The sequence below is a fragment of the Hyphomonas oceanitis SCH89 genome (assembly GCF_000685295.1).
GTDB lineage: Bacteria > Pseudomonadota > Alphaproteobacteria > Caulobacterales > Hyphomonadaceae > Hyphomonas > Hyphomonas oceanitis.
In genome coordinates this window covers 1-53846 of the sequence record NZ_ARYL01000029.1, presented here as the reverse complement: position 1 = coordinate 53846, position 53846 = coordinate 1, and the positions used below count along the sequence as shown (strand labels likewise).

Annotated in this window: 36 protein-coding genes; 21 read left to right on the top strand and 15 right to left on the bottom strand. The window is 55.4% G+C overall.

Annotated elements, in window-relative coordinates; genetic code table 11:
* Positions 1-446 precede the first annotated feature (446 nt).
* From astD to HOC_RS15685, 5 genes are read right to left on the bottom strand one after another with little or no spacing between them, the layout of a single operon-like run.
* Complete coding sequence (astD, locus tag HOC_RS15705; protein WP_035540340.1) at positions 447-1895, bottom strand: succinylglutamate-semialdehyde dehydrogenase; 1449 nt, start codon at positions 1893-1895, stop codon at positions 447-449.
* Entirely contained in the window at positions 1892-3310 is a 1419-nt protein-coding gene (locus HOC_RS15700; protein WP_035540337.1) for an FAD-binding oxidoreductase, read from the bottom strand. Before HOC_RS15700 ends, astD begins: the two co-directional genes overlap by 4 nt.
* The gene (locus tag HOC_RS15695; RefSeq protein ID WP_035540335.1) at positions 3303-4616 is read right to left on the bottom strand and encodes a VOC family protein; all 1314 of its coding nucleotides are present in this window, start codon (positions 4614-4616) and stop codon (positions 3303-3305) included. Before HOC_RS15695 ends, HOC_RS15700 begins: the two co-directional genes overlap by 8 nt.
* Positions 4609-5670 carry an arginine N-succinyltransferase gene (locus tag HOC_RS15690; protein ID WP_035540333.1) on the bottom strand — a complete coding sequence of 354 codons (1062 nt, stop codon included), beginning with the start codon at positions 5668-5670 and terminating at the stop codon, positions 4609-4611. The genes HOC_RS15695 and HOC_RS15690 overlap by 8 nt, the downstream gene beginning before the upstream one ends.
* Positions 5670-6881, bottom strand: a complete 1212-nt coding sequence (locus tag HOC_RS15685) for an aspartate aminotransferase family protein (RefSeq protein ID WP_035540332.1) — start codon at positions 6879-6881, stop codon at positions 5670-5672. The genes HOC_RS15690 and HOC_RS15685 overlap by 1 nt, the downstream gene beginning before the upstream one ends.
* A gap of 127 nt (positions 6882-7008) precedes the next feature.
* On the opposite strand from HOC_RS15685, the gene HOC_RS15680 reads away from it, so the two are divergent.
* A complete protein-coding gene (locus HOC_RS15680; RefSeq protein WP_035540330.1) occupies positions 7009-7449 on the top strand; it encodes an Lrp/AsnC family transcriptional regulator in 441 nt (146 codons plus the stop codon).
* Between the two features lie 34 nt (positions 7450-7483).
* Here HOC_RS15680 and HOC_RS15675 read toward each other — a convergent pair whose 3' ends face one another.
* Together HOC_RS15675 and HOC_RS15670 are read right to left on the bottom strand one after the other, a co-directional pair.
* Complete coding sequence (locus tag HOC_RS15675) at positions 7484-8434, bottom strand: Rossmann-fold NAD(P)-binding domain-containing protein (RefSeq protein WP_084146384.1); 951 nt, start codon at positions 8432-8434, stop codon at positions 7484-7486.
* A gap of 3 nt (positions 8435-8437) precedes the next feature.
* The gene (locus HOC_RS15670; protein WP_162174878.1) at positions 8438-9079 is read right to left on the bottom strand and encodes a helix-turn-helix transcriptional regulator; all 642 of its coding nucleotides are present in this window, start codon (positions 9077-9079) and stop codon (positions 8438-8440) included.
* Between the two features lie 81 nt (positions 9080-9160).
* Between HOC_RS15670 and HOC_RS15665 the strand changes: the two genes are divergently transcribed.
* The 8 genes from HOC_RS15665 (at position 9161) to HOC_RS15630 (ending at position 20522) form a co-directional block, all read left to right on the top strand.
* On the top strand, positions 9161-10195 hold the full coding sequence (locus HOC_RS15665; RefSeq protein WP_084146383.1) for a threonine/serine dehydratase: 1035 nt from the start codon (positions 9161-9163) through the stop codon (positions 10193-10195).
* A 4-nt stretch (positions 10196-10199) separates the two neighbouring features.
* Positions 10200-11408: a lipase family protein gene (locus HOC_RS15660; protein ID WP_035540325.1), complete on the top strand. Its 1209-nt coding sequence runs from the start codon at positions 10200-10202 to the stop codon at positions 11406-11408.
* A gap of 116 nt (positions 11409-11524) precedes the next feature.
* On the top strand, positions 11525-12541 hold the full coding sequence (locus tag HOC_RS15655; RefSeq protein WP_206741589.1) for an alpha/beta hydrolase: 1017 nt from the start codon (positions 11525-11527) through the stop codon (positions 12539-12541).
* A gap of 252 nt (positions 12542-12793) precedes the next feature.
* A complete protein-coding gene (locus HOC_RS15650) occupies positions 12794-15013 on the top strand; it encodes a TonB-dependent receptor (RefSeq protein WP_084146380.1) in 2220 nt (739 codons plus the stop codon).
* Positions 15014-15174: 161 nt separating this feature from the next.
* Positions 15175-16608, top strand: a complete 1434-nt coding sequence (locus HOC_RS15645; protein ID WP_035540322.1) for a Na+/H+ antiporter NhaC family protein — start codon at positions 15175-15177, stop codon at positions 16606-16608.
* A gap of 169 nt (positions 16609-16777) precedes the next feature.
* Positions 16778-17848, top strand: coding sequence for an N-acetyltransferase DgcN family protein (locus tag HOC_RS15640; protein WP_206741588.1), 1071 nt, complete (start codon positions 16778-16780; stop codon positions 17846-17848).
* Positions 17845-18852: a dipeptide epimerase gene (locus HOC_RS15635; RefSeq protein ID WP_084146378.1), complete on the top strand. Its 1008-nt coding sequence runs from the start codon at positions 17845-17847 to the stop codon at positions 18850-18852. The genes HOC_RS15640 and HOC_RS15635 overlap by 4 nt, the downstream gene beginning before the upstream one ends.
* A gap of 14 nt (positions 18853-18866) precedes the next feature.
* Positions 18867-20522 carry an N-acyl-D-amino-acid deacylase family protein gene (locus HOC_RS15630; RefSeq protein ID WP_206741587.1) on the top strand — a complete coding sequence of 552 codons (1656 nt, stop codon included), beginning with the start codon at positions 18867-18869 and terminating at the stop codon, positions 20520-20522.
* Positions 20523-20530: 8 nt separating this feature from the next.
* On the opposite strand, the gene HOC_RS15625 is transcribed toward HOC_RS15630, so the two are convergent.
* Positions 20531-21013: an Lrp/AsnC family transcriptional regulator gene (locus tag HOC_RS15625; protein ID WP_035540319.1), complete on the bottom strand. Its 483-nt coding sequence runs from the start codon at positions 21011-21013 to the stop codon at positions 20531-20533.
* A 434-nt stretch (positions 21014-21447) separates the two neighbouring features.
* Here HOC_RS15625 and HOC_RS15620 point away from each other — a divergent pair, with 434 nt between their 5' ends.
* Positions 21448-22032, top strand: a complete 585-nt coding sequence (locus HOC_RS15620) for a TetR/AcrR family transcriptional regulator (RefSeq protein WP_035540317.1) — start codon at positions 21448-21450, stop codon at positions 22030-22032.
* Positions 22033-22060: 28 nt separating this feature from the next.
* On the opposite strand, the gene HOC_RS15615 is transcribed toward HOC_RS15620, so the two are convergent.
* Complete coding sequence (locus tag HOC_RS15615; protein WP_162174877.1) at positions 22061-23428, bottom strand: MFS transporter; 1368 nt, start codon at positions 23426-23428, stop codon at positions 22061-22063.
* 253 nt (positions 23429-23681) lie between these two features.
* Here HOC_RS15615 and HOC_RS15610 point away from each other — a divergent pair, with 253 nt between their 5' ends.
* The 3 genes from HOC_RS15610 to HOC_RS15600 are packed head-to-tail and all read left to right on the top strand — an operon-like array spanning position 23682 to position 27457.
* Positions 23682-25139, top strand: coding sequence for an amidohydrolase (locus tag HOC_RS15610; RefSeq protein WP_162174876.1), 1458 nt, complete (start codon positions 23682-23684; stop codon positions 25137-25139).
* Positions 25140-25181: 42 nt separating this feature from the next.
* Positions 25182-26282 (top strand): DUF2817 domain-containing protein, encoded by a 1101-nt coding sequence (locus tag HOC_RS15605; protein WP_084146375.1) that lies wholly within the window; start codon positions 25182-25184, stop codon positions 26280-26282.
* Complete coding sequence (locus HOC_RS15600; protein ID WP_035540310.1) at positions 26279-27457, top strand: mandelate racemase/muconate lactonizing enzyme family protein; 1179 nt, start codon at positions 26279-26281, stop codon at positions 27455-27457. The genes HOC_RS15605 and HOC_RS15600 overlap by 4 nt, the downstream gene beginning before the upstream one ends.
* 263 nt (positions 27458-27720) lie before the next feature.
* Here the strand turns inward: HOC_RS15600 and HOC_RS15595 are convergent, their stop codons facing one another.
* Positions 27721-28527 carry an enoyl-CoA hydratase/isomerase family protein gene (locus tag HOC_RS15595; RefSeq protein ID WP_035540307.1) on the bottom strand — a complete coding sequence of 269 codons (807 nt, stop codon included), beginning with the start codon at positions 28525-28527 and terminating at the stop codon, positions 27721-27723.
* 322 nt (positions 28528-28849) lie between these two features.
* Here HOC_RS15595 and HOC_RS15590 point away from each other — a divergent pair, with 322 nt between their 5' ends.
* A complete protein-coding gene (locus tag HOC_RS15590) occupies positions 28850-29974 on the top strand; it encodes an acyl-CoA dehydrogenase family protein (RefSeq protein WP_035540304.1) in 1125 nt (374 codons plus the stop codon).
* Between the two features lie 16 nt (positions 29975-29990).
* Positions 29991-31244 (top strand): acyl-CoA dehydrogenase family protein, encoded by a 1254-nt coding sequence (locus HOC_RS15585; RefSeq protein ID WP_035540303.1) that lies wholly within the window; start codon positions 29991-29993, stop codon positions 31242-31244.
* Between the two features lie 42 nt (positions 31245-31286).
* On the opposite strand, the gene HOC_RS15580 is transcribed toward HOC_RS15585, so the two are convergent.
* The 3 genes from HOC_RS15580 to HOC_RS21875 form a co-directional block, all read right to left on the bottom strand.
* The gene (locus HOC_RS15580; protein WP_035540348.1) at positions 31287-34556 is read right to left on the bottom strand and encodes an error-prone DNA polymerase; all 3270 of its coding nucleotides are present in this window, start codon (positions 34554-34556) and stop codon (positions 31287-31289) included.
* Positions 34553-36214 (bottom strand): Y-family DNA polymerase, encoded by a 1662-nt coding sequence (locus tag HOC_RS21885; RefSeq protein ID WP_241767057.1) that lies wholly within the window; start codon positions 36212-36214, stop codon positions 34553-34555. Before HOC_RS21885 ends, HOC_RS15580 begins: the two co-directional genes overlap by 4 nt.
* Before the next feature lie 1500 nt (positions 36215-37714).
* Complete coding sequence (locus HOC_RS21875) at positions 37715-38443, bottom strand: arylesterase (RefSeq protein ID WP_162174875.1); 729 nt, start codon at positions 38441-38443, stop codon at positions 37715-37717.
* 64 nt (positions 38444-38507) lie between these two features.
* Between HOC_RS21875 and HOC_RS15565 the strand changes: the two genes are divergently transcribed.
* From HOC_RS15565 to HOC_RS15540, 6 genes are all read left to right on the top strand, one after another.
* Positions 38508-39173, top strand: coding sequence for an ABC transporter ATP-binding protein (locus HOC_RS15565; protein ID WP_035540300.1), 666 nt, complete (start codon positions 38508-38510; stop codon positions 39171-39173).
* Positions 39170-41701 carry an ABC transporter permease gene (locus tag HOC_RS15560; protein WP_035540298.1) on the top strand — a complete coding sequence of 844 codons (2532 nt, stop codon included), beginning with the start codon at positions 39170-39172 and terminating at the stop codon, positions 41699-41701. The genes HOC_RS15565 and HOC_RS15560 overlap by 4 nt, the downstream gene beginning before the upstream one ends.
* 186 nt (positions 41702-41887) lie before the next feature.
* Positions 41888-44494: a winged helix-turn-helix domain-containing protein gene (locus HOC_RS15555; RefSeq protein WP_162174874.1), complete on the top strand. Its 2607-nt coding sequence runs from the start codon at positions 41888-41890 to the stop codon at positions 44492-44494.
* A gap of 186 nt (positions 44495-44680) precedes the next feature.
* Positions 44681-46267 (top strand): hydantoinase/oxoprolinase N-terminal domain-containing protein, encoded by a 1587-nt coding sequence (locus tag HOC_RS15550; protein WP_035540295.1) that lies wholly within the window; start codon positions 44681-44683, stop codon positions 46265-46267.
* Positions 46264-47418, top strand: a complete 1155-nt coding sequence (locus tag HOC_RS15545; RefSeq protein WP_051624982.1) for a DUF917 domain-containing protein — start codon at positions 46264-46266, stop codon at positions 47416-47418. Before HOC_RS15550 ends, HOC_RS15545 begins: the two co-directional genes overlap by 4 nt.
* Positions 47348-49663, top strand: a complete 2316-nt coding sequence (locus HOC_RS15540) for a TonB-dependent receptor (protein WP_156950510.1) — start codon at positions 47348-47350, stop codon at positions 49661-49663. The genes HOC_RS15545 and HOC_RS15540 overlap by 71 nt, the downstream gene beginning before the upstream one ends.
* A gap of 201 nt (positions 49664-49864) precedes the next feature.
* Here HOC_RS15540 and HOC_RS15535 read toward each other — a convergent pair whose 3' ends face one another.
* Together HOC_RS15535 and HOC_RS15530 are read right to left on the bottom strand one after the other, a co-directional pair.
* Positions 49865-52672 carry a TonB-dependent receptor gene (locus HOC_RS15535; RefSeq protein ID WP_084146373.1) on the bottom strand — a complete coding sequence of 936 codons (2808 nt, stop codon included), beginning with the start codon at positions 52670-52672 and terminating at the stop codon, positions 49865-49867.
* A gap of 139 nt (positions 52673-52811) precedes the next feature.
* Positions 52812-53846, bottom strand: a 1035-nt coding sequence (locus HOC_RS15530) for a FecR family protein (protein ID WP_206741586.1), incomplete at its 5' end; no start/stop codon positions are given.

Below are 53846 nucleotides of genomic sequence, written 5' to 3'. Positions count from 1 at the left end.
TCTGGTGGATCACCCCTGTGGGGCAGGCCAATTGGCCGATATTTCCTATAGTAACCCATATGGTGTGGCTCAAAGTCCTCATTTGTTAGTGTGTTTAGGAATTTTTGCGCGACGTAATAAATCGGAGACCCAAGACAATTTCGATTGTCGAGAATAATTGTGTAATAGACGAGGACGATTTCAGCGCCCCCAAAATGTCTAACGACGAACCTGTTCTCTCGCCGAGCGACCCGTACGAAACTAAATATGAAATTGGCCGGGACAATTTAGGCTGTTGTCAAGGTAAGCGGCATGTAGGGGCCGGGGTGGAGGCGTTTGGTTCTGAAAAACGGAGGCGGCTTCGAGTTAGTCTGTCACCACGCGAGCCATTTGGCCGCATATCTACAAAACCTAGCATCTGCACAGATGCTTAGCGCGGTGTGAGGTCGGCAGAAACATAGCCATTACTACTCGAAGCTTTGCACGGGATCGCCCACTTGCGAGGCCTGCGGCCAAGCGCAATAGTCCGCTGCATAGTATGCGCCCGGACGGAAGTTCCCTGATGCACCGGGGCCGCCGAAAGGCATTTGGCCACTGGCTCCGACGGTCGGTCGGTTCAGGTTGAGAATGCCGGCGCGTAGCCGACCTTTCACGCGTTCCCATGTTGGGAGATCGTCGCACACGAGACCGCCCGCTAGTCCGAACCGCGTTGCATTTGCCAGCGCGATGGCCTGATCGATATCACCGGCACGGTAAACCTGTAGCAGAGGACCGAACATTTCCTCGTCCATGGGGGCTGCGTCCGACATGTCGATCAGGCCGGCTGAGACAAAGCCGTGGTTTTTGTCTTTCTGTTCCAGCGGGAGGACGGCGCGCGCCCCGTCCGCGATCAGCTTGCTCTGGAAGGCGACGGCCTGAGCCGCGGCATGCGCGCTAACGAGCGGTCCCATGAAGGCGGCGTCGTCGTTCCATGGGCCAATGGCGAGATGCCTCGCGCGCTCTGCGATGGACTCGACAACGAGGTCCCCAAAGCGGCCTTTCGGCAGGATAAGGCGCCGTGCGCAGGAACATCTTTGGCCTGTCGTCAGATAAGCAGACTGTATCGCGATCTCGGTCGCCGCTTCCACATCCGTGGGTTCCCAGATGATCAGGGGATTGTTGCCGCCCATCTCTAGCGCCAGAATGACTTCGGGCCGGCCTGCAAAGAAGCGGTGAAACATGCGGCTGGTGTGTTCGGATCCCGTGAATAGGAGACCGTTGATATCCGCGGCGATCAAGTTCCCACCCGTTTCCCGTCCGCCTTGAATCAGATTGACGCAGCCGGGGGGAAGCCCAGCCGCTTCGAAAGCATCCATCATAAGGGGTGCGACCGACGGTGCCAGTTCGGATGCTTTGAACACGCATGTATTTCCAGCCAAGAGAGCAGGAACAATGTGACCATTCGGCAGATGGCCGGGAAAATTGTAAGGACCGAAAACGGCCATCACGCCATGTGGCCTATGGGACAGGTCCAGATGCCCAAATTCGGTCGGCAGGCTGTGCTCGCCGGCGCGTTCTGATTGCGCCTTTATGGATATCGAGATCTTGGCGACCATCGTATCGACTTCTATGCTGGCTTCTTTGAGCAGTTTTCCCATGTCGCGACTGATGGCGAGCGCCATCGGGTCTTTTCTGCGGAGCAGTTCCGCAGCATACCGCTCAAGCACGGCTCTCCGGACAGGCTGGTCCGTTCGGCCCCATGTGTCGAACGCGGCGCGCGCTACCTTGACAGCATGACCCACCTGCGCGGTCGAAGCTGCCCGGCCGGTCCAGACCACCTCGCCGCTCGCAGGGCATGTCTTCTGGAAGGGCGCGCCCTCGCCAGTCACCCATTGTCCGTCGATGAAGCAATCGCCTGAATTTAATGGACCAGTCATTTTGTATTCTCCGAAGAAAAGTGGATACGTCCCAGGCGCTTTCCAGAGGTCACGGACTCCAAAGCCGCCGAGAAACGCTTGGTTTCGGCCGATGCGTAGGTGTCAAAGTAGGGGTAGTTGACCGGGCCGATACCATGCTCTGCGCTGTAACTGCCGGAGAAGTCTTCTACTGCGGCCTGAATGACCGTGTCTCGGATCAGGCGTTCACGTCCTGGCGACCAATCGCCTGTTGCGAGATGGTCGACAAGATTGAAGTGTATGCCGCCATCACCGACATGTCCGAAGTCGCAGATCTCTATATCGGGAAAAAGCTGGGCGAGCCTGCCCTTCATTTCTGATCTGAACCGCAGTACATCGCCCCGCCGGAAGGACAGGTCGAACGCGTAGAGACGGCCTTGTTTACGGACGCCTTCAGACAGAGCGTGCCGGATGGCCCATACTTCCTCGGCCCGCCCGACGACGACATCGGCCATGTTTGCCGCGCCGGACTCCGCGATTTTTACAAGCCCGCCGATGAGCATGTCATCCAGCGACCGATCCGCCTCGCCCAGAAGCCAGTCGCAGGAAAGTTCGACCAGCAAGGCGATGTCTGGCAAGTCGCTGCCAAACGGCTTGCGCAAAGACGGGATGTGAGAATAAGCCGCGCGCATTGCGTTGGCGGACATGAACTCGAGCGCTGACAGGAGCGAGCCAAAGCGCCGTTCCAGTTCGAGAACCAAGTCCGGCAGCGCCGTCTCGTCAGGCAGGGCAATCAGTGCGGTGGCCCTGTGTTTGGGCGTGGGTTCGACATTGAGGGTGCATTTGGTAATCACGCCGAAGCTGGCACCTGTTCCGACGAAGAGCTGCTTCCAGTCCGGGCCCGTTGCGGTCTTGCGCAAGGCGCCGCCCAGCCGGACAATTGTTCCATTGGTATCGCCCAGAACGACGGTCAGCCCAAGCACATGGCGCCGGACATCACCGTAGCGCATAAGGCGGCTGCCGCCGGTATTGGTGGCCACCATGCCGCCGATGCAGGGATCTGAGCCAACATCAATCGGCAGGCAGAGTGCTTCAGGCGAGAGACGGGCGTTGATATCAGACAGGCGAAGACCTGCGCTGCATGTGGCGGTTCGGTTGATCCGGTCGAGATGGAAGTCGCCCGTGATCCGCTCAAGACTGAGAACTGCGTGTTGGCCTTCCGAGTCCGGAACACTTGCACCGACAAGCCCGGTCCTGCCGGATTGGGGGACAAGCTGAATGCCCTCCTGAACGCATAAGGCAATGATGTCAGAGGCGTCCTGCGTTGATCGCGGGCGCGCCACGAACAGGGCGGAGCCTTTTTCGCCGCGTCCGCCCTGGCAATAGGTTTCGATGATCTGCGGATCGAGATCTATATCGCCTCGTTCGGTAAGGGAGGGGGGCAGGGACCTATTCATGGATCACCAACTCTCTCGGCTGGTCATGCGCAAACAATTGCTGCAGCGATGCGCTGGATTCCCGCTCGTAAAGCTCTTGCGCGTCTGACACCTTGCAACCAAGGGCCTCTTCGAAAGCGGCCGGATTGCCTTTTGCTTCCGTATTGCTCTTAGCTTCTGACCTGAGGTTCGACCGGAAAATGCCTGCTGCGCTGACCGGCAGGAAATCCTCGTAGGTAATCGGTTCCGGGATGATGGCGCCGCTTGAGATCAGGTCTTCCAGGGCTTCTGAGCCTTCAGGAAGCGCGTTTGGCAGGCGCGCGCCGTGCGCTGGGCGGAACCTGAACCAGGCCAGTTTTCGCGTCCGCAGTTCATTCCAGTCGTCCGGGAGGGCGTCGAAGTTCCCACTCGCCAGGCATGCATTGTAAACGTCCATGCCCGCGCGTGTGAGGGCTGCCCCTCGGGACTCGATTTCGCCGAAGCGGGCGGTATGGACGCCGACCGCGTCGATGCCGTCCATATTGCGGAAGGTAACGTCCTCTTCAAGCGCCCGGAAGGCCGTCTGACGTAACAAGATCGGACAGTTCCGCCGTGGCGGGCCTTCGATGACAGCCTTGGCGGGCAGGCCAAGCTCGATCATCTTCTGCTGTGCCTGGTCGATGTCGCTGACGCGCGGGGTCAGGTGATTGATGTGGGGATTGGGGAAGCAGACAATATCCGCTAGCAGGGGATGTTCGTTGATCAGGGCATCATAGATGCGTTTCGTTGAGAGCGCTTCGCCGTGCCACCGGAAGGTCTCGGTGAGAGCATCGAGGAAAGCTTCGCCTTCCGCGTCCCTCAATCCGCCCTGATGCTCTGCTCGCTCGATATAGCGCAAGGCGACAGGAGACATGACGGATCGCTCGCGGGTGAGACGCTGCACTTCACTTTGCAGCGCCGGAGAGGCGATCTGGTCGAGACGTACGAGTGAGACAAAGAGGCGAAACGGGCTCCGCTCAATCGCGTCGCCTTCGATCGGGCGGAATGCGGTCGAATGAACGGGCAGTCCAGCCGCCGCGAGGTCATAATACTCGACCGGAAACATGCCAAGCACGCCGAGGGCTCTGCGGAGGAGGGAGAGTTCTTCCGGCAGGGCGAGGCGAATGGCGCCGTGCCGCTCCTGGCCCAGTCTGGCGCCGGAAAAGGTCTCGGTCGCGCTGCCGACGGAGTTGATACGATCGACAAGGTCGACGAGCGCTCCATAGGCAGGAACTTCGTCGCGATACATCAGCGAGAGGCGATCTGCGAACTGCTGGCGCAGGCGCCATGAGGGGATGAACTCAGACATTGTCGAGGCTCCAATTGGTGTGGGCGTGGGGTTCTTTCCCGGGGGTGGCAGGTGGCGGTGCGCTGATCAGAAAGTGCGTCTCTTCGCTTGCGCGGAGTTGGTTCAACGCAGACGCGTGACAGATGACGAGATCTTGGGCATCGATGCTGACGCAGCCGACATAGGCCCGGAAATCCTGAAGGGAAGACGAGGCGAGCAGCATCATCTGTGCAGAAGGCTCAGGCCTTCCATCCATCAGGACGACCTGCCGGGCCGTGTGGGCACTGTTCAGTTCCCCGAGGGTCGATAGAACAATTGGGCCGCCGTCAGACATGTCGATGAGCGAGGAGGCTCGGAACCCTTCCTGCGCGAGCAAGCACAATGCGCCAGCGGCCGTGTCATGAGGGCGCCCGATGGCATGCCGGGCCGCTTCCTCCAGTGTATCAAGTGGCACATTCAGGCCTTCAAATTCCGACAGGACAAACCCGGCGCCGTCCCTCGCGAGCCGGGCATCGGTCTGCGCATAGGTCTGGCCGAGGCGCGGTGACCAGATCGCGTCATAGAAGGGCGAGCACTCGGCCTCGTCGCACCAGCCTCTCAGCTGTGAGACGATGGGCTGGTCGAACAGGTCCGGGCGCGTGGCCATGAGCATGTAGCGGGCTCTCGCCAGATAGCGCCCTGCACCGGACGCGCGGTGAGCCGGATGGAGGAAGAGTGAGCCGACTTCCGTAAAGCCTTGCAGTGTCCGGCGCAGTGTCAGGGCATTGGGGCGGTGGGAGGGGCCGCTCATTTCGAAGTCGGCGCACATGAACGCATCTGACCCGACGCCAGTCTTGACGCTTGCGCACCCGACCACATCGCCGGTCTGGCAGTACTCCATCACCAGAAAATGCGTGCCTTTGGCGCCGCTATCCGGCGCCCCGAACGAAGCTTCGCTGCAGGTAATCAGCGCGCGCAGATAGGTTTCGTCTGCCTGCAGACTGGTAAAGCCAGGGCCAGCCTGTAGGCAGAGGGCGAAAAGGCCTGCCAGATCACCGGCGTTGACGGGCCTGATGATGTATCCGGAGGGCACCATTAATGCGACGTTCCAGCGGCCACCATCGGCACTTGTTTCAGGCTCTCCAGAGCGCCGTCAATGATCTCAATGGCTTGCGCGATCTCAGCCGCGCTGACATTTAGCGGCGGGGCGAGGCGGACCGTGTTGTCGCCGGCCACACCCGCAAGCAGGCCGCTCTCCCGAAGACAGTCACGTAAGGCCGTGTTGAGGCCGCTGCCGAGCTTGAAGCCGGCCAGAAGGCCCTTGCCGCGCACTTCGGCCACGAGGTCCGGATGCTTCGTCTTCAGGCGGCTCAGTTCGCCGTGCAGCTGCGCCGATCTTTCGCGGACGTCTTCAAGAAAGCCCTGTGCGGTCAGGTGATTGAGGACCGCAGTGCCGACCGCGACCGCGAGCGGGTTGCCGCCATAGGTCGTGCCGTGCGTGCCGGGAACCATGTGGAGCGCCACCTCATCGGTCGCGAGGCACATGCCGAGCGGGAAGCCCCCGCCGACGCCCTTGGCTGTCGCCATCAGATCCGGCGCGGCGCGCTCACTCCATTGGTATGCAAACAGCTGTCCGGTGCGTCCGGCGCCGCATTGCACTTCATCATAGATCAGCAGGATGCCTTGCGCATCGCACAGCGCCCGTAGTGCTTCCAGATAGGCGAGGGACGCAGGGCGCAGGCCGCCTTCGCCCTGGACCGGCTCGATCAGGATGGCGGCCGTCTGCTCATCCGTCATGGCATGGAGAGCATCCAGGTCTCCGAAAGGGGCCTGCTTGTAGCCGGGAAGGCGAGGTCCGAAGCCCTCGATATAGCTGGGGTTACCCGCAGCATTGACCGAGGCATAGGTGCGTCCGTGGAAGGCGCCCTGGAAGCCAATGATGTCTATGCGTTCCGGATGGCCCTGCGCCGCGTGGAATTTGCGTGCGCTCTTCAGCGCGCATTCGATCGATTCCGCGCCGGAGCTCGTGAAGAAGACGCGATCCGCAAAAGTCAGCTCGCAATACCTGCGGGCCAGTTCGGCCTGGCCGGGCACGTCGAACATGTTGCTGAGGTGCCAGATCTTCTGCGCCTGTGTGTGCAGCGCTTCGACCAGGGCAGGGTGCGCGTGGCCCAGCGTGTTGACGGAAATGCCCGCAATGAAGTCGAGATACTGGCGGCCGGACGTGTCGGTCAGCCAGCTCCCTTTGCCATGAGAAAACTGCAGGGCTGGTGGGGCATAAGTCGGAAACAGGCTGTCGCGATTCATGGGGTCCTCTTTTCTGGTTAGCCCATGGGTGCAGCATCTGCCCGCGCATTGTAATCCGCAAATAGAGCAATATAATGCGTATGATTGAGCAGTATGATGCTATAGATAGACAAAGTGATTGAACGAGATGATCAAGCTAACCGACAGCGACTACGAGATGATCGAAGTGCTGAAGCGTTCGGGCCGTATCAGCGTGACCGATCTTGCCGATGCTCTTTCCGTATCAAGATCGACTGCGCAGAAGCGTCTGGAGAGACTGGAGACGTCTGAGGTGATCGAATCCTATACCTGCATCCTGGCGGCGCCCTACCAGCGAGATTGGGTAAGTGCTCATGTCATGGTCACGGTCGCACCCAAGACAATGGAGGCGATCGTGAAAAAGCTATCTCGGGTTACGGGTGTCGAGGAAGTCCATTCCGTTAGTGGCGAGTTCGATTTGATCGTGGTAATTGCAGCGCCTTCGGTACAGAGCCTCGAGGCCTATGTTGACAATGTCATTGCCATAGATGGCGTGGAGCGCACACGTTCATCAATTATCCTGTCGACCCGTATCAATCGACGCCCGTGAGATAACAGACGGCGAAGGCAACACCGGGCAACAATCACAAGGCCGAAAGTCCTTTAATTGCGAGTTCAGCAATAGCGGCATCTTGTGCGCCGAGACCTGTAAGGTCTGCTATCGCGATAGCATCTTCAGGCAGGTGGATTTCCCTGTGACCTAGCAATACCTCACCAATCTCGATGATTGGTGGCGTGCGGGTGCCGGCTGACGTGTCGAGCGCCGCGCATTCTCCATAGGCCAGGCACTGCGCTGTCGAATCTGTCAATATGAGATCGGCCGCGGCCATGACATCCACAGCCACTTCGGTCTTGCCGGGAGAGTCTGCGCCAATTGCGACAATGCGGAGACCGGGACGGATCATATCGCGCGTAATCAAAGGTGTCTGGGACGGCGTGGTCGTGACGATGACGTCGCAAGCTCGCGATAGAAGAGAAAGGTCGGTCTGTACCGTTACCGAAAATGGGTGGTCTCGGAGATCTTCCGCCAGTTGCTGGGCGCGTGCAGGCTGACGTGACCAGATCTGGACGTTCTCAATCCCGAGATGGTGGGAGACCCAGATTGCATGTAGCTTCGCTTGCGTGCCTGCGCCGACAATTCCCAGGGTTCGAGCGCGGGCAGGCGCAACAAGGCGCGCGGCCACGGTGCCTGCGAGCGCTGTGCGCAAGTCTGTAAGCGCGCCGTCGTCCGCCAGAAGGCAGATTGTATGCCCGGTCTGCGCGTCAAACGCCATCATAACGCCATTGCTTGACGCCAGTCCGCGTTCGGGATTCTTGTAGAAGCTCCCCGCCATCTTGACCACGAAATAGGGCGAGCTGCCAATATGGGCCGACTTCACGTGGAAATCGCCAGGCGGTGCTTTAAACCGCAAGTGAGCGACAGCGCCGGATTGAACATTCCCCGACGAATAGTCGCAAAACGACGATTCGATTGCTTTGATGGCAAGAGATGTGTCGACAGCTCCCAGAATGCGGTCCCTTTGATGGACTAGCATTATTCAGCTCTGTTCTTGCTTGATGGCAGCAAGCTCATTGTAGATTGTGGCGCGGCTAACGCTCAGTATGCGTGCAATATAGGCCGGTGCGCGGCGTTGTTCGAGGGCGCCACTCTCCTTCAATGCCAGGATGAGTTTCCGACGGGCAGGGCGATCGATATCAGCGATCCGAACATCATTCTCCGAACACCAGTGGGCAATAAATTCGTTTATGCGTTCATGCCAGTCATGGACGAATAGCGCCTGGACATCATCTGTTCGTGGCTTTGCGCCAAGGAATCCATCCAGGGTTATGCGTATCTGATCAAACTGGCTGACATCAACATTGATACAGAAGAGACCTATCGCCTTCTCCTGATCAGTCAGGACGATCGAGATGCATTTCAAGCGGCGTCCATCCCAATTTGTCTTCACGTAAGGACCAACAAGATCCTCTGATACATCGAATTCGATGTCTTCAAGTTGTGAAGGATCGCCGGGGGCGCGTTTGGAAATCGGGTTGGCGATATACGCAATGGATTCCGTCGCAAGATCGTGCACGACAACTTCTGCATACGGCGCGAAAACGACGGCAATCCCATCAGCCACAGCAAAGTGCGGGCGCAGCGCAGGTACATAGGCTTCTGAATCGGACAGCTGTTTCAAAGTTCTCTCCATACGCCATTGACAAACATTCTAAACTGGAAATATCGTTAATTGTATCTTCTAGCAAGTGGAATTTCTCATATGGACCATCCCGAGGCAGATCCTGGTAATATGTACCCACTGCCAAACCAGGATGATCAGGTTAGCCTTGGTCTCCTGGCAGGGAAATCACGCGAAGCGCTGGTCGCTCTGCGTCGTCGCACCCCGGTAAGTCCCCTGATCGAGAGCAAAATCCTGTCTGATCTTACTGGCGCGCGCATATTGCTGAAGTGCGACCAGATGCTTCCAACGGGGGCCTTCAAGTTTCGTGGGGCGTTTAACAAGTTAGTGTCGCTCCCTGAGGCTCAGCGCAAAATGGGTGTGATCACGGCGTCAACCGGCAACCACGGTCTGGCAGTTGCGACGGTGGCAGCAGAACTGGGTATTGTCGCCACAATCCACGCGCCGGAACACGCGTCACGTGCCAAGCTTGAAGCAATTCGGGGCCTTGGCGCAAATATCATTCTTCATGCAGCAGATCCGCTGACGATTGAACTCGAAGCCAGGCGGATTTCGGAACGCACCGGGCAGGTCTATGTGTCTCCGTACAATGATCTGGACGTGATTGCCGGACAGGGAACGTGCGGCCTCGAAATCATCGATGAAGCATCGGTTGACGCCGTCGTCCTTTCAGTCGGCGGCGGCGGCCTGCTTTGCGGTGTGGGGGCGGTGCTGCGGACTGAGCGCCCGAAAACGGAGTTGGTCGCGGTCTGGCCTGAGCACGCGCAAAGCCTTCTTCATTCCATGAGTGCGGGACGAGCCGTTGACGTCGAAGAATTACCCACTCTCGCGGATGGCACGGCGGGAGGCGTTGAGCCGGGCTCCGTGACAATTTCTCTGGCGAACAAGATTGCACCCAGTTCGGTCCTGGCTTCCGAGCTGGATATAATTGCTGCCATCGTGCTTCTGGCACGCGACGAACGGCTGATTGTCGAAGGCTCAGCCGCGCTTGCCGTCGCAGGACTGAGATCATGCGCGCCCCGCCTCGAAGGTAAAACGGTTGCCGTCATACTTTGTGGGCGGAATATTTCTTATGACAAGTTTGAACAGGCCTTCAAGGCCGGCAATGGAGAGTAATGTGATGAAAAGTATGAGAGCCGCCAGCGTGATGACGGGTATGCTGCTCGCTGGCGCGTGCGCGACAGCGCAGCCTGGCGCGGATGCTCCTTTCGATGGGCGCGTGTCTGAATTCTATTCATGGGCAGAGGCGGCACCTACACTGCCGGGGGAGATGCTTCGTAAGGAGCCTCTTGCGGAAGCTCTGTCCATTCCCGGCGCAGCGCGTGCCGAGCGCATACTCTATTCGTCGACGGATGGCATTGACGGACAGACGCCTGTCACCGTGTCGGGAGCGCTGTTTTACCCGCAGGGCGACATGCCAGAGGGCGGTTGGCCCGTCATCGCATGGGGGCATGGGACGAAGGGGATTGCAGATATCTGTGCACCCTCATGGACAGGCATGACATACCGTGACCGCACCTATCTTTCAAAATGGCTGTCCGAAGGTTTTGCGATTGTCGCGTCGGACTATGAGGGGCTCGGGACAGCCGGACTTCATCCTTACATTGCGGGCAGGGCTGCTGGATACTCCATCCTTGATTCCGCCCGTGCAGTCACGCGCAATGCACCTGAACTTTCGAACAAGGTATTGTTGGTCGGGCAATCGCAGGGCGGCGGAGCTGTCGTGATTGCTGCCGCTCACGCATCTGAGTATGCACCGGATCTCAATGTTATAGGCGTTGTTGCAACCGGCGCAGGGACGGTTGATCTGGAACGGGCAGACTTGATTGGCGACGCAGACGCAAAGATCGATTCAACGTCGGCCTATGCCCTTTATGTCGTCCGGGCGCTCTCGCTAATCGATCCGGAGCTCAAGCCTGAAGATATGCTCACGGCCAAGGCGATGACGGTTCTGCCGCTGGCGGACACACGCTGCGTAGCGGATCTTGAGTACGACATGAGCATCGCGGAGCTCAACTGGTCCACAACGCTCAAGCCTCACGGTTTCGAGGTAATGAAGCAATACATCTCGCTATTGAATCAGCCCGCCACTGGCTACGCGGCACCCGTGTTCATCGGGACTGGTGCCGATGATATCGAAGTCGCACCAGCGTTTCAGGAGGATCTTGCTCAAACGATTTGCCGTGCGGGCGTGAGCGTCGAACATCACGTCTATGAGGGCGAAGACCACAGCACTGCGGTGAACAAGTCTCTTGAGGATTCCGTTCCGTTCGTTCGGAAGCTGATGGCGGGAGACGCCGTCGATAACACATGCGGATCAAGCGAATGATCAAACATCAGAGGGCCCAAAACCGCCACGCAGGCATGCGCAGAATTTCGGGAGGATTCGTAGCGCTATGCGCCGCGCTGTTCGTGACTCCGTCGTGTGCATCCCCCACGGGCGAGATGAAAAAAGTTGAAACTGGGAGTAATGACGCGATGTCGATAGAGGCGCCTGACAGGTTCTGGATTTCTGACACAATTTCACCAGAGGCCAAGGCGAAGATGGAAACCCTGGTGAGCTATGCGCGCGCTTATCAGACGAACGAAGCGCCAGCCGTTACAACAGAAGACTGGCAGGCGCGGCGGCAGATGCGAGAGCAAATGATGGAGGTCTTTAACGCCCCTCTGCTTGAGCAGTTGAAGCCGACAATCGAGGCAGTCGAACTCGGCGGTATTCCCACGCTGAAAGTGGCGCGACATACGCCAGGCACCGCCGATAACATTATCCTCTACGTGCATGGCGGAGGGTTCACCTACCTCTCGGCCAGGTCGTCTCTCAAATCGGCAGTGCTGATGGCCGAGGCGACGGGCTATACAGTTTATTCTGTCGACTACACGCTCGCTCCCGAAGCTAAATGGGACGAGATCACGATGCAGGTGATCACGGCGTACCAGGCCCTGTTGAAGGATGGGTACGAGGCGGACGGAGTCGGCTTCTTTGGTGATTCCGCGGGCGGCTCCATCGTTACAGGCAGCATATTGCGTCTCAGAGACATGGGGGTGCCGATGCCAGCGGCGCTGCTCCTGCATTCACCTTCAACAGACCTGACAGGCGCCGGCGACACACTCGCGACGCTCGCGCTACTTGATCCTGGTTTGGAAAAGGAGGACGCCCTCTACCGGATTAGCCAGTATGCAGAGCCGTCCGACAGAAAGAATCCCTATGCGTCGCCAGCCTATGGTGATTACTCGGGTGGCTTTCCGCCGACCCTGATCCAGACCGGAACGAGGGAGATGCTGCTGAGTGACTCTGTCCGTCTCTGTCAGGCCATACGGCGCGACCACGGAGATGCGACCCTCGATCTGTACGAAGGCATGCCGCATGTCTTCCCGTCGCTTCTCGACGGCACGCCTGAAGCGAATATGGCTTATTCGCGGGCAGTGACATTCTGGCGAGAGCATTTCAAGCCCGAGCCTTGATTGCAGCAAAGTGCAGCGCTGTGACATCAGCATTCTGAGCCAGCCTTATCGACAGGCAATCCGACCCAAGAAATTGATAACCACGATCGCTGAAGGCGAAACACTTTCGAGAACCTGGAGCTCAAAAATATGTGGAATCTGCTGTGGTCGACACAATAGCTGCGCAGATCGATGCAATCGCGGTCCTGATGCTGGAAACAAGACCGGTAACATCTATGAACCAATTCAAGCACAATAAGGGGAATAACAAAAATGACTGACTTAACAAAGAGATTGCGTTCAACATCCGCGATCATTCCGTTCGCTTTTCTCGCAACATCCCTCTACGCTGCGGCGGCGCAAGAAACGGCAAATACGGTGGATTCTGCACCGACGGAGCAGGCATATGTTCTAGGTCGGGTTACGGTTACGGCCAGTAAACGTGAAGAAGACATCCTGGACGCACCATATTCAATTTCCGCTGTGACGGGTGATGATCTGAAAAAAATCGGGGCGACCGAGTACAGGGATTATCTGACGACGGTGCCAGGTGTCGCGCTCGTCGAGGCAGGTATTGGATCGAATAATGTGATCATTCGCGGTCTGGCGACTGCAGCAGGCGGTAGTACGCTCGCGGGCACGGTCGTTACGTATTTCGATGAAGTCGCGCTCAATGACGGTACGGGTGCAGTCGAGGTTGAGCCTGTCGACATTGATCGCATTGAAATCCTGCGCGGCCCACAGGGAACCTACTATGGTGCCGGATCGATCGGTGGAACATTACGCGTTATTCCTAAACGTCCACAACTCAACGAGTACTCAGCAGATCTTGCGGCAACCGTTAGCTCCGTAAATGGAGCAGATGATCTCGGTTCAAACCTCAACGCCACCGTGAATCTCCCGATCGTCAAAGGCAAGGCAGCAATCCGCGGATCAGTTTATCAGCGCGATGAGCCAGACTATGTGGACAATCTGGAAGTCGGGAACAAGACCGGAGGCGGTACCATCTCTGGCGGGCGGTTTGCTTTCTTGCTGGAGCCGACCGAACAGATGGATGTCCTGTTCCAGGTGATCAGCCAAAGTACCGAGGCTGACGGGCAGAGGGTCCGGGAGCCGTTTGAAAATAGCGGTAATGCTCAAAGGCGTCGTGGGGATGAGTTTGGCGACACCGATTTTGATTTGTATAACTTGAATGTTGGTTATGATTTTGACTCAGTGCGTCTGGACTCGGTCACGGCGTATTATGAAACCGATTTTCAAGGGCGCCGCGATGCGTCCCTGTTCGATGGGAATGTCGAAGCACTGGCAGGGCCTCCCGGTCTGTATGGTCTCGATTCATATGATCTCTTTGCTGATGACACTGTGAAGGGAGATGTTTTTTCACAAGAGCTTCGAATGGCGTCTGAGACTGATTCCGCCATCCAGTGGCTTGTCGGTGCCTTCTATCGCAAAGAGACTTCAGACCGTGTCCGTCTCTTTACGGATGACGCCCTTCTGGGGCAGATTCTTGAAATAGACCGGAATATCGACACAACGCAGTGGTCCGGGTTCGCGGAAGCGAACATTGATCTTCCGGGTGCATGGGGCCTCGACCTTGGTATCCGTTACTCTGACTACGAGCAGGATGTCACAGTTGATGCGGAATCCGGTACGCAAGCCGAAAAGGTGTGGACTCCCCGGTTCAATCTTCGCTTTGAGCCGAGTGTAGACCAACTCTACTATTTCCAGATATCCAAGGGTTATCGGCTTGGTGGGTTCAATGGCGCGCCCCCAAACCTTCCAGGTGTGGATGTGCCTAACGAAGAGCAGTATTATTCCTACACCTCGGATTCGCTTTGGAACTATGAAATCGGGACGAAGCAAGTGTTCGCAGGTGGCCGAGGAAACTTCAGCGGCGCAATCTTCTGGGCTGACTGGACGGATATCCCCATCTACCTGACGCTTGCCGGCGGCGCCTATACGCCGCTCGTCAACTTCGGTAGTGCAACGAGCAAGGGTGTCGAGGCAGAGTTCAGCTATCTGCTGACAGAAGGTCTCACCGCGAGCCTCAATGGCTCTTATGTAAAAACCGAGCTTGAAGGGACGACGGGGTATAAATCCCAGCGCCTTCCGGCATCTGCTGAGACGATGTTCAATCTCGCCTTGTCGTATGAAAAGCCACTCCAGAATGGGTGGCAGATGTATGCAAATGGCAATGTAAACTATGTTGGCTCATACAAGTCACATCTCTACGAAGAGTTCAGAGATAACGTGATCGCCAATCAGCTTGATACGCGCTTCGGTGTTACCGAAGATAAGGAAGTAGGTGGCTATACATTGGTCAATGCCAGGATCGGCGTTCAGTCTGATAGCTGGGACCTGTCGGTGTTCGCAAAAAATCTTTTTGACGATGACACCGCGACTTTGTCCAACGCCTTCTCATATGCGGGATCACCGGCGGAATCCTTCGTCATGCCTCAGACTTTCGGCGTGAGTTTGAAGAAAAGCTTCTAGGTGGCATCTGGGCGGAGCCGTATGCGAGTATCGGCTCCGCCCTCTGTATCCAATCCTGTTGAGCGCCGAGATACTGGCCTTCTTCGAAACTGAGTCATCGTGCTTTCAACCGGCGCATGTCGGGCAAGCCAATCTGCACAAACGACGGGGAGGCTCACGTAATGCCCGAAGGTCCAAATGCCACGCGCGGCAATCCAAGCCTGTTTCAGGCGATTGTTCCTATTGTCTGCCTGTTTGTACTCCTGACGCTTGCGGTACACGTTTTCGGCGATGGGGCGACCGGTGGACCCATACAAGTCTCCCTCATGTGCGCTGGGTTCTGCGGCGGGGTGATTGGCCTGTTGAACAATGTGCCCTGGAGTGAGCTGGAAAAAGCCGTTTCCGCCTTGTGCAGCATGGTCATGATTCCTGTGCTCCTGTTGCTCTCGATTGGTGGGTTAATCGCAGTCTGGATTGCATCTGGTGTGATCCCGTCACTCATTGTGTATGGGGCTGATCTTCTGCGCCCGTCCGTGTTTTATGCGGCGGCGCTTGTCATCAGTGCCGTGGTGGCTCTGGCGAGCGGGAGCGCTTGGACAACGGCCGCCACTTTAGGCGTCGCCTTGATCGGGATTGCTCAAGCGTCAGGGATTTCACTACCGATTACAGCGGGCGCCATCATCTCCGGTGTCTATTTCGGCGACAAGTTATCGCCACTGTCAGACACGACCAACCTCTCCTCGAGCATGGCGGGCGCCGACCTTTTCGTGCATGTAAGATACCTTCTCTATACGACGCTTCCCGCATTCATGATCGCCTTCATCTTTTTCCTGACGGCAAGCCTGATGTCCACCAACGACGTCGACACAATTCAGCTTCAACTCATGACAACTGAGCTGAATGAGAAGTTTCGCATCGGCTGGTATTTGATCCTTCCTATGTTCGGACTTATCGGACTTGCCACTGTGAAGATGCCACCGCTTCCTGCAATCGCCGTTTCCATTCTTGCTGGAATTATCGTCGGTCTGGTTTGCCAGTCACCGCAGGCAGGCGAGGGGATGGTCGATCGGATCTTTGAATACTGGGGTATGGTGGCAACCGGCTATCGCACAGAGTCTGGTTCCGCCGCAGTACAGTCGCTTCTGTCCCGTGGGGGCATGCAAAGCATGCTCTCGACGGTCTGGCTGATTGTGACGGCGATGTTCTTTAGTGCAATGATGGATCGTTCCGGATGCCTCGAGCGAATTGTTCGTTCAGTCATTGGCCTCATGCGAAAAGACCGACATATCTTTCTCGGAGCCGGCGCAACGGCCCTTGTAGGCAATATTGTTGCTGCCGATCAATACCTTTCCATCGTCCTGTCGACCCGGATGTATGCCGACGAGGTCCGGGCTCGCAATTTCAGGCCGGAGATGCTGTCACGGACGGCTGAAGACTTCGGAACAGTTACCTCTCCCCTGGTGCCATGGAATACTTGCGGGGCATTCATGTCAGCCACGCTAGGCGTGGCAACCTTTTCCTATCTGCCCTTTTGCGTGTTCAATATTGTCAGTCCAATGATTGCTGTTTTTTACATATCCACGGGGATCACGATGAGGAAAGGAATAAACGCCTGATATTCGTATCTTGAGGCCTCGCCGCATGATCTTTTGATTTACTACGCGCCTAGCGGAATTATATCGAATTTGACGCGAAACTAAAAGCTATCTGCTGAGTCAAGGGCGCCTGATCATGCTATCTAGTGGGCGGAAGATGTCAGTGTAATGCTATTAATGGACGGCTGTGATGAGAAGTGAATCTGAGTCTGTGATCGATGGGCCGCCCATGACGCAACAAGGTGATGGCTCGGATCGGCGCTTGGTTCTTCCGGAGCCCTATCTTCTCTTTCTCGGGGATACCTGTTTGGTAACTGACTTGAAAACGGCTTTCGGGCTGCGGGACTGGGCGCCTGAAAAGTGCATCGGACAGTACCGTATGTCCGAGCATACCACTAGCATCGGTCTGGCCGACATGGGCTTCGGTGCTGCGCTGGCCGCTGGTGCAAAAAGCCTGCTCATTGGCGTGGCTTCTGCAGGCGGGGCGATACCCAAGTCTTGGTGGCCGCATCTGTGCAGCGCCGCGCACGCGGGTTTGTCCATTATCAGTGGCATGCATGATCCGCTTCGCTGCGTGCCCAACCTCTCTGAAATTGCTGCGGAGTCTGGATGCAGTCTGGTCGATATACGGCATTGGCAGCCAGAGCACAGTGTGGGAACCGGCATTCGAAGGCAGGGGCGGCGACTCCTTACTGTTGGCACGGATTGCGCTATTGGGAAAAAATATACTGCCTTGGCCATCTCCAAAGCGATGGGTCAGGCGGGCATGAAAGCAACCTTCCGCGCAACTGGGCAAACAGGCATAATGCTCGCAGGTGCGGGCGTTCCCATCGACTCTGTTATTTCTGATTTCGTCAGTGGTGCCGCAGAGAGTCTCTCGCCTGATAACGTATCTGACCACTGGGATATTATTGAGGGGCAGGGAACATTGTTCCATCCGGCCTATGCGGCAGTCAGTCTTGGGCTGCTTCATGGCTCTCAACCTGACCTGATCGTGCTGTGTCATGATCACAGACGGAAGGAGATAGACGGGTTCCCGGGATTTCTTGTCCCTACTCCCTTGGAGGCAATCGACCTTAACCTGTCACTGGCGCGGTTGACCAACTCGCAGGTGCGCTGCGCAGGCATAAGCCTCAACACATCCGGGTTGGACGATGAAAGCAGGCGTAGTTTGTTCCGAAGTCTGGAAGATGACCTCGGCTATGCCTGCTTCGACCCAATAGTGACGGGCGTCGGCAAGGTATTGGAACAGCTGGCATGATGTCCCTGCAGATGAAAACCTACAAGCAGACGTGGGAGTTGGACCCGCCTTTCATTATCGCGGGTGAGGTTTGGTCAAGTGTTGACTCTCTGATCGTCGAACTTGTGGACGATTTCGGACGCACCGGCCGTTCTGAGACGCAAGGTGTTTCCTATAGAGGTGAGACATATTCTTCGCTCGCTGCGGAGGTTGAAGCCCTGCGAGGTGAGGCTTCAGCAGGCATGTCCCGGGAAACGCTTCAGGCGTTGCTGCCGGCGGGAGGTGCGCGTAACGCACTGGATGTCGCTTTATGGGATCTTCAAGCACAGCAAACGGGGCAACCTTTAAACAAGTTGCTTGGTCTGGGGCGCCTGAAGACTGTTCAGACAGTTCTTACTTTGGGGATCATGTCAGGCGACGAGGCTGCGACTATAGCAGGTCGTGCGAGCGCATTTGGCCAGCTAAAGCTCAAGGTCGATGGTGGGCGACATATTGAGATGATCGCGGCGGTACGTGAGGCGCGTCCAGACGCGCGCATCATTGTTGATGCGAACCAGTCATGGTCATTCCAGTTGATGAAAGAGCTTATGCCGGAATTAGAGCGCCTTCACGTGGATGTGCTGGAACAGCCTCTGCCTGTGGGCGGCGATGATGAACTGGAAGGATTCATCAGCCCCATCTTGTTGATGGCAGATGAATCTTGCCAGGACACTGGCGATCTGCCGACGGTTCGTCAGCGATATGGGGGGGTAAACATAAAGCTCGATAAGGCAGGTGGCCTGACGGAGGCTATGAAGATGAGCAACGAGGCCCGCTCCCTGGGGCTCAAGACAATGGTCGGAAATATGTGCGGTGGTTCGCTGGCCATGGCTCCTGCGTTCCTGGTCGCGCAGTCAACGGACTATGTGGACCTTGATGGACCCTTGCTGCAAACGTCAGACTGGGAGAATGGATTTTGCTATCAGGGTGAGAGGATGTTCCCGTCGGATCGTCCTTTGTGGGGGAAGCTTAACAGCGCAGTTTAGGGGAGTTCAAGAAGATGTTTCGATTGATTTCAATGTATCGCAAGACGAGCGATTCAGTACCATTTAAACTGATCTCGTTGCCTGCGGTTATTATCGTGGCGTTCTTCACCACGTCGTGTTCACTTGTCAGTGTAACAAAACCTCTAGGAGAGTGTGCAAGCGCTGGAATTGAGTCTGGAGCGGAAGGGCCAAACTTCCTTATAAAAAATGCAGTTTTGATTGATGGGAGTGGCGCTCCCAGGCGCGCCGCTGATATCCGCGTGCGTGAAGGCCGTGTCTTCGAAATAGGCAGTCTGTGTCCGACAGCAAAAGAATTTATCCTGGATGCCAAAGGTGATATCGTTTCTCCCGGATTTATTGATACGCACAGTCACCATGAGCGTGGCATGTGGGAGTCGGAAACCGGACGGGAAATGGTGGCCCCTATTTCACAGGGAATTACGACGATTATAATTGGTCAGGATGGCATGTCGGATTATCCGCTTTCCGCCTTTCAGCGTGAACTAGAGAAATATCCGGTTGCGGTCAATATTGCATCGTACACCGGCCACGGAACGATCCGCGTAAAGGCCATCGGTGTTCCTTATAATCGGCCGGCAACACCGACAGAATTGTCGCGCATGGAGTCATATCTGGAGATTGATTTGGATGGCGGCTCTCTCGGTCTGTCGACGGGTCTCGAGTATGACCCCGGAATATATTCCGATTCCGACGAGCTGCTTACGCTGGCCAAGACTCTCAAGGCTGCGGGTGGCCGGTATATCAGCCATATGCGCAGCGAAGATGCCAAGATTTTGGAAGCCATCGATGAGATCATAAGAGTTGGCCGGGAAGCGGGAATTCCTGTTCAGATATCCCATATCAAGATCGCATTGCTGGACGATTGGGGCGGGGCATCCAGCATCCTCGCCAGACTGGACCAAGCTCGGGAAGAGGGCGTGGACATCACGGCTGATGTATATCCGTATGACTACTGGCTCTCCACGCTTGCGGTTTTGTTGCCTGAGCGAAACTTCGACGATGTCGCCGCAGTTCGCCATGCATTTAATCACATCGCGTCACCTGACGGATTGCTATTGGCTCGATATGTGGCTGATCCTGATCTTGTGGGCAAAACGGTGAAGCAGATTGCAGATGAGAGGGATGAAGATCCAGCTGAGACGTATCTTGGGCTGCTTCAGCAGGCTTATGCCGACATCAATCTGGAAGATGCGGTGGAGGCAGGCGACATCCGTGAGCTGGTGCTTGGTCAAAGTATGCTCAGAGCAGATGTGGAAGATTTTATCGCTTGGCCGAACTCAAATATTTCTACAGACGGAACATCTTTTCCTGGTCATCCCCGGGGGTACGGAACATTTCCGCGCGCGATCAGATGGATGGTTCGCGAGAGCCACAAGCTTGAGCTCGAAGAGATGGTGCGGAAGATGACGAGCTTGAGCGCCTCTCATGTCGGTCTAGCTGATCGGGGGGAGGTTCGCGTCGGAGCGCCTGCAGACCTGATCTTGTTTTCAGCCTCTGAGATTGCCGATAGAGCCGATAGGGAGAATCCCACAGAAACTTCCGTGGGTGTTACAGGCGTGTGGGTCAATGGAGTTCGCGTATGGCAGGATAATGGACCGACAGGTGCATATCCGGGTCAATTCCTGCGTCGAGCCAGTCAGCCCCACTAGGCTGACGCTTAATCGTCCAGAAGCAGAGTAAGCGGCAGGCCTGTGTACTTCTTCGTGTGCTCGTAAACGACGTGGCTGGTTACGGTTTCAATCGTCCCCAATTCGTCAGTCATTCGATCCACGATGGTTTGATAGTGGCGGATGTCAGGTGCGACGAAGGTTGCGAAATAGTCGACTGAACCTGTTACCGCCCTGCAGCTGGTCATTTCTGGTATATTGGCAATGTAGGATTCAAAGTCGCGTTCGTCAGCGCCTTTGTTTGTGTTGAGGGTGATTTCGGAGATAACTTCAATGAACTGCGTGACTTTTGAGAGGTCAATTCGGGTCTCGTAACAGTCGATGACGCCTGTATCCTCCAGGCGTTTCCGCCTCTGCAGGCATGGGCTGGGTGACACACCGATACTGTCTGCCAAATCCTGATTCGTTATACGTCCATCCAGTTGAATGGCTATGAGCAGGCGTTTACCAACATTGTCGAGAACAGATTTCATGCCGGTAGAATAGCAGAAAATGTTGTTTTTGAAACATTTATTGCGGCTCAGGGAGTCCTCGGTTCAAATCACTGGTATTGCGAGTGGGGCCGGATTGGAGGCGACCGTGTGGGGGATTTAGCCTCATTCTACTGAAGTCCCGCGCTCCGGTGATCCAGGCTGGGTCTTAAAACGTAGCGGCGATGTTGACCGGTCCACCCTGGAACAGGCCGACGTTAAGGGCTAATCATCCCATCCCGAAAATCTCCGCAGAGTTTGGCTTATTTAATGTCCAACGCGATGCGTATGTGTCTTCATCTCATCCTTGCTATGTCTACCAAGAACGTTTGAGGCATGCCGCAAAATGTGCAACGCGGTAATTTCGCTCAACACTCTTGAGTGGAGAGTTGGCCGGGTGCCAGCTGATTGATATTGAGGTTTGAAGGATAGCCCCCATGGCAGGTCAAGATGGAAAGACAACCAGGGAGGCGATGCTCGAGGCAGCGCAGAACATTCTCGCGGATAGTGGCCTGGAGGCATTGAACTCGAACGCGATCGTCGAGAAAGCCGGCGTTACCCCGCCCACTTTTTATCACTATTTCTCCAACAAGTATGCCGTCCTGCGCGAGCTGGGCATGCAGATGATGGATGCTCAAAACGAAGTTTTGAGAGCAGACACGGGCCTCATGATCTCAACAGAGGCTGAACTTGAGGCTGCCTGCTTCAATTCAATTCAGAGATCGTATCGGATGACCCGGGCATTTCGTGGTGGCTACGCTTTGCTGGTTTCCTTGCGTGCGGTTCCTGAGCTCAAGGAGGTCAGGCTGAATTCGCATGCGGAAATGGCCGAGCTGCTGACCAGGTACATGATCGAGCAGAAGCTTTGTAATGACTTCGACTCAGTCGTCGTGCGCGCGCGGCTCGGTGTTGAAATGCGCTACGCGGCCATAGAGATGTTATTCGAGACGAATTTCAGGAATGAGCAAACTGTACTTGAGTACACGGCGAAGGCATTGACCCGTGTCTACGATTTCTTCTGAGTCTTTCGGCGTGAACAGGCTGGATTGGTCAGCTTGTTTCAATGTCGTCTGAGGGGGCTGCGCTCTTCACGCCAATCATGAGTATGCTCCCAAGCACAAACAGAATTGCAAGGCTGCCAAAGCCGATGCGCTGATTGTGTGTGATGATTGTCGCGACAGCGACCAGGCCGGGACCGAGCCATACAGTGACTGTGCTCGTCATCGCATATATTCCGAAGAAATGGCCGATTTTGTCGGCGGGGCTTAGCTGAACAAGAAGGGACCGGCAGGAACTGTAGGCAGCGATTATAAGCGCGCTCATGGGAATCACCGTGGCGATGTAGATGAGGTCAGCAGAATGTGAAAATGCTTCACGTGCGGCTGCTTCGGTCGACAGCGGGATCAGCCCGAACAGGATCGAATCCTTCTGGATGCCGATCTGGAAAAAGAAGATCGCTGTAATCGAGAAGAGTTCAATCAGGATGGCGTTCCTGGCACCGAAAAGCCTGTCTATGGCGCCGGCAGACAGGCCTCCGATGACGACAGAGCACGTAGCCACAATCCCCATCATGGCCGTCTCGCTTTGCCGCCAGTCCAAAACGCCCGCCACATAAACTGCACTGATGGCAAAGAGGGCATTCAGGCCATCCATGAAAACCATCCGGGCCATCAGGAACCGCATGATGTTCGGGTATTCCTTGAACAGGGCCCTTGTCGCCTTGATGGGTTCCCAAGTCGTTGGAAGCAGTCGCGCCGTCCGCCAGCGCGCGCCCGGACGATGGAAGTCCGGCATGCCCAAATAGAAGGGAACAATGAAGACCAGCATCCAGAGGGCACTGAGCAGGCCGGACAAGCGTGCAATGTCAGATTCGAGCAGACCAAAAGGTGGCGACCGCATCAGCGCGATAATTGCAAGAAGAAGCACAACTGCGCCCAGGCTGCCCATGGAGAAGCCGAGGCCCGAAATGACAGAAATCTGGCGCACGTTGCCGGCTGCGGGCAAAAGGGCGTTGTGGAAAAGTTCTGTTGACGAATAGGCGCATCCCGCCATTCCAAGCAGGATCATCCCGAGCGGTATGGAATAGCTGGCGCCCGGAACAACAAAACTCAATCCGGCGCTTGCCAGGGCCAAAAGCACGATAAGCCCGAGCAGCACTGGCTTCTTGGCGCCCCCACGATCCATGAAGCCACCAAGGAAGGGGGCGATCAGCGCCATCGCCAAACCGGCTATCGTTACTGTTGAGCTGAATATGGCCTGTCCGCGCGCACTGTCTCCAATCACCGCCTCAGAAAAGTAGGCGGAGAAGACGTAGAGCACGACAACATAATAGAAGGGGCTTCGCGCCCAATCAAAGCTGGCCCACCAAACGCCGGTCATGGGCAGAACGCGTGTTTTCGAGTGGGGTGAGTGCGTCATTTTTTGCCCGCCTGATGCCTCTGGTATAGTATTTACTATAGACATTTTTTGTCATCAGTGGCATCCAGTGTCCAGCACTAAATTCGAAAGGCGCGGTCTGGATATGACGGCTTATCTTTTTCGGAATGGATTCATTGTTACAATGGACGATCACGGATCATGTCCGGAGTGCATGGTCACATTGGACGATCGGATCGTCTTCACTGGTGATATGTCGGATGCACTTCAATGGGCTAAAACGAAGAATGTCCCTTTGACAGATTATGATCTCGCCGGCGCGGCCGCTCTTCCCGGTTTTATCGACGGCCATCTCCATCCCTTGCCCATGATCTTCTTTGCCATGAACGCCAATTTCGAGGGCGCAAAAGACATGGATGAGATACGGGAGAGACTGCTCTTGCACGTCAAGGACGTTGAGCCTGACGAGTGGATCATCGGCGTGCAGTATGAAGGCAAGAAGATGCCGGACGGGCAGACCCTTACGCGCCGCGCGCTTGACGAAATATGTCCCGACCGACCTGTTCTTATCTATGCGCGCGATGGCCATTGCGTGATCGTGAACTCATGCGTTTTGCAGCAAGCCGGCATACACGATCAGACGCAGGATCCTGAAGGCGGAAGCATCGGTCGATATGATGACGGCACGCTCAACGGCCTGTTTCATGAAAAGGCTGCAGGACTGCCACTCCAGCACATGCCGCGTCCCTCGCGAAATCGCATGCTAAAGGCGAGCGTCGTAGCGTTTGAGTCACTCGCCAAAAATGGCATCACGTCCATTGGGACCATGCTGCAGAGCGACGAAGAAGGTCCGGGGGGCGCCGCATCGCAGAGGGAGAGCCTGTTCTTTCCAAACATCCGCCACCTTATTCCCCAGTCTGTGTATTCGATCATTATCGGCAAGACACTGGATGGGATAAACGCTCTGGTCGGGTCGTCGGTTGATACGGAAGAAGGCAAGACGCAACCGCGTGCATTCAAGATTTTCGCGGATGGCACATTCGGTTCGTGCACAGCCTGTATGAGCGAGCCCTATGCCGACAAGACTTGCACGCATGGCTACATGACACTTTCCGACGACGAGATTTACAGCCGGATGACGGCGGCGCATCTCGCCGGATACCAGATATGCATACACGCCGTCGGGGACCAGGGGATTGCAAACTGCGTTGACCTGTTTGAGCGTCTGCTGGAGGAATATCCCAGGCATGATCATCGCCATCGGATCGAGCATGCGTCCATCGCATCCAAACCGCTGATCCGTCGCATAGCCAGGCTAGGCCTGGGGATATGCACGCAGCCGCTCTTCATCCGGTCCGAGAAGGATTGGCTCGGCAAACGGCTCGGTGCCGAGCGATCGGGTATGGCGTATCCTTTCCGGGACTATCTCGATGCCGGCATCACTTTGGGTGGATCATCGGACGCGCCTATCGAGGATACAGATGTTATCGCTGCGCTGGACTATGCGGTGAACCGCGGCGGCTATCATCCTGAACAAGGCATCACGCCGATGGAGGCCGTCTCCATGTTTACGCGAAATGCCGCTTTCCTCCAGTTTGAAGAGGCCGAAAAAGGCGCGCTGGAGGTTGGAAAACGGGCAGATATTGTCGTGCTCAGCCATAACCCCCTGGACGTCGCGCCACAGGACATCGGCAAGCTCAAAGTCCTTCGGACGATGATTGGTGGGGCTTTCGTAGAAAGCGCCGCGGCATAGCCATCCGGGCCAGTTACAAAATTCGATAAAAGGAATTCGCGCGTGCCTTCTTTCTTCTCTCACGATTATCGGGCGGCCAGGAACCGGCTCCTGACACTCACTCAGGAAAACGGGGATTGGGTTCACCAGGCCATCAGGCATCCTTTGAGCGGGGCTGACGGGGAGGACATCTTTACGGATGTGTTCTGGAGGGGCCCGGAAGACGCATCGCGTGTGCTCGTGATCAGCAGTGGTACGCATGGTGCTGAAGGATTTTGCGGGTCGGCTGTGCAGTCTCAGTTGGTGGCGAGCCAGGTTGGGCTCCCGGATGATGTGGCGATCATGCTGGTTCATGCCGTCAACCCGTTCGGGTTTTCCCATTTGCGCCGTGTGAATGAAGAGAATGTCGATCTCAACCGAAACTTTATTGATTTTGACTCTGCGCTGCCTGTCAACGCGGCCTATCGCGAACTCAATGAATTGCTCAATCCGATCGAGATGCCACCTGAAAAGCTGGATGTGTCCATGGCGGAGATCATGCGTCTGCAGTCAACCATGGATTTCCTGACTTTCTTCAAGGCGGTCTCGGGTGGGCAGCACGAATTTCCAGAAGGGGTTCAGTTTGGCGGTCGCGAGCCGCAATGGTCACGCAAGACGATGGAGGGAATTTGGGACACCTATCTCAGCGCGGCGGAAATCGTTGTCCAGATCGATGTGCACACCGGACTTGGCCCATCAGGCGTTGGTGTCTTGATGATGGCGGCCAATCCTGATGAGCCCCAAAAGGCGATCACGGCGAACTGGTTCGGTGACATGATGGTGTCTTCGCGGCCTGCCCGGAAACAAGATAACGCCTTTGGAGGCTATATGAATGCAGGCATGGAGCAATGCCTGACAAGGACATGGGTCATTCCCATGACCCTGGAATATGGCACCGAACCGCCTGAGGTCGTTTTGAGAGCGATGATCGAAGACAACTGGCTCTGTCACCATGGCGAACTGGATAGTGATCACGGGCGATCTATCAAGGAGCGCCTGCTGAGGGTTTTCTATCCAGACAGCAAGGTCTGGGAATCACAGGTTCTGGTTCGGGCCGAACAGGTATTTGCGCAGGCTCTGGCCGGACTGGCTGAGCTGAGTGTCGCGAGCAAGGAGAGAACATGAGTATCGTGCAAGACCCAATCCGGAAAATAGAACTCTTTCCGATATTCGTGCCGTTCAAAGCGCACGTCCGCGACATGCTGCAAGGCGGCAGTGGAAAAGTGGCCATGGGTCTCAAGGTTGAAGACCATTGGCTCGGGGCAGATTTTCTTCTCTGCCGCATGACTACCGAGAATGGTGTCGTTGGTGTTGGAGATATTTATGTCTGGCTGGTTGAGGGGGCGGTTACGCCGGTCCTCATGGCCAGCCTGATCAAGGACCATCTGGCGCGTTATGTCTTGGGGCGTTCTGCGTTTGATATCGGATTGATCAACGACAAATTCGACAACAATGTCGCGCGCAACGAGATGGCAAAGGGCGTGCTCGACCTGGCTCTGTATGATGTGGCTGCGCGCACCATAAATCGCCCCGTATATGACCTGTGCGGAGGCAAGCAGCTGGATCGTATTCCCATGAGCATGGTCTTGCCGCTGACCAGCGTGGACATCATCCTGGACGTCGTTCAGCGGGGCCTCGACGTGGGGCTGCGATCTTTCCGCTGCAAATTGGGGGACGGCCTGCGCCGCGATGTGGAGATCATCAAGGCTGTGCGCGAGCTTATCGGTCCGAACGCGGCGCTGCGGGTCGACTATAATCAGGCGTACAATCCGAACGAGGCGCTGGCCTGTATCGAGGCCATTGCACCCTACGGAATCGATTTTGCCGAACAGCCCGTCAAAGGAGATGATTTTGTCGGAATGGCCTGGGTTCAGTCCCGCACGAATGTGCCCTTGATGGCTCATGAAAGCGGTTTCGGTCTTCGCGATATCGTCACACTGGCCGACATGGGCGCCGTTCGCACCTTCGGGATCAATCCCGAACGGCCCGGTGGCATGACAAATGCGTTGAAGGCGATAGATTATGCTGCAGCGCGGGGCCTGGACGTTGTGCTTCACAACCAGCCTTCGGGATTGGGCAGCGCCATCCAGCTTCAGATGCATGCGGCCAGAGCGAGCAAAATCAGACATGCCTCTGAATTACAGGGACATGTCATGATGGAACACGATCTTTTGAAGGAGCGCATTGTCTACGAAGATGGATACGCGAATCTGCCGACGGGCCCCGGCTGGGGGGTGGAGGTCGATTTTGACATGGTGGATAAGTACCAGATTCAGCCAACCGTAGTAGTCGAGGCTTAAGTCCGAAGCCCACTTAGGTTAGAACTAGACGCAGCTTTTTTGCGGGTGGCGCCCTGTCTCGTCGCTTGGGCTGCTTGGTCCGCCATAAATAGAGACTGGCTGGCATTGGCCTCACGGCACTGCCAGCCAGTCAGCGGAATTCAATATGTATGAAGTATTAGCCGCCAAGCTTCGCGGGCTTGGGGGCTAGTCTGTGTTTCCGCAGCAGTAAATTTGCAATTTTCAGTGGGACATTTTAATCAGGCGAGAATGGGTGTGGCGAGTCAATCGTCGGCATAGACTGGCTTTCTCTTTTCCAGGAAAGCGGCCATGCCTTCCGCCACGTTGGGGCTTTTGCTTGTCATCAGTTGATTGCGGTTTTCAATCGCCATGGCAGCTTCGAGGCTGGACGCGTCTATTGCCATCGCCAGACCTTCCTTGGTCATGCGAAGTCCCATGGGCGATGTGTCGAGCATCTCGTCGACATATGATTGTGCGGCTTTTTCCAGATCTTCGTCGGGTACGACCTCGGAGACAAGTCCAGTCGCTAATGCGCGCGGCGCATGGATGAAGCGTCCGGTGAGCATAAGCTCAGAAGCCACTGATGCGCCCACAAGACGCGGCAGGAAATAGCTTACCCCCATATCACATGCTGACAGCCCGAGCTTAATGAAAGCGGCATTCATGCGGGCGCTCGCCCCGGCAATCCGAATATCGGATGCGAGCGCAAAGGCAAAGCCACCGCCGCACGCAGCACCGTGGACGAGTGAAATGATCGGCTGGGGGCAGCGTCGCATTTTTATGTATACATCCGCCAGATATCCCTGAAAGCCGAAGCCTCCACCGAATGGAATGGCCGTATCAGTGGAATCGTGGCGAGACTTGATGTCCAGACCGGCGCTGAAGGAACGACCAGCCCCCTTCACGACAACGACCCGTACGGTTCCATCGTTATACAAATTGCCAAAATAATCATTCAACTCTTCAACCATCTTCAGGTTAATAGCATTCAATGAATCTGGTCGATTGAGCATGAGCCAATCCACCTTTCCGCGCTTTTCGATGCTGATCGTCTCGTAAGTCTTTTGCATGGTGTGGAAGTCCTCCAGGAACTCGGCGGTTGATCTCTTTTAAAGACTAATGCCGCAGGCGCGTAGGAAATTCACGTGGAAACTTGGCATCTCCGCGAAAACCGGTCTGCACAGCTCGTGAACATGTGCAGAGGTTGGGGGGCTTAGGGCAGCCCGATTTATGCGTCTCCTTTTGCCCGATGGGTAAAACTAAAATCTGACTATCTGCCTCAAGGGGAGGGGTTGACCAATGCTTGGCCGCCTTCGACTGTTTCGGCTTATGGTATTCTGATGCGAGTGTTCGGATCAGCAAATCATGCAACTTGAACCCCGGAGGCATTTCGTGAATCTCGACTTCTCAGATGAGCAGAAACAACTACGCGATCAGGTGCGACGCTTTTTGAGCGAGAAGTGCCCTCCAGCGGCGGTTCGCAAAATCCTGGAGGGCTCAAGTGCATTCGACCGGGATCTCTACCTCGGTCTGGCCGAACTTGGTGTTTTGGGGGCGGCGATTCCGGAGGAATATGGTGGCGTCGGGCTAGGTGATCTCGAATTGTGTGTCATTGCAGAGGAACTTGGTCGTGTTATTGCGCCGGTGCCAGTCTCATCCTCTATCTATCTCACAGCAGAATTTTTGCTCATGTCAGGTTCGGAGGCGCAAAAAGCATGTTGGCTTCCGAAGCTATCATCGGGAGAGGTAATCGGAACGTTTGCCTTCAATGAAGGCCAAGGGCGCATGACGCCGGACAAAGTTCAAGCGCGAGTTGAAGGTGGGAAAATTACGGGCACAAAAGCGCCCATTGCAGATGGTTCAATTGCTGATTTTGCCATTGTCGCCGCCCGCGATGAGGCGGATGGAATATCGCTGTATCTGGTCAAGCTGGACGACGACGGCGTTAGCAGGGACGCACTGGAATCGATTGATCCAACCCGCGATCAAACCCGTCTGACTTTCGATGGATGTCCTGCTGAATTGCTTGGTGGACAGGGCGAAGGATGGCACATTGCGAGCGTGGTGATGGACCGCGCGGCGATCTTGCTGGCATTCGAGCAACTGGGCGGTTCAGACCGCGCCATGGAGATGGCGCGAGATTATGCATTGGAGCGTATCGCGTTTGGGCGGCAGATCGGCTCGTTCCAGGCGATCAAGCACATGCTGGCTGACATGTATGTTTCGGCGACCCTGGCAAGGTCAAATTGCTATTATGGTGCGTGGGCGCTTGCATCAGGCGCATCAGAACGACCGGTCGCGGCCGCCACCGCGAGAGTTTCGGCTACAACGGCGTTTCAGCAATGCTCCAAGAATAATATACAGGTGCACGGAGGCATGGGATTTACTTGGGCCTTTGACTGCCACCTCTATTATCGCAGATCGAATGCGCTCGCTCTGGCTCTGGGTGGGCTGTCCACATGGGAAAGCCTGCTGATTGAACGAATGAGCGCCGGTAACACTGAATCCGCAGCCTGAGCAAAGGAATAGCATAATGGATTTCCAAGATACGCCAGAAGAAGCTGCTTTCCGCGCCGAAGCCCGCGCGTGGATTGATGCCAATGCGCCCAAGCATCTTGAAGCAGAGCTAAAAAGGGCCAGTTTCGGATCGAGTGGGCTGACAAGTGAAGACCCCGTTGCTGCGGGCAAGGCCTGGCAGAAGAAGAAAGCCGAAGCGGGGTGGGCGTGTCTGCATTGGCCGAAGGAATATGGTGGCGGCGCGAGAACGCCGATCGAGCGCGTAATATGGAACCAGGAAGAAGGGCCATACGCCGTGCTCTCCGGGGCCTTCACAATTGGTCATGGGATGTGCGGACCTACGGTAATGGCTTGGGCAGATGAAGAGCAAAGCCGAAAACTTCTGCCGCCGCTCGCGAGTGGCGAAGAAATCTGGTGCCAGCTCTTTTCTGAGCCAGCAGGAGGATCAGACCTTGCTGGGCTGCGCACACGTGCAGTCAAAGCTGATGACGGCTCTGGCGATTGGATTGTCAATGGGCAGAAGATATGGACCAGTGGTGCGCAGATCTCCGATTGGGGATTACTGATTACGCGAACCGATCCCGATGTGCCAAAGCACAAGGGATTGACGATGTTCTTTCTCTCGATGGACACTCCCGGTGTCGAAGTGCGCCCCATCAAGCAGGCGAATGGAGCCTCTGGTTTCAATGAAGTCTATTTCACAGATGTTCGCATTCCAGACAGCCAAAGGCTTGGTGATGTGGGGCAGGGGTGGAAGGTCTCGCTGACGACACTTATGAACGAGCGACTTTCCATTGGCTCTGGTATGTCCACTGGATTTCCGGAGCTGTTCAGGTTTTGCATGGAAGCTGAAATCGAAGGGAAGCCTGCCATAGAGGATTCAGCCGTTCGGACTCGGCTGGCGCAATTCGCAGTGAAGCAGAGTGGCCTGAAGTATACAGGTATGCGAGCAATTACAGCACTCTCCAAAGGCGATACGCCAGGTCCGGAAAATTCAATTGGCAAACTCGTCGCCGGCGCGACGATGCAGGAACTGGCAATGTTCGCGCTTGATATTCAAGGCGAGGCGGGAGTTATTTGGAGCGAAGACAGTCCGCAACGTGGGCGTTTTCAAGCGATGCTGATGCGCTCACCTGCCACACGTATCGAAGGTGGTTCAGATGAAATCCTTCGAAATATAATCGGTGAGCGTGTGCTGGGGCTGCCGGGAGACATCCGTGTTGATAAGGATGTTCCTTTCAAGGATATTCCTACACGCGGCGGAAGCTAATTTTTTCGCGAGATGGGTGTACGTATTTCTGTATAAGATAGGCTAGTGGAAATCACGGCTTGGAGGGATGATGCGAATATCTCGCGGATGAGATTCTCCGCTGTGTCTTTTTTCCAATATCCTTCCGTTGGTTTGCGGCCGTGAGACTTCATCTGGGCGTGCGAGAATTGCTTTGAGGGGGTCATTCTGGAAGTCTTCTGACAATAGTGACAGATCTTTCGTGCAATCGATCAGCACTTCGGCAATGATATGTGTGACGTTATCGGCCGTTTGTATGCGGCCTTTCACGTGGATGATTCTGGCGCGCATGACGACTGAGCGGAATCGTTCCATCACACGCGGCCACAAAATAAGGTTTGCAATACCGGTCTCATCTTCCAGGGTAATGAAAGCGGTGCCGTTGGCTGTGCCTGGGCGCTGGCGAACCAGAACGATTCCGGATGTCTGGATTCGGCGACCACTCGTCTGGTTGGTTGCAGCTTGAGTACTCACTATGCCGCGCAATGTATGAAGTGTGCGCAGGAAGTGCATGGGGTGATTTTTCAATGAAAGTCGGGTTGTCTGGTAATCCTGAATGACATGCTCAGATGGCGGAATTGGCGGAAGGACTACCCCGACCCCTGTATTTTGCTCAGCGACGTCTGCGGAGGCGAAAAGAGGGAGAGCCTGACTTGGGGCTTCGCCACGCACTTTCCACAAGGCCTCTCGCCTGGAGAGACCCATGGAGCCGAAGGCATCCGCAGCAGCGAGACGTTCCAGAATAATTCGGGGCAGCATCGCACGGCGTAATAGAGCATCTGGGGTCTCATAGCCGGAATTACGTTTTTCCATCAGGTTTTCCATGTCATTTTTTGACATTCCTTCGACCTGCCTGAAGCCAAGTCGTATGGCGAAGCCGCCTGTGTTCTCTTCCAACGGCTCCAGCATATTATCCCAGTCTGAATAATTCACATCGACGGGTCTGACTTCAACGCCATGTTCCTGAGCGTCGCGGACAATCTGCGCGGGCGCATAGAAGCCAATTGGCTGGCTGTTCAGAAGCGCTGTACAGAACACGTCCGGATGATGACATTTTATCCATGAGGATACATAGACGAGCAGCGCGAAGGACGCCGCGTGGCTCTCGGGGAATCCGTATTCCCCGAACCCTTTGATCTGCTCGAAACAGCCCTGTGCAAAATTGGGATCATAGCCACGATGGATCATGCGTCCGACCAGCAGGTCTTCGTAATTATGTATCGTGCCCACATTCCGAAATGTAGCCATGGCTCGGCGAAGGCCATTGGCTTCATCGGCGGAGAACTTTGCGGCGTCCATGGCAATCTGCATGGCCTGTTCTTGGAACAGAGGAACGCCTTCGGTTCGGTCAAGAATAGACTGCAACTCATCCGGTCGGCCGTGTTCCGGTGCGGGGCTTGGGAACGTAACCGGTTCCATTCCTTTCCGCCGCCGAAGATATGGATGGACCATGTTGCCTTGGATGGGCCCAGGTCGGACAATCGCCACTTCGATGACAAGGTCGTAAAATTTACGAGGCCTGAGGCGGGGCAGCATCGCCATCTGCGCGCGGCTCTCGACCTGGAAGACACCGATGCTGTCGCCCTTGCAGAGCATGTCGTATGTCGCGGCATCGTCGCCTTCGACACTAGCCAGATCATGCTTTATGCCTTTGTGCGTATCCAGAAGTTCAAAAGCTTTGCGGATGCAGGTCAGCATGCCGAGCGCGAGAACATCCACCTTCATAATGCCCAGCGCCTCGATGTCATCCTTATCCCATTCTATGAACGTGCGATTTTCCATGGCGGCATTGCCGACCGGAACCGTTTCGACGAGAGGGCCACGTGTCAGGACAAAACCTCCGACATGTTGGGATAGGTGACGCGGGAAACCGAGCAACTGGCGTGTGAGTTGGATTGTACGGCGGATGAGTGGATTTGCGGGGTCGAGCCCGGCTTCCGAGATTCGTTTGTCTGGAAAGGTGTCGCTCCAGCTACCCCAAACACCATTTGCGAGCGCCGCTGAGATATCTTCGCTGAGTCCGAGGACCTTGCAGACATCACGGATTGCGGAGCGGGAGCGATAAGAAATCACTGTTGCGGTCAGCGCCGCGCGCTGTCGGCCATATCGATTGTATACGTATTGAATGACCTCTTCGCGGCGCTCATGCTCGAAATCGACATCGATGTCAGGCGGCTCTTTCCGCTCTGGTGAGAGGAAGCGGGCAAATAAAAGCTTGGTGATGGTTGGGTCGACACTTGTGATGCCGAGGCAGTAGCAGACTGCGGAATTGGCTGCCGACCCGCGTCCTTGACACAGTATACCCTGGCTGCGTGCCCAAAGGACAATATCGTTTACGGTGAGAAAGTAGGGCGCATAATCGAGCTGCGCGATGATAGCGAGTTCTTTTTCGATGTGCGCTGTTACCGTCTCCGGGACGCCTTCAGGATAGCGCCATTTGGCACCGGCCCACGCAAGACGCTCCAGATGGTTTTGGGGTGTTGAACCAGGCGGTACGGGTTCGTCCGGGTATTCGTAGGAGAGTTCGTCAAGACTGAACTGGCATTTCTCCATGATAGCAAGTGTGCGCGCGATCGCTGGCTCGAAGCCCATGAATAGGCGTGTCATTTCTGCCGGGCTCTTCAGGTGACGCTCGGCGTTTGACTCAAGATGAAAGCCTGCTGTGTCCAGGGTGCAGTGTTCGCGGATGCATGTCAGTACATCCTGCAGAGGCCTCCGATCGGGTATATGGTAGAGTACATCATTCACAGCGATCAGCGGGGTGCCTGCAAGCGCACCAATCTCGGCGAGGCGTGCAATACGCTCGCGATTACGCCCTGAGTAAGCGGGGCGCGCGGCTAGGAAAACGCGTCCAGTTAGGGTAGAGGCAATTTTTCTCAAAGTATCCGTAAAATCGTTTGGGGGCGTCTCTGGTGGGATGACGATGAGAATCTGCCCTTCGCTTGCAGAGAGTATATCCTTCAGCGTGATAAGGCATTCCCCTTTGGTCGCGTCTTGCTTCATCTTGCCTTCAGAAAGAAGTCGCGAAAGTCTGCCATAGGCAGCACGATCGATTGGATAGGCCAAAATTTCAGGCCCATTGATGGGCACAAGGCGCGCGCCGACCAAAAGGCGCATACCTGCCTCCTTTGCAGCCACATGCGCACGGACCACTCCGGCAAGTGTATTCCTGTCGGCAATACCGATTGCGGCGAGTCCTAATTGCGCTGCGCGCTTGACGTGCTCTGCAGCATGGCTTGCTCCGCGCAGGAAGGAGAAGTTTGTTGTCACAGCCAGTTCAGCGTAATCTTTCATGCGAATAATCCCTGCAAGAACCATTCTGGAATCGCGCCACGCTTATCTCCGTACAACCCCTCACGGAACAGCCAGTAGCGCCGCCCCTTCGTATCTTCGACCCTGTAGTAATCGCGCGTTCGTGGCAGCGTTCGCGGTTCTCCAGGGGAAGAGGGTAAATAGGTCCACCATTCCGGCGCGATCCGTTCCGGCCCGTCTGCCCGTGTGATATGATGCACAAGCCGATGCCAGACAAAGCGTAGTGGTGGTCCATCTGGCACTTCAGATACAACCTCCACCCGCTCAGCTCGATCAAACACACGTATAGGGCGCAGTCCGTACATTATGCCACTTGCTAGCGTACACTTGGGAATTTCACCGGCGAATGGTCTGATCTCCTCAGCCGTATCCACAAGATGACGGGATACCGGTACGCTGACTGTAACGCTACCTTCGCCGAGGCGGGCATTGATACGATCTGCCAGGGTCGAAAGCGCAGCTTCATCCACATCCGTCTGTGCCAGTGCGCCCGAGAGGGGACGGCTTCCCACTGACATGGGAGCCGTTCGAAACGCCTCAAGTTGGAGAAAGTCAATTCCGAAGCCGGGATCGATACGGTCTGTCTTCTCGTTAAAAAGGCGAAGGAGGTGATTAGGCGCGCAGGCTGGGCGAGCCGCATTGACGCTTAAAGTGTTGACGCTTCCATCTGAACAGAAAGTACGGAAGATGAAAGTCTGCGCACCTAATCCTTTGGCAGCGAGTGCCTTGCAAAGTCTGTCTGAAAGCGTGGAAAGGCTGGCTTTGACGCCCGTTCCATCTGTCAGCGGTTCCGGGCAAGACAAGTGTACGCAGTGATTAGGAGGCGGTCGGAATGGCTCAAAAGGCTCGGGGCGTTGACCGAGGGCTTGGTCGAGTCGCAGGCATACGGCCTCTGCCGCTTCACGCGAGTGAAACCTTCGTTCGAGTGCTTTTCGGTCGATTTCATACAATTGTCCGATGCGTGTCAGGCCGAAGCGTCGGAGCAGGGTGAGTGTCATGCTCGAAAGACGCAGCGCACGGACCGGCAGATTGGAAAGGCCCTCACTTTCATCTCCGAAGGGCAGGATGGCGGGCGATTGCGCTCCGGCTTTCTCGTGGGAAAGAGCGTAAGCCGCGCCTCGTGTTCCGGCGAAGGCTAGTCGGTGGCCATAACCCACCTCGTCTAGTCGGCGGGAAAGTTCGCGTGCCATACGCGCTTCGCCACCGAACAAGTGATCGCAGCCAGTCGTTTCGAGGATCAGTGCATCCGCCTCGTCGATCGCAATGAGGGGTGAGAAACGCACAAGCCAGCTCGCCAGTGCTAGGAGTGACTTGTCGTCACTCTCGCGATCAATCTCTTCCCTGAGCAGGTTTGGTAGGGTGGCGCACGCATCGGGGAGACGCATCCCTGGGTGCAAACTGGCGTCGCGGGCAGCCTGATTTGCCACAGCCACAACGAGTCCATGGGCAGATTTTTCGTATAGGACAAAAGGGACAAGTTTAGGCAGTCTTGCGACGCTGAAATTTTTCGAGCTCCGACGCGCGCGCCTCAAGCGGTCCAGCGACCATTCTGGAAACCACACGGATAGATAGCGTCTCATCATTCCACTCGATATCAAAAGTCCGGCCGGCAGCGGATGGTGCGATCCGGCATCGCTCAAGGCTTGCACTCCAGCGCGCACAGCCCGGTGCTCGCGCGTCATAAGAATTGGGAGAAGAAGGACGTGTAGTGACGCGCCAGCGAGTGGCCGCAGCCGTTGCGCCTTTGTTTCCATAAGGTAGGAGGAGGGTTATGGGCACGCCATGGCGTCCCGAAGCCAATGTAAGCCTGCGGGTCGCTGTAAAGTCCGCCTCATCAACTTCGGCTATGACATGACTAACAGTCCCTGAGATTACGGCTTCTTCGGCAGCCCATAATGCGTCGCGACTATTGCGAGTAGTAAGACTTATGCGACAGATTTGTCGGCGTGTCATTTCCTGCAGCGCAGCTTCGGAAAGGCATCCCAAATTTCGCCGGGTGCTAGCTTGTGATATCCAGAAGAGAGCCTCCTGACGAATAGGTTTCGTTGCTGTAAAGACGAATCCGGTTGCGGCGGCCCTATCACCAAAAGCTTCGTCAACTACTTCATGTAGGCCCTGCGTCCCCAGACCATAGGGGAATTCTGCATCGGTTGCCGGTTCTACGTTGACTGAGCCAATCAGGCCTTTGGATCTGAGTTGGGCAAGGTTCATGAGTTATTACAATTCGGATGAAGACGGAGAGGGGTGGGGTAAGCTTCAAGGGCTCGGAGGGGTCTTTACGGCTATGCAAGTGGCCATCGTTTTAGAACATCGTATTTTGAGAAACCGATATGACTATGTACAAGTGCAAATTCATCAACGATCATGGTCAGTGGTTCTATGGAATGCTCCGGAACGCTTATGCGGTCCCAAATAAGCGTAACATGAGGTTGTATGGGCCGATGTCTGTGGCCGAGGCTTCCCCTCAATCTTGAGTGCTCGCGCCCAAGCTGGAAGCGTAATCCATTGACAGGATCTGCGCTGTCTGGAGCTGCCAGAACAAAAGGCATTTTCGATTTTGTATTTCTATACGTGAGGGCTCTGTCGAACGTTACAGGAAAAGGTCTGAAACGAATGACGTCGCCCGTTCTGATCGCAGTTTGAATCTCTCCCTCACCGAGCTCGTCGCCAGCATGAATGTGGTATAAAGACATATGCAAGCGATCAGGTCCTATAGGTCTGTTTGTGAAACCGTGGGTCGTTTGAAAGCTTTGGAAGCATGCTGCGAATTGTTCGTTTTCAATGTGAGGGATCATTATCCCAAAGAATAAGCCATGCTTAGGCATGATCGCAGGTGGTGTGCGGCGTGGTTGGGTCGCTGTCTGCATGGTCAATGCCTCTAAAGATCGCAGACATACACGCATGGAAAAAAGAACAAATCAAGAACATTTATGTCGAAATGAGTGCTTGATTTGTTCCTAATTACTCTTGAAAGGTGTATGCTTCCATGCCGAGTGAGCCTGTCACAGCTACAACTCTAATGGTCACGAGGGCGAAATTGCAGCTGCATTTCAATACGAAAGCGAACCATTGGAGTTGAGCTTTCCAAATCGCACAGAAGCTTTCTTCTCTCAACGGTCTCTCGCGTATGACCGGGGTACCTATTCGTATCTCTCTATGACTGGCTCAAGAAAATGTGCGAGATTTTCCGCCATCACCCTTACTCCTTGCGAAGTCGGATGGAGCCCATCGGACTGAAGAAGGTCCGGCTGGTTTTCGACACCATTCATCAAGGATGGATAGTATATCAGACCAAATTGTGCGGCTAGGTCAGGATAGATTGAAGCGAAGGCAGCATCGCGGCCGCCTTCCTCCATGGCGCTGCGAGGCTGAAGGTCTACCAGTATGCAGTCAATATTATTATCCTTGGCCTTCTGAATGATCGCGGACAAATTCTGTTTCGCTAATTCAGGAGTAATTCCCATCAAATAGTCATTGGCGCCAAGTGCGATCACAACCATATCAGCATTGGCAGCCGTCACGCTCCAGTCGAACCGCGCAAGGCCATTAGCAGTCGTATCGCCGGATACACCAGCATTGACAACGCGGGCTTCAATGCCTTCAGCCTTGAGTACATTGGCGACCTGCTCTGGCAGAGCTTCCTCCGCAGCAAGGCCAAACCCGGCAGTCAAACTGTCACCCAGGAAAACCACGACGGGCCCTGACGCTGGAATAGCAGGAGGAGTTGATTCCTGTGATTGATTTGCTCGTTCAGCTGGCACGTTGGCAGGAGGCGCACCACAAGCAGCGAGAATAGACGCATGGAAGAGAATGGCGATGATGCCGCTCCACCTCGTCCCTTGTAATCCTGTCCGTTCGACTGACATCATACCTATCGATAGACAGGCGGCCAAGGGTTGGCAATGTGCGCTGCCATCATGGAAGGCGAAGTGAATGACGAGTGCGCTCGAAATGAAGAACGTATGGCTGACATTTGCCGCAGCCGATGGCTCACTGGATGTCCTGAAGGATATAAGCATCGACATTCAGTCGGGCAGCAGCGTTGCGATTGTAGGGCCATCAGGTTCAGGCAAGTCGTCGCTTATTTCCGTTGCAGCTGGCCTTGAAAAGCCAAGCCGAGGCGAGGTGTCGTTGCTTGGCGAACGGATAGAGGCGTTGAGCGAAGACCGGCTGGCGCGTCTTCGCCGAGGGCGGGTCAGCATGGTATTTCAATCGTTTCACCTGCTCGAAACCATGACAGCTTTCGACAACGTGCGAACGCCCTTGGAAATTGCAGGCTTGGACTGCGTAGAGGCTCGTGCGGATGAGTGGTTGGAGCGGGTCGGCCTATCACACAGGCGATTACATTATCCCGGGCAATTGTCGGGTGGAGAGCGGCAGCGGGTTGCAGTTGCCCGCGCTCTCGCGAGTGACCCCGCTGTCATCTTCGCTGATGAACCGACTGGAAATCTTGATGCTGAATCGGGCCGAGGTGTTGCTGATCTCCTGTTTGCACTTACAGGTGACAGGGAGACGACGCTGGTTCTGGTGACACACGATACTGAATTCGCGTCGCGGGCCGCGCGTGTGGTGCACATGCGCGACGGGCGCATCGAATGAGCGGTGTGGCAGTAAAGATCGCTTTGCGCGAGCTGTCTGGCGGTTTCCGGGGCTTCTGGATCTATCTGGCATGTCTCGCCATTGGGACCGCCGCTATCGCAAGTTCAGGGTCGGTAACCGAAGTCTTTACACGCGGCCTGAATGCGGAGTCGCGCAACCTCCTTGGCGCCGATGTGATTTTTGCCGCCTCGCAAAGGCTTGCGACCGCAAATGAGCGGACATTTATCGCGCAGCTGGGAATAGTTTCGGAAACTGTATCTCTCGACGTCATGGGGAGCGTTGCGGACACCCGGAAACAGGTGGATGTTCGCGGGGTTGACGTGAACTATCCTTTGCTGGGCGCAGCCGGTTTGGCTGGAGGCGCCAAAACACTGCAGTCAGCTTTGCGTAAAGACGGCGACAAATGGGGTGTCGCCGTCAGCAAGTCTTTTCTTGAGGATTTCGACATCGGCATTGGTGATGCGGTACGGCTTGGTCCCCTCGATGCAATCGTGACTGCTGAGCTGAAGAGCGTTCCTGATCGCATTGGTACACCGGGAACGTTTGGGCCTGAAGCCATCGTGAGCCTTCAGGCATTGGCCGAAGCGGATCGTCTGACTCCTGGACAATTGTTCCGTTCGGGACTCCGTGTCATTCTCAAGCAGGGAATTACGATCGAGAATGCGCAAGAGCAATTCGAGAGTGAATTCGGCGCAGGCACGATGCGTATCCGAACGCCGGAAGACTCCGTCGATGGTCTGAAGTCACTCCTCAATACGTTGAACAGTTTTCTCGCCGTGATTGGTATCGCAGCACTGATCGCTGGGGGCGTGGGTGTAGCGCAGGCAACCAGCTCATTTCTCGATACTCGTATCGGGTCTATCGCTGTGTTGAAGGTATTCGGCGCTGAAGCAGCAACAGTGAGGGCGGCATACATGCTACAGCTGGGTGCCCTGGCTTTCATTGGCGCTTTGGCTGGTGTGGCGCTGGGCGCAGCGGTCCCATTCCTGCTGTCATATTTTGCGGGAAGCGCGATCCCACTTCCTCAAGCGTTAGGTGTGTACCCGCTCCCTCTTATCAAGGCGCTAGTGCTTGGCTTATTTGCCGCCTCGATGTTTGCACTTCCAGCAATCGGTCGTTCGCGTGCAACTCGCCCGTCTGCCCTGTTCCGGAGGCTTGCTGACAATGAACGTGTTTCGGTTCCATGGATTGAGCGGATTGGGGCGATAATTTCCGGGATGCTCCTTTGCGGTTTGGCAATTGCATCAAGCTATAGACCGGGACTGACCGCGCTCGTGCTAGGTGGCGCTGCGCTCACACTCCTTCTACTCGTCGCAACAGCATGGCTGGTTAAGCGCCTTGCTCGAATTGCATCAGTTGGCGCGACCGGAATGCGGCGTCTATCGCTCGCGAATTTGGGGGGGCCAGGATCACTGGCACCGACTATTGTGCCAGCTCTGGGCTTGGGGCTGGCCTTGTTGACGCTTGTTGCGGCTGTACAAGCAAACCTGTTACGTCAGATCAGTCAGACTGCGCCATCAAATGCACCATCTGTCGTTTTCTCTCAAATCCCGTCCAACCGCATTGATGAGTTTGATGCGCTAGTGAAATCGCAAGGCCTGGATACGGCTGATGAGACCACGTTCCGCCAGGCGCCTTTCATATTGGCGCGGGTGACGGCATTGAGGGGCGCGCCGGTTATAGAGGCAGAGATTGCCGAATCTGAGCGTTGGGTTGTTCGCGGCGAGACAACAATCACCTATCTGGCAAACAAACCACCGGAAACCATACTCACAGAAGGACAATGGTGGCCCGCAGATTATACAGGCCCACTAAAGGTGTCGGTTGAGGCTGATGCGGCCAAAGGGATGGGGCTGGGTGTCGGCGACACTATAGAGTTTCGCGTCTTCGGTAGAGATTTAACGGCCACAGTATCATCTTTGCGGAAAGTCGAGTGGGGCACATTCAGTATTGGTTCAAATGTTGTTTTCATTCTCTCTCCGGGAACGCTGGAGGCGGCCAATCCGGCTTTTGTCGCCATTGCGAAAACCACCCCGGAAACTGAAGCAAGCATAGTCGCTGCGCTAGGTGGATCCATGCCCGAGGTCGTCGTATTCCACACCCGTCAGGCACTTGAAACGGCTGCGCGCTTGTTTAGCCAAATTGCGGTTGCCGTTAATGCGGCTGCTGGCATCGTAACTCTTTCCGGTTTGCTCGTATTGCTCGGAACCTTTGCGGCGCTCGCCCGGAAACGCCGTGCCGAGGCGGCTTTGCTTAAAGTGTTTGGAGCGGAACGGACGCAGGTTTTGGGGCTCTATGCCAGCGAATTTGCGCTTGCGGGTGGTGCAGCGGCTCTCATCGGGTCGAGCATTGGCGTGGCGGCGGCTTATCCTATTGTTGTTTATGCTTTCGAGGCGACATGGAATTTCCCATGGTTTGAGACACTAATCATTCTAATCGCGTCGGTATCCATTTCTGCAGTGGGGGGGGCGGCAGTGGGCCTTGCCACGCTTTCAAGAACGCCGGCGCAGGTACTCCGCATGCCTTGAGACCAGCAGATGGTTCTCCTTATGATTGATGTTTTATCTGCCTATATCTCGCTGTGTTTCGCAGTGGTAAGTGCGTGAGAGCTTGACGGCTGGCTGACTCCTGTGAAGCGTGCGGTCATGCCTCCAATTGAGACCAATATAGCCCCTTGGCTCCTGCGTTCTAAGGTGACGCCCCCACGACAACTCATGTCGGTAATCGGCCGAACTGATTTGATAAGCCGGCTGGAAAGTGGTGCCGAGGGCAACCTGATTATACTTGAAGCGCCGGGTGGATACGGAAAGAGCTGCCTGCTCAGTGAGTGGCGGGACCAAAGTAAACAGTCAGATGTGACGGTATGCTGGCTGTCTATAGACGAAGATGACGATGTCGAGACATTCATCGCCTATCTCGCCTACTCGGCACATATCGCTGGGATTGACATGACCCAGTCCGGACTTCTGAATTTCGAGTTTAGCACGGACGGGAATCCGAAACAGGCGATCCATCGGTTTTTGGCATGTATCGAGCGCACAAGTCGACCTGTCCGGATTGTGCTAGATGATTTTGAGCGCCTTTCGCTATCTGTGCAGAGGGATGTTATTCCTTCACTGCTTGCCCGGTTACCGGAAAATGCGACCATCATCGTCGCATCGCGCGAACCAGCTGGAATAAGCACTGTCGACCTTGATCACCGTGGACTGGTTTCGCGCCTCGGTCCAAATGAGTTGCGGTTTGGGCAACAGGAGATGATGCGCTTATGGAAGGGGCGGCTTACCCAGCGCCAGATCGAGCGGCTGGGAGAGCGCACAGAGGGATGGCCTGTCCTCATCCGGCTTTTGCTCACTGCTTCTGACATGGGCACATTTGATATTAGACATATTGATGAAGCCAGCTATCGCGACATGGCTATCACCACCTATTTCGAGCAAAAAATCCTGAACCGCATTGAGGCCGACTTGCGCCGCTTCCTGCTGGAGGCTTCGATCTTCGATGAAATTCCTTACGAAGCCATATCCGACGTGCTTGGTCAGGATAATGACCAGTTCATGGGCAGACTGGAGAAGCTTGAAGCCTTTCTTGCACCACTGTCCGGTGAAAATGCGGGATATCGTCTTCACCCCATGATGCGAGAATACCTGAAGCAGACCATGCAGAATCAGGCGCCGCAGCGATATGCCGCCCTGCAGAAAAAGGCTGCGTATTGGTACTCCGTAAACGGAAACCATGTTCGCGCCGTGAAGCACGCCTTGGCGGCTGGCGACGAGATGCTTCTTCTGACCATTCTTGAGGATACAGGCGGCCTTGGCCTCTGGGTGCAGGAAGGGCTGATCGAGTTCAGGGCTATCGACAGGTATTTGGGGCCGGAGATCATACAAAAGTCACCGACCGCAGCATTGATGCGATGTATCATCCTTATGAAGACAGGAAAGCAATCGGACGCTGCGACTCTATACGCAGACATTCTTTCCCGACATGCGGAAAGGATTGCCTCGGATGAGTTCCTTTCAGTTTCATGCGCCGTGGCGAAGGTGGTTCTGGCTGTATACAGTGGGGCCAAGATTGATGATGACGATGTCGAACGAATAGAGCAGGCAATTCGGCAGTCCGATGCAATCTTGGAGCACTTCGAGGGCTTCGTTCTGACGTTCAAATGCTTCGCCGCGCATCAGGCGGGACGCCTTAAGGACGCCATACAGTTTGCGCATGAAGCCTTGAAGTTTTTTGATCTTTCGGGCTCTGTTTATGGGGAGGTCTATATCCACCTCCATCTCGCCATGATCCACTCATTCATGCACTCGACTGACCGTGGCGACATTGAATTCAAACAGGTGTCAGACCTGCTAAGGAGGGAGCTGTCATTTGACAGCGGTATAAAATACCTAAGCGACGTCATCTCCATCGAAGCGTATCACGAACACTCGCCTTATGATCTAAAGAATGCTCCGCGACTAAAGAACCTCGTTGCGCGTTTGCTACGAGCAGAGGGCTGGATCGATATCTACGCCGGTGCATTCAGGACTTTATCGGAGCAAAGCTACGTTGCAGGAAACATTGATGATGCATTGCATGTGCTTGATCTCGCGCAAGAATTTTCCGTGCGGAATTCGATAGCGTCTCTCAGCCGTATTTGCGTGACTCATCGAACAATTCTGTCTCTCCTGGAATTTGGTCCCGAGGGTATTGATCTAGCCGCTTATGCATCTAATGCAAAAGAAATGGATTTCGTCGGTGACCTCGAAATCATTCCGTGGCGAATTGTAGAGGTGGAGTGCGAGCTGCACCTCCACCTCGCAAATGCGGGGCTGATAACGCCGTCACTTGAACGAATAACGGCATTTCGGGATAGGCAACTCTCTGAAGGCAACCTGCGGGTCGCAAGTCGTATGAGTGCTTTGCTCGCGCTCTCACGACCGATAAGTCAGGCCGAGGCAGACCTTCGTATTCTTGATATGTGTCTGGCAGAGAATTGCTTTGGACGGGCAACACTCTTTATCGGATCTGCGCTGCAGAATCGTGTCGAAGATGCTGGCTTGCACATGAAGCTTCCGCACTTGATGGCTCAACTGTCAGCCAGCCAAGTTGGGAAGAAAGCGCTAACAGGGCAAGAGCAGCAATCGCTCGTCACGAAAAAAGAGCGCGCCGTTCTCAGCGAGCTTCAAAGGGGCCAGACCGACAAACAGATTGCCCTTTCCATCGGAGTAACCGAGCATGCAATCCGCTATCACCTTAAGAATGTTTATGTGAAGCTAAATGCGCACACGCGGCAGGAAGCTGTTCGCAGGGCCAGGGCCCTTGGTGTCCTAGATGCATAGGTAAGTGCCGTCGACAAAGACGCACACTAAACCCTTTCGCAAAACTGCCGAAAAACTACCGATCTTGAAAGCCGAACTACTAACCTTGTACGCGGCCTACTAACATTCCAGCGACACTCCTTTGTGTGTTTGTCGTAGCGTTTGCCTTCAAGAGTTCCAATTTTATGTCGAAGGCAGCGAACACATTTGAAAACAGGTCATAAAAACCTTCGTATCGGTGTGGATGTTGGTGGAACCAATACTGACGCTGTCTTGATGTGTGGATCAGCTATTATTGCCTCCACAAAGTCACCGACTACACGCTCTGTTCGTGAGGGTATCGTAAAGGCGATTTCTGCAATTATTGCGTCTGGTGGCGCCGACGCCTCTGACGTTTCCTTCGTCTCAATAGGAACCACCCATTTCACGAATGCATTTGTACAGCGCCGAAGTCTCGATTCTGTCGGTGTCATCCGCATAGCCCTGCCGGCAGCGCAGGCCCTGCCTCCAATGACAGATTGGCCAGCTGATATATCCGGCGTCTTGGGCGGCCACACAATAACGGTTCGCGGTGGTTACCAGTATGACGGCCGGGTCAATGCCGATCTGGATGAACTCGCTGTGGCCGATGCTGCTCGCCAGCTCAAGTCGAGAAACCTGAACTCAATCGCGCTTTCAGCTCTGTTCGCACCGGTGAACGATGCAATGGAATTGCGTGCTGCCGAGATTATTTCCCACGAGCACCCCGATTGCGCGATTACGCTGTCTTCCCGTATCGGTCGGATTGGTCTGCTTGAGCGGGAGAATGCGGGAATCATGAACGCCAGCCTCGTGACGCTGGCGCGGGATACCGTCACAGGTTTCAAGTCTGCGCTTGAGGAACTGGGGATCGCGGCTCCCTTTTATGTATCCCAGAATGACGGCACGCTTATGAGCGCTGACTTCGTCGAGCAGTATCCCGTTCTGACCTTCGCATCTGGTCCGACGAATTCTATGCGCGGCGCAGCCTACTTGTCTGGCCTGAAAGATGCGCTTGTGGCGGACATTGGCGGTACGACGACCGACATCGGCGTGCTTAGTAATGGTTTTCCCCGCGAGTCTTCAGTCATGGTCGATATTGGCGGTGTGCGCACAAACTTCCGGATGCCTGACATAATCGCACTTGGGCTGGGCGGCGGGAGTATCGTCACGCTGCTCAAAGGTGGCGGAGTTCAGATCGGTCCGCAATCCGTCGGATATAATATCACAACGCAAGCGGTGGTATTTGGTGGCGAGACACTTACTGCGACCGACCTCGCGGTTGCAGCTGGATATGCGGATATAGGAGACCGGTCGCGGGTAGCCAGACTGGACAAGCGTGTGATCGAGGATGGTGTGACGGAGATGCACCGCCTTGTTGAGGCCGGTCTAGACAGGATGAAAACCAGCGGGGATGCGGCCCCACTTGTTCTTGTCGGCGGTGGTTCAGTCCTTATCAATCGTGAACTAAAGGGAATTTCTGAGGTGCGGACGCATTCGGATGCTGGCGTCGCCAATGCTATCGGCGCCTCCATTGCAAAGATCGGCGGCGAAACCGACAAGGTCTATTCTTACGATGTGGAGGGCCGCGAAGCGGCGATGGAAGATGCCATCGCAAGTGCAAAGGCGCGTGCGGTAGCCGCTGGGGCTGGCGCCGACAGTCTCGAAATTATGGATATCGAAGAGTTGCCGCTGGCCTATGTACCGGGCGGCGCGGTCCGTTTGAGAGTGAAGGTTGCGGGGGATCTGGCCGCTGCGGGAGTGAACCAACGATGAGCCTGACTCCAAATCTAACTGAACTCAAATCGGTACTTGATGTCTCTGGTTCGGGAGAGCTCACCCTTTCGGAAGACGATCTGCACGATTTTGCCAGAGGTGCCGCTTTTCTTGGAACGGGCGGTGGCGGGGATCCATATATTGGGCGCTTAATGGCGCAGAATGCGATCCGCGAATTTGGTCATCCGAAAATTATCGATGTCAATTCGCTGGATGATGATGCCACCGTTGCATTCGTCGCCATGCTTGGCGCGCCGACTGTATTGAATGAAAAGGCAGCTTCCGGTGCCGACATCGACCTTGCTGTCATGCGTCTTTCCGAGCGTTTGGGGAGGCCGATAGATGCCCTCATGCCGGCGGAAATCGGCGGCGTTAATTCGACCGTGCCCATCGTCGCTGCCGCGCGCCTGGGCCTGCCTCTCCTGAATGCAGACGGCATGGGGCGCGCTTTTCCTGAAATTCAGATGGTGGTCATGAACTTTGAAGGTGTGCGTGCGACACCTTTCGTCATCGTCGATGAACACCTTAATTCCGTGATAATCGAGACCGGCACGGCCAAGCGCGCTGAGGATTTCGTGCGTTCTGTGGCCATCAATATGGGGCTGAGCTGTATAGTCGCTGGTTACCCCATGACGGGCGCTGAGGTTAAGCGTGCGACGGTCCACAACACGCTTACGGAAGCGCTTGAGATCGGGCGTGCGATTGTGGCTGGTAGGCGAGCAGGCGATGCGGTGGGGGGGCTTGTCCGTCGGCTATCGGAGTCGTCCATTTATGGCCATGCGCGTATTTTGTTTGATGGCAAGATTGTCGATCTGCGCCGAGAGACAACTGCGGGCTTTTCTATCGGTCACTGCAAGATTGAAAGCTTGAATGGGACATCGGGCGCAATGGATGTCCAGTTCCAGAATGAAAATCTGGTTGCCCTCGAAAACGGTATCTTGCGGGCGGTCGTGCCTGATTTGATCACGATTGTGGATCGGGAAACGGCAGAGCCCATTCCGACTGAAGCCCTTCGCTATGGTCAGCGTGTGAAGGTGATTGCTGCGGCCGCGCCAAAATTGCTCAAGACTCCACAAGCCCTTGAATTCATCCATCCCCGTTGTTTCGGGCTCGATTTTGACTTCACGCCGATCGAGGAACTCACGACTTAGCCGATCCTGCGCACTGAATTTTATCCAATCCACCATGGGGAACCAGAACGTGAAACAAGCCAACCTGAAGAGTCGACTTCTCTATTCCGCCTGCATTCTGAGCTTCACGGCTCTTGCTACTCCCTTGCACGCCTATGCGCAGGATGGCGCTGCCAGGACTACCGAAGAAAGCCGTACGTTGGAGACAGTCACTGTGACGGCGCAATTCCGTGAACAGGAGCTGCAGGAAGTTCCCAATAGCGTCGTGGCGTTCACGGCGCAGGACATCGAAGATGCCGGCATCCGTTCAACTGAAGACTTCATTGCCCTCACGCCGAACCTCACGTTCGATGACAGCTTCACCTATCTCAACAGCTTTGTTGTCGTACGCGGTGTGACGCAGATCAACAATGCCGACTCGCCTGTCGCCATCATTGTCGATGGCGTGCCGCAGAACAGCCAGAAGCAATTTAAGATGCCGCTGTTCGATGTGCAGCAGATTGAGGTGCTCAAAGGTCCACAAGGCTCCCTCTACGGTCGCAATGCGATCGGGGGCGCAATTAATATCGTAACTAAGCAACCCACAAATGAGTTTGAGGGCTTTGTCGCGGGTGGCCTGTCGAACGGCAGCGGTTACCGGATGGACGCAGGCATCAGCGGGCCTGTCGTCAAAGACCAGTTATTGTTCCGCGTCTCTGGTTCTTACTATGAGACCGGCGGCCTTATAAAGAACACGTATCTTGGCCGCACGGTAGATGATGTCGATCACGACTATTCCATACGGGGCAAACTGGCCTATACGCCCAACGAAGTCTTCTCTCTTGACCTGCGCGCTTCCTATAATGATGCGCAAGCTGGTGCCGCTTACGATGCAGTCGTCAACAGCACCCTGAACCCGGATTTTCGGTCAGGAAATAACTCAAATGATGTGTTTGAGCCGAGATCCAGCCTGGCTGGCGTAACGAAGGCAGATATTACTGATCTTAGCGGTAAGGCGACGCTGGATATGGGATTCGCAACGGCGACGTATATCCTCGGTTATACCGACCTCAATGAAGATTATCGGTCGGACTTGGACTTCTCGAATCCAACGCAACCAACATTTGGCCCTTTTGGCGAATTGGGTCAGGGCCAAAACCTCTCGCTCCAGCTCATGAGTCAGGAGTTGCGTTTTGTCTCTCCGGACACGCGCGCTTTCCGTTGGATCGCCGGTGCGTACTACCTGCAGACCGATCGCAGTCTCCTGACTCGCGGCTTTCTCGATCTCAATGGATCGCTTGATCAGTTCGAGAATGGCGTCATCATCATTGATCGGGGCGAAGATAACGACAATACAGCCTGGGCCCTGTTCGGTCAGGCCGAGTTTGACTTGAGCGAACGTGCGACCCTGCAGGTTGGTGCGCGCTATGACGAAGATCAGCGCAATCAGAATATGCCGGGCGCTGCAGGATCAGGCAGAAGCACGACCTTCGATGCTTTCCAGCCGAAAGTGACGCTCAGCTACGATATCACTCCGGATGTATTGGGCTATGCCACTTACAGCACAGGCTTTCGGTCTGGTGGGTTCAATGCACCAGGAGTCGTTCTGGATTCATTCGGCGACGAGATGCTCACCAATTATGAGCTTGGCTTGAAAAGCACTTTCGCAAATGGTGACGGTACATTCAATATTGCTGCATTCGCTTCTGAGAGTGACGGGTTCCAGTTCTTCTTTGTCGACGCCAGCACTGTGTCGCAAATCATCTCCAATCTCGACAAGGTGGACATGCGCGGCTTCGATGCGGACGTTCAGTATCGCCTCAGTGATCAGATCACGGTCACCGGCGGCGTCGGCTACACAGACTCTGAAATCAAATCTATCGGGAATGCCCAACTGGAGTCTTACTTGACAGCATCGGGCGTCGACATTTCCAAAGTCATTGGCTCGCACTCACCCAAGACAACGGAATGGTCATTCAACCTTGGCGCCCAGTATATCAAGCAGGTTAGATCAAATCTCAGCGCAGTGTTCCGAGTGGATTACGAATATCAGGGTGAGAAATTCTGGCAGATCGACAATGTCGATGTGCGCGATCCGGTCAATCTTGTGTCGCTGAGGGCGTCGCTTGAAGGCGAGCGCTGGTCGGCATCAATTTGGGGCAAGAACCTTCTCGATGAAGAATATTATGCCGACTTCAACCCATCTGAATATGCAGGTGCCCCGTTCGATCTCGGGTCGCAGGCGCGGCCTGCCACTTATGGTGTTGATCTGAAATACAAGTTCTAGATTCAGAGAATTTAGCTGGATCTGACGAGAATGTGGGGTCAAAGCGTCCTGATATGTACTCTGTAGAAAGACCGCACTGAAGATAGAGTTTGCGTAAACTCGAATGTTCTCGGTTCTTGGCCTGCTGTCTTGAAGACTTAAAAAACCAGGCCTCTGAGTAAGAGGCCTGGTTTATTCCTTTTAGTATATGTTCACGACGGTCTAGAAGTCGACGGTGACGCGGCCATAGTAGTAGCCTCCATAGTGGCCGAATGGTCCAGCGCCCCAAGGTGCGATACCAATCGAACTGGAGACCGTGTTCTCGTCAGGATAGACATCGAACAGGTTATAGGCACCGACCGACAGCTTAACATCATCTGAAAGGCCGTAAGATACTTCGAGGTCCGTTACCCATTTTGCACCATAGCTCTGGTCGAACGCCGAGTTGTTGTTCAGCGAGGTGAACTTGTCGTAGCGGGTCTCCTTGAGATTCAAGCCATAAGGGCCTTTAGTCCAGTTGACGCCGAGAATAAGTTTCGACTTCGGCCCTTCCGTGAACCAGCCTTGCGACTGCCGGTCGAACAGCGTCAGACCTAGGCCGGCGAGCTCGGATGGGTTCTCTGCAATCCGTGTGATCTCGGTCTCATTATGGTTGTAGCCAAGGGTACTGCGGAAGACGCCATATTGGTCCGTGTCGTATGTATATGTTGCAACGACGTCGATGCCCTTTGTCTGGGTGTCGATGGCATTCGTGAAGTAGCGAACATATTGATCGCCGGAGAACCCGTTGGCGACCAGTATGGTGGACACACCAGCTCCCGAGAGGAGGCCGGTGCGCGTGATGCGGTCATCAAGATCAATTCGGTAAGCGTCGACGCTGATGTCCAGGTTCGCCAGGGGCGTGAGTGTAAAGCCAGCACTTAGATTGACCGATTTTTCGGGCTTTAGCGGGTTAGCGCCAAGAGCCTGTCCAATCGAGGATTCCACCTGTACGGTCTTCGACAGGATCGGAATGTACTCGCCATTCACGAGGTTTACAGAAGTGGATGACTGGGCAAAGCCTCGCTGCGCCAGCGAGGGCGCGCGGAAGCCGTTGCTTGCCGCGCCGCGAAGGGCGAGCCAATCCGTCATTTCATAGCGGCCGCTGACCTTGCCGCTGAGGACGTCGCCTGCGCTGTCGTCATAGGATTCAAATCGGCCAGCTGCGGTGAGAAGCAGTTTACTCGTCACATCATAGGCCAGATCGACATAGGCGGCGTACGCGTTGCGTGAGAGGTCGGCCTCGTCTTCAGGTGTCACGACGATCGCGGCTTGGGCGCCAACGGCGGCCGGCCTGCCTGCGAGCGAACCATCCGTGTAGAAATAACCGCCATTTTCATATGAAGCTTCCTCACCGGACTTGGTTTCGTACTTTTCGTGACGAAATTCAGCGCCAAATGACGTTTGCAATGATCCACCCTGCGGCATCGCAAACGCACGCGTAAAGTCGGCATTATTTGTCCACTGGTCGAAATAAGACGTGAAGGTCGTGAACTCAGTCGGGCTATTCGGGCCAAGCGAGGCGTTCAGTGAATTGGTCGAACCATTTTCAGCCTTATTGCGACCGAAAACCGAGCTAAAGTCCGCATCCCAGCCGCCGATTGTGCCGCGTCCGCCGCCGACGATCTCGAAGTCGGTTTCCTTGAGCGTATAGTATGGTGTGTATCCATCCGGATAAATTTCAAGGATGTTCTGGTTGCTGTTAGGCCGCCGACCGGCCTGACCTACCTCGGCTTCCCGATATCCAAACGTGCCATATGAATATAGTTCGTAGCCATCGAATGGAAGAATGAGGTTCTGGGCAGCCTTCACTTCCGAAACACGTGGCAAGCCGCCCTGGTAAGTGCGGCGATTAGCAGTCGTTTCGCGCGGGTCTGGCGAACCGTCAGGAAGGTTGTCGTAAAGCTTGGCCGTAATAGGCGAGTTACGGACGGTTGGCTCTGCCTTTTTGCCATCAAGCGTCAGGGTCAGGGAGCCGTCATTTCCGACTGCGAAGCCTTTGGTCACGCTTGCTTGATAGGTCTCACCATCAGAACCGCTACCATCCTTGCCGTAGCGCTGACCCGTTTCTGCGGTGAAGCGGCCGCCTTCGGCATTGTCCTTGAGGATGATGTTGATGACGCCCGCGATCGCGTCGGAGCCATATTGCGCTGCAGCGCCGTCTCGCAGCACTTCGATCTGCTTGATTGCGCTGGCAGGAATGAGGTCGAGGTCAACAGGGTTGCCACCCATGGATGTCGCCCCGGAATTGAAGTCGACAATCGAGCTGTTGTGACGCCGCTTGCCGTTCACAAGAACCAGCACGTGTACGCCAGAGAGGCCACGCAAACCTGCCGGGCGGGTTACGCTGCCGAACGAAGAGCTGCCGACCGTTGCGGACTGAAAGGATGGGACAAGCTGTGTAAGCACGTCGCGAAGGGGCATGCCGCCCGCAAGCCGTGCCAAGTCTTCGTTGTTGATAACATCAATGGGGGTTGGGCTATTAATGACGCTTCTCGGCGCGCCGCGAAGGCCCGTGACGATGACTGTTTCCTGGTATTTCGTCTCGTCAGTTTCAGGTGCCGATTTTGCGGAAGCGACGGGAGCCGGTTGAGGCGCATCCAGCTGAGCCACTTCAAAAGGGGCAGGGGCCTCCTGCGCCGGTTCGACTTGTTCGCTGACGGAACGCAAAGCAATCGAGCCATTCTGATCGTTGGTCCAAATCAGACCCGTCCCGTCAAGCATGCGAGCAAGTGCTTCTTCGGGAGGTAGGTCGCCCTGGATTGCAGCTGATTTTTTTCCCGTGACCAGATCGTTCGAGACAACAACAACCCTGCGCGATTGCTCTGAGTATTTCAGGAGCGCCTTGGCCAAAGGCTGCGACTCGATCTGGAAGTCAGCTGTTTTCAACTGATCGGCCTGCGCCTGAGCAAGGCAGGTTTGCAGTGCTATGGCAGATATGGATCCCGCCAGCATATATCTGGAAATGGTAGTCAGAGCACGTTTGCGCATGATTTATCCTCATTGATGTGATCGCTCGCGGCCGGGAACCAAAGTCCATGTCCGACCGTCGCTATGGGATTGATGGAATGAGGCGCGCCAATTATCCAAAATCATTCATAAAAGATGCAGTATTCCGCATCTCGGCGCGTTACGCGCCGTCATGGATAAGTATGACCTGGCCATTGGGGCCTTCGCGTCGGCTGATTTCATGCGTTGAATGGAGTACTGCAATGAACTGATCAGTTTGGTCCACGCCAAAGGCGGCTGTGATCCGCAGATCTCCCAAAGCAGGGTCTGCCAGCACAATCGATGCGTCTCTATATCTGTTCAGATCGGATACGATTTCGCTCAAGCTGGCATTCTCGTAAGACAGCCATCCCTCTCGCCAAGGCGATGTTTTCTCCGGCTCGACTGTCGATTTCTCTGGAGCCCTCTTCATTGATGAAACGAGAAGCTGGTCGCCCGCATACAGGACGGATTTGTCGACGTCTTGAAGGGCACCCTCAATCGCGCTCGGGGCATCCGCCTTCATAACGGAAACAATCCCGTCAGCGACAGCGATGCGCATCGTGCCATCATCGTTCTTGATATCGAACTTTGTGCCGACAACGCGCACCATCATTGTACCAACTTCGACATAGAAGGGGCGGCCTGTATCGGGTGCAATGTCAAAGAATGCTTGTCCCTCAGAGAGTGAGACAATCCGAAACGCATCCGTAAACCGGGTTTCAAGACGGGACCGCGCGCCGACCGTTATAATGCTTCCGTCCTCAAGATGGATGTCGCGCAATTCGGCTGTTGCCGTTTGGAACACAGTTTCTGTGGGAGACGGCAACTCTCCGGAAGAAAGCAAAGCAAAGCCCACGCCGAAAAATCCGACCACCAGAACAAGGGCTGATGCTTGAAGCCACTTCGGAAACTTTGATCGCTCCGATGGGGGAGGGGGAAGGGGCTTTGTATTGGCAACCCAACCGGGGTGACTCAGGTCCTGGAATAGCTGTTCAAATTCCCGGAAGGCCTCCGCATGGTGACGGTCGCTAGCCACCCACTTTTCCAGCTTGGCCAGCTGTTCTGGCTCCGTATGGCCGGAATGCAGATATACCACCCAATGCCTAGCGGTTTCTTTGACCTTCGCCATGTTTTCAGGGGCCGTTGGCCTGCCCCACAGGGGTGATCCACCAGA

What these genes read in the sequence shown, in the direction of transcription:
- HOC_RS15620 (WP_035540317.1), top strand. Translation starts at nt 21,448, where the DNA reads ATGGCAGGTCAAGATGGAAAGACAACCAGGGAGGCGATGCTCGAGGCA.
- HOC_RS21875 (WP_162174875.1), bottom strand. Translation starts at nt 38,443, where the DNA reads ATGATGTCAGTCGAACGGACAGGATTACAAGGGACGAGGTGGAGCGGC.
- HOC_RS15675 (WP_084146384.1), bottom strand. Translation starts at nt 8,434, where the DNA reads ATGCTAGTCCATCAAAGGGACCGCATTCTGGGAGCTGTCGACACATCT.
- HOC_RS15665 (WP_084146383.1), top strand. Translation starts at nt 9,161, where the DNA reads ATGGACCATCCCGAGGCAGATCCTGGTAATATGTACCCACTGCCAAAC.
- HOC_RS15545 (WP_051624982.1), top strand. Translation starts at nt 46,264, where the DNA reads ATGAGCCTGACTCCAAATCTAACTGAACTCAAATCGGTACTTGATGTC.
- HOC_RS15695 (WP_035540335.1), bottom strand. Translation starts at nt 4,616, where the DNA reads ATGTCTGAGTTCATCCCCTCATGGCGCCTGCGCCAGCAGTTCGCAGAT.
- HOC_RS15615 (WP_162174877.1), bottom strand. Translation starts at nt 23,428, where the DNA reads ATGACGCACTCACCCCACTCGAAAACACGCGTTCTGCCCATGACCGGC.
- HOC_RS15680 (WP_035540330.1), top strand. Translation starts at nt 7,009, where the DNA reads ATGATCAAGCTAACCGACAGCGACTACGAGATGATCGAAGTGCTGAAG.
- HOC_RS15565 (WP_035540300.1), top strand. Translation starts at nt 38,508, where the DNA reads ATGACGAGTGCGCTCGAAATGAAGAACGTATGGCTGACATTTGCCGCA.
- HOC_RS15595 (WP_035540307.1), bottom strand. Translation starts at nt 28,527, where the DNA reads ATGCAAAAGACTTACGAGACGATCAGCATCGAAAAGCGCGGAAAGGTG.
- HOC_RS15580 (WP_035540348.1), bottom strand. Translation starts at nt 34,556, where the DNA reads ATGAAAGATTACGCTGAACTGGCTGTGACAACAAACTTCTCCTTCCTG.
- HOC_RS15555 (WP_162174874.1), top strand. Translation starts at nt 41,888, where the DNA reads ATGTCGGTAATCGGCCGAACTGATTTGATAAGCCGGCTGGAAAGTGGT.
- HOC_RS15650 (WP_084146380.1), top strand. Translation starts at nt 12,794, where the DNA reads ATGACTGACTTAACAAAGAGATTGCGTTCAACATCCGCGATCATTCCG.
- HOC_RS15685 (WP_035540332.1), bottom strand. Translation starts at nt 6,881, where the DNA reads ATGAATCGCGACAGCCTGTTTCCGACTTATGCCCCACCAGCCCTGCAG.
- HOC_RS15640 (WP_206741588.1), top strand. Translation starts at nt 16,778, where the DNA reads ATGAGAAGTGAATCTGAGTCTGTGATCGATGGGCCGCCCATGACGCAA.
- HOC_RS15690 (WP_035540333.1), bottom strand. Translation starts at nt 5,670, where the DNA reads ATGGTGCCCTCCGGATACATCATCAGGCCCGTCAACGCCGGTGATCTG.
- HOC_RS15655 (WP_206741589.1), top strand. Translation starts at nt 11,525, where the DNA reads ATGAAAAAAGTTGAAACTGGGAGTAATGACGCGATGTCGATAGAGGCG.
- HOC_RS15645 (WP_035540322.1), top strand. Translation starts at nt 15,175, where the DNA reads ATGCCCGAAGGTCCAAATGCCACGCGCGGCAATCCAAGCCTGTTTCAG.
- HOC_RS15625 (WP_035540319.1), bottom strand. Translation starts at nt 21,013, where the DNA reads ATGAAATCTGTTCTCGACAATGTTGGTAAACGCCTGCTCATAGCCATT.
- astD (WP_035540340.1), bottom strand. Translation starts at nt 1,895, where the DNA reads ATGACTGGTCCATTAAATTCAGGCGATTGCTTCATCGACGGACAATGG.
- HOC_RS15630 (WP_206741587.1), top strand. Translation starts at nt 18,867, where the DNA reads ATGTTTCGATTGATTTCAATGTATCGCAAGACGAGCGATTCAGTACCA.
- HOC_RS15585 (WP_035540303.1), top strand. Translation starts at nt 29,991, where the DNA reads ATGGATTTCCAAGATACGCCAGAAGAAGCTGCTTTCCGCGCCGAAGCC.
- HOC_RS15660 (WP_035540325.1), top strand. Translation starts at nt 10,200, where the DNA reads ATGAAAAGTATGAGAGCCGCCAGCGTGATGACGGGTATGCTGCTCGCT.
- HOC_RS15700 (WP_035540337.1), bottom strand. Translation starts at nt 3,310, where the DNA reads ATGAATAGGTCCCTGCCCCCCTCCCTTACCGAACGAGGCGATATAGAT.
- HOC_RS15635 (WP_084146378.1), top strand. Translation starts at nt 17,845, where the DNA reads ATGATGTCCCTGCAGATGAAAACCTACAAGCAGACGTGGGAGTTGGAC.
- HOC_RS15600 (WP_035540310.1), top strand. Translation starts at nt 26,279, where the DNA reads ATGAGTATCGTGCAAGACCCAATCCGGAAAATAGAACTCTTTCCGATA.
- HOC_RS15535 (WP_084146373.1), bottom strand. Translation starts at nt 52,672, where the DNA reads ATGCGCAAACGTGCTCTGACTACCATTTCCAGATATATGCTGGCGGGA.
- HOC_RS15560 (WP_035540298.1), top strand. Translation starts at nt 39,170, where the DNA reads ATGAGCGGTGTGGCAGTAAAGATCGCTTTGCGCGAGCTGTCTGGCGGT.